General features: G+C 64.6%; 48 protein-coding genes and 1 pseudogene (1 of these 49 only partly in view). 19 read left to right on the top strand and 30 right to left on the bottom strand.

The genetic code is table 11. The annotated features are described in order from the left end of the window. Positions 1–38: 38 nt before the first annotated feature. The gene (locus Q8O96_RS17615) at positions 39–1,802 is read left to right on the top strand and encodes a cation:proton antiporter (protein ID WP_305949157.1); all 1,764 of its coding nucleotides are present in this window, start codon (positions 39–41) and stop codon (positions 1,800–1,802) included. A 51-nt stretch (positions 1,803–1,853) separates the two neighbouring features. Here the strand turns inward: Q8O96_RS17615 and Q8O96_RS17610 are convergent, their stop codons facing one another. From Q8O96_RS17610 to uvrD, 4 genes are all read right to left on the bottom strand, one after another. Continuing rightward, a complete protein-coding gene (locus Q8O96_RS17610; RefSeq protein WP_102862372.1) occupies positions 1,854–2,261 on the bottom strand; it encodes an SMI1/KNR4 family protein in 408 nt (135 codons plus the stop codon). A 136-nt stretch (positions 2,262–2,397) separates the two neighbouring features. Beyond that, complete coding sequence (locus tag Q8O96_RS17605) at positions 2,398–3,273, bottom strand: Tim44 domain-containing protein (protein ID WP_102862371.1); 876 nt, start codon at positions 3,271–3,273, stop codon at positions 2,398–2,400. 181 nt (positions 3,274–3,454) lie between these two features. Beyond that, positions 3,455–3,895 (bottom strand): EamA family transporter, encoded by a 441-nt coding sequence (locus Q8O96_RS17600; protein ID WP_060841802.1) that lies wholly within the window; start codon positions 3,893–3,895, stop codon positions 3,455–3,457. A gap of 101 nt (positions 3,896–3,996) precedes the next feature. Then, entirely contained in the window at positions 3,997–6,180 is a 2,184-nt protein-coding gene (gene uvrD, locus Q8O96_RS17595) for a DNA helicase II (protein ID WP_011064327.1), read from the bottom strand. Positions 6,181–6,426: 246 nt separating this feature from the next. Between uvrD and Q8O96_RS17590 the strand changes: the two genes are divergently transcribed. The 3 genes from Q8O96_RS17590 to Q8O96_RS17580 all read left to right on the top strand — a co-directional run bounded on the left by Q8O96_RS17590 (position 6,427) and on the right by Q8O96_RS17580 (position 10,644). Continuing rightward, positions 6,427–9,291 carry an EAL domain-containing protein gene (locus tag Q8O96_RS17590; RefSeq protein ID WP_115581252.1) on the top strand — a complete coding sequence of 955 codons (2,865 nt, stop codon included), beginning with the start codon at positions 6,427–6,429 and terminating at the stop codon, positions 9,289–9,291. Positions 9,292–9,458: 167 nt separating this feature from the next. Continuing rightward, positions 9,459–10,325, top strand: a complete 867-nt coding sequence (gene hexR, locus Q8O96_RS17585; RefSeq protein ID WP_011064325.1) for a transcriptional regulator HexR — start codon at positions 9,459–9,461, stop codon at positions 10,323–10,325. Positions 10,326–10,431: 106 nt separating this feature from the next. After that, positions 10,432–10,644 (top strand): PA3496 family putative envelope integrity protein, encoded by a 213-nt coding sequence (locus Q8O96_RS17580; protein ID WP_081002137.1) that lies wholly within the window; start codon positions 10,432–10,434, stop codon positions 10,642–10,644. On the opposite strand, the gene Q8O96_RS17575 is transcribed toward Q8O96_RS17580, so the two are convergent. Next, complete coding sequence (locus tag Q8O96_RS17575; protein WP_102862367.1) at positions 10,586–11,548, bottom strand: LysR family transcriptional regulator; 963 nt, start codon at positions 11,546–11,548, stop codon at positions 10,586–10,588. The two genes, Q8O96_RS17580 and Q8O96_RS17575, sit on opposite strands and share 59 nt — an antisense overlap. Before the next feature lie 189 nt (positions 11,549–11,737). Here Q8O96_RS17575 and Q8O96_RS17570 point away from each other — a divergent pair, with 189 nt between their 5' ends. The 4 genes and pseudogenes from Q8O96_RS17570 to Q8O96_RS17555 all read left to right on the top strand — a co-directional run. Further along, positions 11,738–13,153 (top strand): acetyl-CoA carboxylase biotin carboxylase subunit, encoded by a 1,416-nt coding sequence (locus Q8O96_RS17570; RefSeq protein ID WP_025131542.1) that lies wholly within the window; start codon positions 11,738–11,740, stop codon positions 13,151–13,153. An 11-nt stretch (positions 13,154–13,164) separates the two neighbouring features. After that, positions 13,165–14,973, top strand: coding sequence for a sodium-extruding oxaloacetate decarboxylase subunit alpha (gene oadA, locus Q8O96_RS17565; RefSeq protein ID WP_102862366.1), 1,809 nt, complete (start codon positions 13,165–13,167; stop codon positions 14,971–14,973). 270 nt (positions 14,974–15,243) lie between these two features. After that, positions 15,244–16,518, top strand: a complete 1,275-nt coding sequence (locus tag Q8O96_RS17560; protein WP_102862535.1) for a HipA domain-containing protein — start codon at positions 15,244–15,246, stop codon at positions 16,516–16,518. Then, a pseudogene (locus tag Q8O96_RS17555) lies at positions 16,515–16,781 on the top strand (helix-turn-helix domain-containing protein); the annotation flags it as partial. The gene Q8O96_RS17560 and the pseudogene Q8O96_RS17555, both read left to right, overlap by 4 nt. 87 nt (positions 16,782–16,868) lie before the next feature. On the opposite strand, the gene Q8O96_RS17550 reads toward Q8O96_RS17555, so the two are convergent. Together Q8O96_RS17550 and Q8O96_RS17545 are read right to left on the bottom strand one after the other, a co-directional pair. Continuing rightward, positions 16,869–17,705 (bottom strand): amino acid ABC transporter permease, encoded by an 837-nt coding sequence (locus tag Q8O96_RS17550; protein WP_102862364.1) that lies wholly within the window; start codon positions 17,703–17,705, stop codon positions 16,869–16,871. Beyond that, the gene (locus tag Q8O96_RS17545; protein ID WP_102862363.1) at positions 17,702–18,523 is read right to left on the bottom strand and encodes an ABC transporter substrate-binding protein; all 822 of its coding nucleotides are present in this window, start codon (positions 18,521–18,523) and stop codon (positions 17,702–17,704) included. The genes Q8O96_RS17550 and Q8O96_RS17545 overlap by 4 nt, the downstream gene beginning before the upstream one ends. Positions 18,524–18,633: 110 nt before the next feature. Between Q8O96_RS17545 and Q8O96_RS17540 the strand changes: the two genes are divergently transcribed. Continuing rightward, complete coding sequence (locus Q8O96_RS17540) at positions 18,634–19,533, top strand: homocysteine S-methyltransferase family protein (protein WP_102862362.1); 900 nt, start codon at positions 18,634–18,636, stop codon at positions 19,531–19,533. A 185-nt stretch (positions 19,534–19,718) separates the two neighbouring features. Here Q8O96_RS17540 and Q8O96_RS17535 read toward each other — a convergent pair whose 3' ends face one another. The 3 genes from Q8O96_RS17535 to Q8O96_RS17525 are packed head-to-tail and all read right to left on the bottom strand — an operon-like array spanning position 19,719 to position 21,510. Continuing rightward, positions 19,719–20,390: a GNAT family N-acetyltransferase gene (locus tag Q8O96_RS17535; protein WP_305949155.1), complete on the bottom strand. Its 672-nt coding sequence runs from the start codon at positions 20,388–20,390 to the stop codon at positions 19,719–19,721. 19 nt (positions 20,391–20,409) lie between these two features. Next, positions 20,410–20,856, bottom strand: a complete 447-nt coding sequence (locus Q8O96_RS17530) for a GNAT family N-acetyltransferase (protein WP_102862360.1) — start codon at positions 20,854–20,856, stop codon at positions 20,410–20,412. A 30-nt stretch (positions 20,857–20,886) separates the two neighbouring features. Then, positions 20,887–21,510, bottom strand: a complete 624-nt coding sequence (locus Q8O96_RS17525) for an FMN-binding negative transcriptional regulator (RefSeq protein ID WP_115581248.1) — start codon at positions 21,508–21,510, stop codon at positions 20,887–20,889. A gap of 102 nt (positions 21,511–21,612) precedes the next feature. On the opposite strand from Q8O96_RS17525, the gene Q8O96_RS17520 reads away from it, so the two are divergent. Beyond that, entirely contained in the window at positions 21,613–23,163 is a 1,551-nt protein-coding gene (locus Q8O96_RS17520) for a PLP-dependent aminotransferase family protein (protein WP_305949154.1), read from the top strand. A 40-nt stretch (positions 23,164–23,203) separates the two neighbouring features. Then, positions 23,204–24,415 carry a YeeE/YedE family protein gene (locus tag Q8O96_RS17515; RefSeq protein ID WP_207166786.1) on the top strand — a complete coding sequence of 404 codons (1,212 nt, stop codon included), beginning with the start codon at positions 23,204–23,206 and terminating at the stop codon, positions 24,413–24,415. A gap of 170 nt (positions 24,416–24,585) precedes the next feature. On the opposite strand, the gene Q8O96_RS17510 is transcribed toward Q8O96_RS17515, so the two are convergent. From Q8O96_RS17510 to Q8O96_RS17490, 5 genes are all read right to left on the bottom strand, one after another. Continuing rightward, a complete protein-coding gene (locus tag Q8O96_RS17510) occupies positions 24,586–25,686 on the bottom strand; it encodes a polyamine ABC transporter substrate-binding protein (RefSeq protein ID WP_102862356.1) in 1,101 nt (366 codons plus the stop codon). A gap of 12 nt (positions 25,687–25,698) precedes the next feature. Beyond that, entirely contained in the window at positions 25,699–26,730 is a 1,032-nt protein-coding gene (locus Q8O96_RS17505; protein WP_102862355.1) for a histone deacetylase family protein, read from the bottom strand. Positions 26,731–26,893: 163 nt separating this feature from the next. Next, positions 26,894–28,816 carry an ankyrin repeat domain-containing protein gene (locus Q8O96_RS17500; protein WP_371826185.1) on the bottom strand — a complete coding sequence of 641 codons (1,923 nt, stop codon included), beginning with the start codon at positions 28,814–28,816 and terminating at the stop codon, positions 26,894–26,896. 101 nt (positions 28,817–28,917) lie between these two features. Next, positions 28,918–30,840: an ankyrin repeat domain-containing protein gene (locus Q8O96_RS17495; RefSeq protein WP_371826184.1), complete on the bottom strand. Its 1,923-nt coding sequence runs from the start codon at positions 30,838–30,840 to the stop codon at positions 28,918–28,920. Between the two features lie 71 nt (positions 30,841–30,911). Next, the gene (locus tag Q8O96_RS17490; protein ID WP_305949153.1) at positions 30,912–31,904 is read right to left on the bottom strand and encodes an AraC family transcriptional regulator; all 993 of its coding nucleotides are present in this window, start codon (positions 31,902–31,904) and stop codon (positions 30,912–30,914) included. Between the two features lie 198 nt (positions 31,905–32,102). Here Q8O96_RS17490 and Q8O96_RS17485 point away from each other — a divergent pair, with 198 nt between their 5' ends. Beyond that, the gene (locus tag Q8O96_RS17485) at positions 32,103–32,648 is read left to right on the top strand and encodes a hypothetical protein (protein WP_041120452.1); all 546 of its coding nucleotides are present in this window, start codon (positions 32,103–32,105) and stop codon (positions 32,646–32,648) included. 72 nt (positions 32,649–32,720) lie between these two features. On the opposite strand, the gene Q8O96_RS17480 is transcribed toward Q8O96_RS17485, so the two are convergent. From Q8O96_RS17480 to aspA, 13 genes are all read right to left on the bottom strand, one after another. Continuing rightward, positions 32,721–33,722, bottom strand: coding sequence for an asparaginase (locus Q8O96_RS17480; protein ID WP_305949152.1), 1,002 nt, complete (start codon positions 33,720–33,722; stop codon positions 32,721–32,723). Positions 33,723–33,826: 104 nt separating this feature from the next. Beyond that, complete coding sequence (locus tag Q8O96_RS17475; RefSeq protein WP_102862350.1) at positions 33,827–35,266, bottom strand: sodium:alanine symporter family protein; 1,440 nt, start codon at positions 35,264–35,266, stop codon at positions 33,827–33,829. Between the two features lie 441 nt (positions 35,267–35,707). Further along, a complete protein-coding gene (locus Q8O96_RS17470) occupies positions 35,708–36,724 on the bottom strand; it encodes an aromatic ring-hydroxylating dioxygenase subunit alpha (RefSeq protein WP_305949151.1) in 1,017 nt (338 codons plus the stop codon). Then, entirely contained in the window at positions 36,721–37,893 is a 1,173-nt protein-coding gene (locus tag Q8O96_RS17465; RefSeq protein ID WP_305949150.1) for a hypothetical protein, read from the bottom strand. The genes Q8O96_RS17470 and Q8O96_RS17465 overlap by 4 nt, the downstream gene beginning before the upstream one ends. Continuing rightward, positions 37,857–39,011, bottom strand: coding sequence for an ATP-grasp domain-containing protein (locus Q8O96_RS17460; RefSeq protein WP_305949149.1), 1,155 nt, complete (start codon positions 39,009–39,011; stop codon positions 37,857–37,859). Before Q8O96_RS17460 ends, Q8O96_RS17465 begins: the two co-directional genes overlap by 37 nt. Continuing rightward, complete coding sequence (locus Q8O96_RS17455) at positions 38,999–40,357, bottom strand: F390 synthetase-related protein (RefSeq protein ID WP_305949148.1); 1,359 nt, start codon at positions 40,355–40,357, stop codon at positions 38,999–39,001. Before Q8O96_RS17455 ends, Q8O96_RS17460 begins: the two co-directional genes overlap by 13 nt. Beyond that, complete coding sequence (locus tag Q8O96_RS17450; RefSeq protein WP_305949147.1) at positions 40,347–41,201, bottom strand: MBL fold metallo-hydrolase; 855 nt, start codon at positions 41,199–41,201, stop codon at positions 40,347–40,349. The genes Q8O96_RS17455 and Q8O96_RS17450 overlap by 11 nt, the downstream gene beginning before the upstream one ends. After that, a complete protein-coding gene (locus tag Q8O96_RS17445; RefSeq protein ID WP_305949146.1) occupies positions 41,198–42,205 on the bottom strand; it encodes an NAD(P)-dependent oxidoreductase in 1,008 nt (335 codons plus the stop codon). The genes Q8O96_RS17450 and Q8O96_RS17445 overlap by 4 nt, the downstream gene beginning before the upstream one ends. Then, positions 42,205–43,224, bottom strand: a complete 1,020-nt coding sequence (locus tag Q8O96_RS17440) for a beta-ketoacyl-ACP synthase 3 (RefSeq protein ID WP_305949145.1) — start codon at positions 43,222–43,224, stop codon at positions 42,205–42,207. Before Q8O96_RS17440 ends, Q8O96_RS17445 begins: the two co-directional genes overlap by 1 nt. Before the next feature lie 36 nt (positions 43,225–43,260). Further along, positions 43,261–43,920 (bottom strand): YcxB family protein, encoded by a 660-nt coding sequence (locus tag Q8O96_RS17435; RefSeq protein ID WP_305949144.1) that lies wholly within the window; start codon positions 43,918–43,920, stop codon positions 43,261–43,263. A gap of 99 nt (positions 43,921–44,019) precedes the next feature. After that, positions 44,020–44,799 (bottom strand): hypothetical protein, encoded by a 780-nt coding sequence (locus Q8O96_RS17430; RefSeq protein WP_305949143.1) that lies wholly within the window; start codon positions 44,797–44,799, stop codon positions 44,020–44,022. Between the two features lie 553 nt (positions 44,800–45,352). Then, positions 45,353–45,706, bottom strand: coding sequence for a DUF6124 family protein (locus tag Q8O96_RS17425; RefSeq protein ID WP_305949142.1), 354 nt, complete (start codon positions 45,704–45,706; stop codon positions 45,353–45,355). A 667-nt stretch (positions 45,707–46,373) separates the two neighbouring features. Further along, entirely contained in the window at positions 46,374–47,798 is a 1,425-nt protein-coding gene (aspA, locus tag Q8O96_RS17420) for an aspartate ammonia-lyase (protein ID WP_102862326.1), read from the bottom strand. 181 nt (positions 47,799–47,979) lie between these two features. Here aspA and Q8O96_RS17415 point away from each other — a divergent pair, with 181 nt between their 5' ends. From Q8O96_RS17415 to Q8O96_RS17395, 5 genes are all read left to right on the top strand, one after another. Next, on the top strand, positions 47,980–48,897 hold the full coding sequence (locus Q8O96_RS17415; RefSeq protein ID WP_102862325.1) for a LysR substrate-binding domain-containing protein: 918 nt from the start codon (positions 47,980–47,982) through the stop codon (positions 48,895–48,897). Between the two features lie 458 nt (positions 48,898–49,355). Beyond that, entirely contained in the window at positions 49,356–49,847 is a 492-nt protein-coding gene (gene purE, locus Q8O96_RS17410) for a 5-(carboxyamino)imidazole ribonucleotide mutase (RefSeq protein ID WP_016967060.1), read from the top strand. An 11-nt stretch (positions 49,848–49,858) separates the two neighbouring features. Next, entirely contained in the window at positions 49,859–50,941 is a 1,083-nt protein-coding gene (locus tag Q8O96_RS17405; protein WP_102862324.1) for a 5-(carboxyamino)imidazole ribonucleotide synthase, read from the top strand. A gap of 107 nt (positions 50,942–51,048) precedes the next feature. Next, complete coding sequence (locus Q8O96_RS17400) at positions 51,049–51,294, top strand: GlsB/YeaQ/YmgE family stress response membrane protein (RefSeq protein ID WP_102862323.1); 246 nt, start codon at positions 51,049–51,051, stop codon at positions 51,292–51,294. Positions 51,295–51,432: 138 nt separating this feature from the next. After that, complete coding sequence (locus Q8O96_RS17395; RefSeq protein WP_102862322.1) at positions 51,433–51,969, top strand: DUF3299 domain-containing protein; 537 nt, start codon at positions 51,433–51,435, stop codon at positions 51,967–51,969. Positions 51,970–52,132: 163 nt separating this feature from the next. Here the strand turns inward: Q8O96_RS17395 and Q8O96_RS17390 are convergent, their stop codons facing one another. Beyond that, entirely contained in the window at positions 52,133–53,032 is a 900-nt protein-coding gene (locus tag Q8O96_RS17390; protein ID WP_305949141.1) for a D-hexose-6-phosphate mutarotase, read from the bottom strand. 40 nt (positions 53,033–53,072) lie between these two features. Further along, positions 53,073–53,477: an acyl-CoA thioesterase gene (locus Q8O96_RS17385; protein WP_003229628.1), complete on the bottom strand. Its 405-nt coding sequence runs from the start codon at positions 53,475–53,477 to the stop codon at positions 53,073–53,075. 394 nt (positions 53,478–53,871) lie between these two features. On the opposite strand from Q8O96_RS17385, the gene Q8O96_RS17380 reads away from it, so the two are divergent. Together Q8O96_RS17380 and Q8O96_RS17375 are read left to right on the top strand one after the other, a co-directional pair. Continuing rightward, the gene (locus Q8O96_RS17380; protein ID WP_102862320.1) at positions 53,872–55,170 is read left to right on the top strand and encodes an MFS transporter; all 1,299 of its coding nucleotides are present in this window, start codon (positions 53,872–53,874) and stop codon (positions 55,168–55,170) included. 262 nt (positions 55,171–55,432) lie between these two features. After that, positions 55,433–55,923: the beginning of a phosphate ABC transporter substrate-binding protein PstS gene (locus tag Q8O96_RS17375; protein WP_102881328.1), read on the top strand. The gene runs 493 nt beyond the window's last position; the window shows 491 of its 984 coding nt (coding positions 1–491); the start codon lies at positions 55,433–55,435; its stop codon lies off the right edge, out of view.

Raw genomic sequence — 55,923 nt, 5'->3', positions numbered from 1 at the left:
CGATCTGCGCCGCCCAGCGTTCAAGGAGAACCCCGTCCATGCATGCCATCAGCTTCATTCAGGACTTGGCCGTGATCATGCTGGTCGCAGGTGTAGTGACCATTCTCTTTCATCGATTCAAGCAACCGGTGGTGCTGGGCTACATCGTCGCTGGCTTCATCATCGGTCCCCACACTCCGCCGTTCGGCCTGATCCACGACGAACAGACCATCAAGACCCTGGCCGAGCTTGGGGTGATTTTCCTGATGTTCTGCCTGGGGCTGGAATTCAGCCTGCGCAAGCTGTTCAAGGTGGGCGCCACGGCGTTTATCACGGCGTTCCTGGAAATCGTCCTGATGATCTGGATCGGCTACGAGATCGGTCGCTGGTTCGATTGGAGCACCATGGATTCGCTGTTCCTCGGAGCGATCCTGGCCATTTCCTCCACCACCATCATCGTCAAGGCGCTCAACGACCTGAAGATGAAGAACGAGCGCTTCGCCCAGCTGATCTTCGGTGTATTGATCGTCGAAGACATTCTCGGCATCGGCATCATCGCCTTGCTGTCGAGTATTGCGGTCAGTGGCACCGTGAGTTCCGGCGATGTGTTCTCCACCGTCGGCAAGCTTTCGCTGTTCATGATCGTGGCGCTGGTGATCGGCATTCTGCTGGTGCCGCGCCTCTTGGCCTACGTGGCCAGGTTCGACAGCAACGAGATGCTGCTGATCACGGTGCTGGGGCTGTGCTTCGGCTTCTGCCTGCTGGTGGTGAAGCTGGAGTACAGCATGGTCCTGGGCGCCTTCCTGATCGGCGCGATCATGGCCGAGTCCCGTCAGTTGCTGAAGATCGAACGGCTGATCGAGCCGGTTCGTGACCTGTTCAGTGCCATCTTCTTTGTCGCCATCGGTCTGATGATCGACCCGCAGATCCTTCTGCAATACGCCTGGCCCATCGCCGTGATCAGCGTGGCAGTGGTGCTGGGCAAGATGCTGTCCTGCGGCATGGGCGCCTTTATCGCGGGTAACGATGGACGGACCTCGTTGCGAGTCGGGATGGGCCTGTCACAGATTGGCGAATTTTCGTTCATCATCGCCGCCCTGGGCATGACCCTGCAGGTCACCAGCGATTTTCTCTATCCGGTCGCGGTTGCCGTGTCGGCGATCACCACCTTGCTCACGCCTTATCTGATTCGCGCGGCCGATCCTTTGTCGCACAAGCTGGCTGGAGTCCTGCCTCAACGCCTGAGCCGGGTGCTGGGCATGTATGGGGAGTGGTTGCGCAGTATCCAGCCTCAGGGGGAGGGCGCATTGCTGGCGTCGATGATCCGCAAGATCCTGCTGCAAGTGGGGGTGAATCTGGCGCTGGTGGTGGCGATCTTCTTTTCCGGCGGCTATTTCGCCAAGCGCATCGGCACTTATCTGGAGGAATGGGTCAGTGATCCTAGCTGGCAGAAGGCGCTGATCTGGGGCGCAGCGTTGCTGCTGTCCCTGCCATTCCTGATTGCCGCCTACCGCAAGCTCAAGGCGCTGTCGATGCTGCTGGCGGAGATGGGGGTCAAGGCGGAAGTGGCCGGGCGTCATACCCAGCGAGTGCGTCGGGTGATCGCCGAGGTGATTCCGATCCTGTCGCTACTGGTGATCTTTCTGCTGTTGGCGGCGCTGTCGTCGAGCATCCTGCCGACCCTGGAGTTGCTGGTACTGATTGCCGTGGTGGCGGCGGTGGTGGCCGCGGTGTTGTGGCGCTGGTTCATCCGCGTGCACACGCGGATGCAGGTGGCGCTGATCGAAACCCTCGATCACAGCAAGGACAACGGCGGACATTGACCTTGCCGCTCGCCAGCAGGGCGCTGGCGAGCCGGTTGCAACGGCGGGGGCTCAGCTTTCCAGCCAAACGTCCCGCGCCCAGTGCCACACCGATTCCCAGGACTCTTCGGTGATCAGCTCTTCTTCGCCGGACCACAGCACCACGGTGCCGTCTTCTTCGACGCAGTAGTAGTCGTCGCCGTCCTGGCAGATCGGGATCAGCTCACGAGGCACGCCCAGGTCCCAGGCGGTCGCGGCCACTTCCGGCAGGTAGGTGTGGGATTGCGGGTCGGTGACGGTGACCGGTTCCAGGCTGCCGTAAACCACGTCGCTGACCGTCAACAGGAACTCTTTGAAGACGAACGGGATATTGATGAACAGCTGTTCTTCAATTTCCACCAGTTGGTCTTCGTCCGGCAGTTCCAGGGGGACGGGTACCGGTTCGTTGGCTTCTCGGAGTTGTTCGATGACTTCTTCCACGGCCTGGGTCCTCTTTGCTCTATGGCGCGGTTGTTTGACGGCGGTTTATACAGTAGCTCGCTATAAGTGCAATCGTGAAATGCAAAACCCCGACCTGAGTCGGGGTTTTGCCTTACAGCTGTGACAGCAGAATGAATCAGCCGTTCTGGCGGATACCTGCCACCAGCCATGGCTGGTTGTCGCCCTGGGCGCGTTCCATGTTCCAGCTTTCGCTGAACACTTCGCCCTGGTCGAAGCGCGAGGTCTTCGATACACCGCTGAAGGTCAGGGTGGCGATGGTCTTGTCGGCACGGTCATCCACGCCTTCCAGCTGCACTTGCAGGTTGTCGATGTAGGTGGACTGGAAGCCGTCGCCCAGATCGGCACGTTCCTGTTTCAGGAACTGCAGCATCTGCGGGGTAACGAACTCGGCAATCTTGTCCATTTCGTTGGCGTCCCAGTGTTGCTGCAGGGACTGGAAGTGATTGCGCGCCGCTTCAATGAAGCGCTCTTCGTTGAACCAGGCCGGAGCGTTGATCACCGGACGCGCGGCAGGGGCTGCCGAGCCACCGAAGATCGAACCGCCAGCCGGTTGCTGAGGCTCGAACGCTTCACGCTGCATCGGTGCGTGACCCGCTGGAGCGAACTGCTCCTGCTGCTTGCGACGGCGAGCGGCGATAAAGCGGAAGATCACAAAGGCGATGACCGCCATGATCAGGATGTCGAAGATCTGCATGCCCTGGAAGCCGTCACCCATGAACATGGAGGCCAGCAGGCCACCGGCTGCGATGCCGGCCAGAGGGCCGAGCCAGCGCGAAGCACCACCGGCCTTGGCCGCGGCACCTGCGGCTCCGGCTGCGCCAGCGGTGGCGGCAGCGGCAGGCGCGCCCGGAGTGGTTGGCGCCGCCTGGCGAGTCTGGTGGGTCGGGGCAGCGCCGGCGCTTTTGCCGCCGCCGAAGCGCTTGGCGTTGGCGTCGAGGCTCATCGTCAGGCCGATGCACAGCGCCATGGCGATGCTAAGAAAACGTTTCATAAAGGGGGTTCCCATTTGTGGATGGCACGCGCGCCATATTGCACAGGTGAAGTGTCAGTAGCGAGCGGCATAATGTTTCGGGCTTTTGCCTGACAGGCTCGGTTCAGCTCCGTTCGCCGGCATGCTCGCCGATAGGTTTTTTGTCCTCAAGGACGCGGCTTTGGTTCAATTGCGTCGCCGTTCAGCGACGCAGTGCCAGGAGCACGACGCCGGCGGTGATCAGGCCGATTCCGCCCCACTGGCGCAGATCGAGTTTCTCGCCCAGCAGGGCCACGCCGATGACTGCGACCAACACCACGCTGAGCTTGTCCACCGGCGCCACCAGAGAGGCCGGGCCGAGTTTCAGGGCGCGGAAGTAGCACAGCCAGGAGGCCCCGGTGGCCAGTCCCGACAGCAGCAGGAACAGATAGCTCCTGGTGGAAATCGATCCCAGGGACTGATATTGGCCCGTTGCGTACAAAATCAAGGCCAGGCTGACCAGGACCACCACGGTGCGCAGCAGGGTGGCGAAGTCTGAATTGACGTTTTCTATCCCGACTTTGGCGAAGATCGCCGTCAAAGCGGCGAAAGTTGCCGAGAGCAGCGCCCAGAATGTCCACGAGGAAAAAAAGCCTGAACCCATGTTCGCGCTGCCTTTTCTGCACTGACCTGGCGGAGCCGGCTTGCTGGCGAAGAGGTGGTGCGCCAGTGAGCTTCACCGGCAAGCCGGCGCCTAGGGTCGGGTTAGATGGCTTCCAGCTTGGCGTAGCCGAGCATCAGCCATTTGCTGCCTTCGCTGAAGTTGACCTGGACCCGGGCCTGGGCACCGGCGCCTTCGAAGTTGAGGATCACCCCGTCGCCGAACACCGAGTGCCGCACCGCCTGGCCCAGGCTCAAGCCGGTGTCCGGAATCTCGCTGCCGCCGAACAGGCTGCTGGTGCTCTGCGACTGGCCACCGCCGAAAGGCCGGCTGACGCTGTTGGACAGGCGCACTTCCTGAATCAGCCCCTTGGGCACTTCGCGGACGAAGCGCGACACCTTGTTGTAGGTTTCGCTGCCGTACAGGCGACGGGTTTCCGCATAGGTCATCACCAGGTTCTGCATCGCCCGGGTGATGCCGACGTAGGCCAGACGGCGTTCTTCCTCAAGGCGGCCGGGTTCTTCCAGGCTCATCTTGTGCGGGAACAGGCCTTCTTCCATGCCCACCAGGAACACGTAGGGGAACTCCAGGCCCTTGGCGCTGTGCAGGGTCATCAGTTGCACGCTGTCTTCGTGCTCGTCGGCCTGGGTATCGCCGGCTTCCAGGGACGCGTGGCCGAGGAAGGCCGCCAGCGGCGTCAGGTCCTCGTCTTCTTCGGTGTTCTCGAAGTTGCGCGCGGCGCTCACCAGTTCCTCAAGGTTTTCCACCCGGGCCTGGCCTTTCTCGCCTTTTTCCGCTTCGTGGTAGGCGATCAGCCCTGACTGCTCGATCACCGTCTGGGTCATCAGGTGCAGGGGCATTTCCAGGGTCTTGGCCGCCAGGTTCTCGATCAGCTCGATGAAGGCGCCGAGGGCGCCGGCCGCACGACCGGTGAGGCCTTTATTGGCCACCAGCTGGCGCATGGCTTCCCACATCGACACATCGCTGTGGCGCGCGTGTTCGCGGATGGCTTCGACGGTCTTTTCGCCGATGCCCCGGGCTGGAACGTTGATCACCCGTTCCAGGGCTGCGTCGTTGCCCCGGCCTTCCAGCAAGCGCAGGTAAGCCATGGCGTTCTTGATCTCGGCCCGTTCGAAGAAGCGCTGACCGCCATAGATGCGGTACGGAATGCGCTCGCGCAGCAGGGCTTCTTCCAGCACCCGGGACTGGGCGTTGGAGCGGTAGAGAATGGCGATGTCGCTGCGGGCCAGGCCGGTTTTCAGCGCGCTCTCGATGGTTTCCACGACATAGCGGGCTTCATCGTGCTCGTTGAAGGCGGCGTACAGGTTGATGGCTTCGCCGTCGCCGCCGTCGGTCCACAGTTCCTTGCCCAGGCGTCCGGTGTTGTTGGCGATCAGGGCGTTGGCGGCCTTGAGGATGCCGGCGGTGGAGCGGTAGTTCTGCTCCAGGCGGATCACTTCGGTGTCCGGGAAGTCGGCGGAATACTGATGGATGTTCTCGATCTTCGCTCCACGCCAGCCGTAGATCGACTGGTCGTCGTCGCCCACCACCATCAGGCTGTCGCCCCCCTGGGCCAGCAGCCGCAGCCAGGCGTATTGCACGGCGTTGGTGTCTTGGAACTCGTCCACCAGCACATGGCGGAAGCGCTTCTGGTAGTGCGCCAGCAGGCCCGGGTGGTCGCGCCACAAGTCCAGGGCGCGCAGCAGCAGTTCGGAGAAATCGATAACTCCGGCGCGCTGGCAGGCGGCCTCATAGGCCTCATAGATGCCGCGCATGGTGGCCAGGAAAAGATCGCCGCTGGCCTGGATGTGTTGCGGGCGCAGGCCTTCGTCTTTCTGTCCGTTGATGAACCACTGGGCCTGACGGGCCGGCCAGCGCTGCTCATCCAGGCCCAGCTCGCGGATCACCCGCTTGACCAGGCGTTGCTGGTCGTCGCTGTCGAGAATCTGGAAGGTCTGGCTCAGGCCGGCTTCCTGCCAGTGGGCTCGCAGCAGGCGGTGCGCCAGGCCGTGGAAGGTGCCGACCCACATGCCTGCCGGGTTGATGCCCAGCAATTGCTCGATGCGGTGGCGCATCTCGGCGGCGGCCTTGTTGGTGAAGGTCACCGACAGGATCGAGTGGGGCGAGGCGTTCTCGACCTGGATCAACCAGGCGATACGGTGCACCAGCACTCGGGTTTTGCCGGAGCCAGCACCGGCCAGGACCAACTGACGACCCACGGAGGCAGCTACGGCCTGGCGTTGGGCATCGTTGAGGGAGTTCAACAGGAGGGAGAGATCATCGCGCATCGGGGCATTCTAGGGGGCCGCGTCACCCCGGGCAAACCCGGCATTGCATTAGCCGATAAAACAACGGCCGGGGACGACCGGTTGGTCACAGGCCGCAGCCATTGGTGTCTCGCGCGCGCGCACTTGCACGGCGGATTACGGCGGGATTTGTTTTATCGATTTTATGATCCAGAGCAGTTTGGCTCGAGCTTGTGCTTGTGTATGCTCCGCCGACGTTTCGGGCTCTACATTATAAGAATACTGCCTATGACACTTAACCCCGACCCGTCCGGGCCCTTCATGGCGCCGGGGGGCATCCGCCAGCATTACGCCGTCGAGATGGCAGTGGAGCGTACGCGCCTGCTGTATCAGGGCTCGCTGCTGCCGACCCTTTTCATGCTGCTCAACGGTCTGGTGTGCACCTGGTTGCTCTGGAGTCCGGCGCGCTATCTGTTGCTCAGCGTGTGGATGGTCTGGCTGCTGGCCCTGGTGGCCTTGCGGGTGATCCAGGTGGCGGCGTTCGACTCGGCGATTCCCAGTCGCCAGGCGCAGCCCATCTGGCAGCGCATGTTTCTTCTGGGGTCGGCGGTCAGTGGCCTGACCCTGGCCTGCGCCGGCATCGCCCTGGTGCCCACCGACAGCTTTTTGCAGCAGGCCTGGGTTTTCGGCCTGATCGGCGCGGCGATTCTTTCCGCCAGCGTGGCCTACGCGGTCAGCCTGCAGGCCTTTCTCTCCTTCACATTGCCCTGCCTGTTGCCGGCCATCGCCTATCTGTTCTGGGGCGGAGACGATCAGCAGCGCGGCTGGGGCTGGCTTGGGCTGATTCTCCTGGTATCCCTGAGCGTGGTGGCCTGGCAGGTCAACCGCCTGATTCAGCGAGGCCTGTTGCGGCGCTTTCAGAATCAGGCGCTGATCGAGCATCTGCAGGATGCCCAGAGCCGCGGCAGCCAGCTCAACCGCGAGCTGGCCCGTGAGATCGAACAGCGCCGACGGGCCGAAGAACAATTGCGTGAAGCCCAGGCGGGACTGGAGCAGCGGGTGGCCCAGCGCAGCCTGGAACTGGACCAGGCCAACCAGGCCCTGAGCAAGAGCGAGGCGCGCCTGGCCCTGGCCCTGAATGCCAGCGAGCTGGGACTTTGGGACTGGAACCTGCAGACCGACGAAATCCATCACACCCAGATCAAGGAACTGTTTGGCCTGGAACCCGAAGACGTCACCGCGATGCTCAGCCATCTCAAGCCGCGCCTGCACCCCGAGGATTTGCCGCTGCTCAAACGTGCCCTGGTGGAGCATCTCAAGGGCCGCAGCGAGGATTACCAGGTGGAGTACCGGGTGCGTCATGGCGATGGCCATTGGGTGTGGATCGAGGACCGGGGCAGGGCGGTGGAGCGCAGTCCTGGTGGAAGGGTGTTGCGCATGGTGGGCACGCGGCGGGATATCAGCGCCGACAAGGAAGTGGAGGTGCAGCGCAATCTGGCGGCGACAGTGTTCGAGGCGGCCAGTGAAGGCATCGTCATCCTCGACCCCGAGTACGCCCTGATCGCTGCCAATCAGGCCTTCAGCCAGGTCACGGGCTATCAGATCGAGGACATGCTCGGGCGCAATGTGGTGGAACTGTCCTGTAGCCGCGATGCCCGCCGGCATTACCCGTTGATTCATCAGGCCCTGGAGCAACACGGCAGTTGGCAGGGCGAGCTGGTGGAGACCCGCAAGAACGGCGAGCTCTATCCGCAATGGCTGCAATTGAATGTCGTACGGGATAAACGAGGGAAAATCCGCCACATCGTGGGCTTCTTCGCCGATCTCTCGGCTCGGCGCGAGTCCGAGGAGCGCATGCGCTACCTCACTCACTACGATGAACTCACCGGGCTGGCCAACCGTTCCCTGTTTCGCGAGCGCCTGGGCGAGGCCCACCAACGGGTACGCCAGGGCGGCCGCAGCCTGGCCTTGCTGCACATCAATCTGGATCGCTTCAAGTTGCTCAACGACAGCCTCGGCCATGAAGTGGCCGACCAGTTGCTGCAGAAGATGTCCAGACGACTGGTCAATGCCCTGCCGGAGGCCGACACCATCGCCCGGCTGTCCGGGGATGAGTTCGCTGTGTTGTTCGACGCCTACGGCAGCCTGTCGAGCCTGACGCGGGTGGCGACCCGGCTGCTGAGCAAGCTGCGCCTGCCGATCACCGTCGATGGCCATGAATTGGTGGTCAGTGCCTCCATGGGCATCAGCATGCTGCCGGACAGCGCCCGGGAGATTGCGGCTTTGGTCAGTCAGGCGAACATGGCCATGGCCCACGCCAAGCATCTGGGCGGCAACAACTTCCAGTTCTACACCGAGAGCCTGCAGGCCAGCACTCTGGAGCGTCTGCAACTGGAGAACCAGCTGCGCAAGGCCATCGAAGAAGGCCAGTTGATGGTGTTCTACCAACCCAAGCTGTGCCTGGCCACGGGCCGGCTGAATGCTGCCGAAGCCCTGGTGCGCTGGGATCACCCGACCATGGGCCGGGTGCCGCCGGGGGACTTCATCGGCCTGGCGGAAGAGACCGGGCTGATCGGGCCCATCGGCGAGTTTGTGTTGCGTCAGGCCTGCCGCCAAGCCTGCGACTGGCAGCGCCAGGGGCTGGAGCCGATTCGGGTGTCGGTCAACCTGTCGGTGTATCAACTGCGCCAAGGCAAGCTGGTGAGCCTGGTGCGCCAGGTATTGGAAGAAACCGGCCTGGAGCCGCATTTCCTCGAGCTGGAACTGACTGAAAGCCAGCTCCTGGACAGCGTCGAGCACATCATCGCGACCTTCCAGCAACTGCGTGATCTGGGAGTGAAGCTGGCCATCGATGACTTCGGCACGGGTTACTCGTCCCTGAGCTACCTCAAGCGCATTCCGGTGGACTACGTGAAGATCGACCAGGCCTTTATCCGTGGCCTTGCCGAAGGTGGCGAGGATGCGGCGATTACCCGGGCAATCATTGCCATGGCGCACGGGCTGTCGCTGAAAGTGGTGGCCGAGGGGGTCGAGGACCCGGCGCAGTTGACCTTCCTGCGGGCCGAACACTGCGATGAAGTGCAGGGCTACCTGATCAGTCGTCCGGTGAATGCCGAAGCGCTCGCGCAGCTGTTGCAGGCCCAGTCTCGCTAGTGGGCGGCGACGCCAGCCACAACGGCTACATAAGCCGTACCCGGCTGAAAATGGGGGGCAGGCCGGCAAATTGATGATGCATTGAACAGGCAAAAAGACGATTCCTGTAGTATAACTACAAGCTTGCTACATCCCCGGCGTCAGCCAATAACAATGAGTCCAGCCCTTTGAACCTGTTGCAGCACATCGCCCAGTCACGTCATTTGTTACGCAAATCGGAACTCAAGGTCGCCGATCACGTGCTCCTTGATCCTGCGGCCGTGATGCACAGTTCCATGGCGGACCTGGCCCACAGCGTGGGCATCAGCGAACCGACCATCGTGCGTTTCTGCCGGGCCATCGGTTGCTCCGGTTTTCAGGACCTGAAGCTCAAGTTGGCTCAGAGCCTCGCCGCCGGTGCCAGCTTTGGCCAGTTCGCGATCCATGAAGACGATTCTGTCGCTGACTACAGCCTGAAGATCTTCGACACCACCCTGCACACCCTGATGGAAGTGCGCGAGAAGCTCGATCCGGTGGCCCTGCAGCAGGCGGTGACCGCCATGTCCCAGGCCCAGCGCGTGGAGTTCTACGGCTTTGGCGCGTCTGGCGCGGTGGCGGCGGATGCCCAGCACAAGTTCTTCCGCCTGCTGCTGACTGCGGCGGCCTATTCCGACCCGCACATGCAGGCGATGTCGGCGGTGACCTTGAAGCCTACCGACGTGGCCATCTGTATTTCTCAGTCCGGGCGCTCCAAAGACCTGCTGATCACCGCCAACCTGGTGCGTGAAAGCGGCGCCTCGCTGATCACCCTGTGCCCGAGCCAGACGCCGTTGGCCGAGCTGTCCACGGTCAACCTGGCCATCGATGTGCACGAAGACACCGAGATCTACACCCCGCTGACCTCGCGTATCGCCCACCTGGTGGTGATCGACGTGCTGGCCATGGGCGTGGCCATGGCCCGCGGGCCGAGCCTGGTGAACCACCTCAAGAGCGTCAAGCGCAGCCTTCGCAGCCTGCGTCTGTCGCCCAAGTCGGTCAAAGCCCTGGACGACTGACTCCTGGAGAGGGGCGAATGTTCATCGTCCTGTAACCGACCCGCCGCCAAACCGTAACCGCCGACGTCCATCGTGAAGCTCCCGTACTCGCATTGGGAGACTCGAAATGGCCCGGCCTTACGAAGAGAGCAACAGCGCAGTCAAGACCCGTCGTCAGCAGGAAGACCAGCGCCGCATGGAATTTCGTCGTGCGATCGAACACCGCTTCGAGCTGCGTCAGTTGCAGCAGCAAATCAACGATTACCCCGAGCTTGAGGCCGTCAATTACTGGCAGGCGGCACCCGCGGCTTCCCGTCGAAGCGTTCAACCAGCCCGCTGATCTGCACGCGTTCGCTGCGGATGAATCCCAGGAACGCATGCGCTACCGGTGACAGGCGTTTGGCTTTGGCCTGCACCAGGCACCAGCTGCGAAGCAATGGCAGCTCTTCGACCGGCAACTCGATCAAGCCGCCGGTCGCCAACTCAAGGTTCAGGGCGTGGCGCGTCAGCAAGGCCACGCCCAGACCCGCCCGCACGCACTCGCGCTGAGCTTCCGCCGACGACACTTCGAGGATCTGGGTGAAGTGCACGCGCTTCTCCTTGAAGTACTCCTCGCAGGCCAGGCGGGTGCCCGAGCCGGGCTCGCGCAGCACCAGGGTGTAGGGCTCCAGGTCCTGCAGGCGCAGCGGACCCATGTGGCTCAGGGGATGATCCGGCGGCGCCACGGCGACGATGGGGTTGTTGAGGAAGGGCAGGAACTCCAGCTCCATGTCCTGGGGCACCATGGACATGATCACCAGGTCATCGCGGTTGTCCGAGAGGCGGCGGATCACCTGGGAGCGGTTGACCACCGTCAGTTGCAGGTGGACTTCCGGATGCTGGCGCTTGAAGGCGGCGAACAGGTGCGGGACGAAGTATTTGGCGCTGGATTCCACCGCCAGCTTGAGCTGGCCCTGCAGCGAGCCCTGCATGTCCGAGAGCTGCATGTCGAGGTTTTCCAGGCGCCCGAAGATGTCCCGGCTGGCCCGTTGCAGGGCCTCGGCGGCTTCGGTCATGTAGAGCTTCTTGCCCACGTAATCGAACAGCGGCTGGCCGATCAGCTCCTCCAGCTGACGGATCTGCAGGCTGACCGCGGGCTGGGTGAGATTCATTTCATCGGCGGCGCGGCTGTAGGAGCGTAGATCGCAGACTTCATTGAAAATCTGCAACTGACGTAATGTCAGTCTCATCAAGGACTTACGCATTTTTCAGTGCTCGCGCCAAGGGCTGGTAGCACAACTATAAGTCTTTACTTATGCCCAACCCAATAATTATTGATTTTTGTTAATCCCTCTGCAGAGCTAGTGTGACGCGGCGACTGACTTGAAACATTTGGTCACGCGCCGACTCGGTCTAGCGGGTCGTTTGTTCCAACGGCTCAAGGGAACCTCCAAGTGATAAAAAAGATCCTGATCGCCAACCGTGGTGAGATCGCCGTACGAATCGTGCGTGCCTGCGCCGAGATGGGCATCCGTTCGGTAGCGATCTTCTCCGACGCTGATCGCCATGCCCTGCATGTAAAGCGTGCGGATGAGGCCCACAGCATTGGCGCCGAGCCGCTGGCCGGCTACCTGAACCCCCGCAAGCTGGTGAACCTGGCGGTGGAAACCGGCTGTGATGCCTTGCATCCCGGCTATGGTTTTCTTTCGGAAAACGCCGAACTGGCGGACATCTGCGCCGAACGTGGCATCAAATTCATCGGCCCGTCGGCGGAAGTCATCCGCCGCATGGGCGACAAGACTGAAGCCCGCCGCAGCATGATCAAGGCCGGCGTGCCGGTGACCCCGGGTACCGAAGGCAACGTCGCGGATATCCATGAAGCCCTGACTGAGGGCGACCGCATCGGCTACCCGGTGATGCTCAAGGCCACCTCCGGTGGTGGCGGCCGCGGCATTCGTCGCTGCAACAGCCGTGAAGAGCTGGAGCAGGCGTTCCCCCGAGTGATTTCCGAAGCCACCAAGGCCTTCGGTTCGGCGGAAGTGTTCCTGGAAAAATGCATCGTCAATCCCAAGCACATCGAAGCGCAGATCCTCGGCGACAGCTTTGGCAACGTGGTGCACCTGTTCGAGCGCGACTGCTCGATCCAGCGCCGTAACCAGAAGCTCATCGAGATCGCCCCGAGCCCGCAGTTGACCCCGGAACAGCGCGCCTACATCGGCGACCTGTCGGTGCGCGCGGCCAAGGCCGTGGGCTACGAGAACGCCGGCACCGTGGAGTTCCTGCTCGCCGAGGGCGAGGTGTACTTCATGGAGATGAACACCCGGGTGCAGGTGGAGCACACCATCACCGAGGAGATCACCGGCATCGACATCGTTCGCGAGCAGATCCGCATCGCCTCGGGCCTGCCACTGTCGGTGAAGCAGGAAGACATCCACCACCGTGGTTTTGCCCTGCAGTTCCGGATCAACGCCGAGGACCCGAAGAACAACTTCCTGCCCAGCTTCGGCAAGATCACCCGTTACTACGCCCCCGGCGGACCCGGCGTGCGCACCGACACGGCGATCTACACCGGCTACACCATTCCGCCGTTCTACGACTCCATGTGCCTGAAGCTGGTGGTCTGGGCGCTGACCTGGGAAGAGGCGATGGACCGTGGCCTGCGCGCCCTCGACGACATGCGTCTGCAAGGGGTCAAGACCACCGCCGCCTACTACCAGGAAATCCTGCGTAACCCGGAATTCCGTAGCGGTCAGTTCAATACCAGCTTCGTTGAAAGCCATCCGGAACTGACCAACTACTCGATCAAGCGCAAACCCGAAGAGCTGGCCCTGGCCATCGCCGCCGCCATCGCCGCCCACGCAGGCCTGTGAGGAATAAAACAATGTCCAAGAAGATTCATGTAACCGACACCATCCTGCGCGACGCCCACCAATCGCTGCTGGCGACTCGCATGCGCACCGAAGACATGCTGCCGATCTGCGACAAGCTCGACAAAGTCGGCTACTGGTCCCTGGAAGTCTGGGGCGGCGCGACCTTCGACGCCTGCGTGCGCTTCCTCAAGGAAGACCCCTGGGAGCGCCTGCGCCAATTGCGCGCGGCGCTGCCCAACACCCGTCTGCAGATGCTCCTGCGTGGCCAGAACCTGCTGGGCTACCGCCACTACAGCGACGACGTGGTCAAAGCCTTCGTGGCCAAGGCCGCGGTCAATGGCATCGACGTGTTCCGCATCTTCGACGCCATGAACGACGTGCGTAACCTGCGGGTCGCCATCGAGGCGGTGAAGGCCGCCGGTAAGCACGCCCAGGGCACCATCGCCTACACCACCAGCCCGGTGCACACCATCGAGGCCTTCGTGGCCCAGGCCAAGCAGATGGAAGCCATGGGCTGCGACTCCATCGCCATCAAGGACATGGCCGGCCTGCTGACCCCTTACGCCACCGGCGAGCTGGTCAAGGCGCTGAAGGCCGAGCTGTCGCTGCCGGTGTTCATCCACTCCCACGACACCGCCGGCCTGGCTGCCATGTGCCAGCTCAAGGCCATCGAGAACGGCGCCGACCATATCGACACCGCCATCTCCAGCTTCGCCTGGGGCACCAGCCACCCGGGCACCGAGTCCATGGTCGCGGCCCTTAAAGGCAGCGAGTTCGACACCGGCCTGGACCTGGAGCTGCTGCAAGAGATCGGCCTGTACTTCTACGCCGTGCGCAAAAAGTACCACCAGTTCGAAAGCGAATTCACCGCGGTCGATACCCGGGTGCAAGTCAACCAGGTGCCGGGCGGGATGATTTCCAACCTGGCCAACCAGTTGAAAGAGCAGGGCGCGCTGAACCGCATGGGCGAAGTGCTGGCCGAGATCCCGCGGGTGCGTCACGACCTGGGCTACCCGCCGCTGGTGACCCCGACCTCGCAGATCGTCGGCACCCAGGCGTTCTTCAACGTCCTGGCTGGCGAGCGCTACAAGACCATCACCAACGAAGTGAAGCTCTACCTGCAGGGCGGCTACGGCAAGGCCCCGGGTCAGGTGGACGAAAACCTGCGGCGCCAGGCCATCGGCAGCGAGGACGTGATCGATGTGCGTCCGGCCGACCTGCTGAAACCGGAAATGACCAAGCTGCGCGGCGAAATCGGTGCCCTGGCGCATTCCGAGGAAGACGTGCTGACCTACGCCATGTTCCCGGACATCGGGCGCAAGTTCCTCGAAGAGCGTGAGGCCGGCACCCTGGTTCCGGAAGCGTTGCTGCCGATCCCTGAAGCCGGTGGTGTCAGCAAGCCGGGCGGTGAAGGCGTACCTACCGAGTTCGTCATCGATGTCCACGGCGAAACCTACCGCGTCGACATCACTGGCGTTGGGGTCAAGGCCGAAGGCAAGCGCCACTTCTACCTGTCCATCGACGGCATGCCGGAAGAAGTGGTGTTCGAGCCACTCAACGAGTTCGTCGGCGGCGGCACCAGCAAGCGCAAACAGGCCAGCGCCCCGGGTCATGTCAGCACCACCATGCCGGGCAACATCGTCGATGTGCTGGTCAAGGAAGGCGACGTGGTCAAGGAAGGTCAGGCGGTACTGATCACCGAAGCCATGAAGATGGAAACCGAAGTCCAGGCGGCCGTCGCCGGCAAGGTCGTGGCGATCCACGTGGCCAAGGGCGACCGGGTCAACCCGGGCGAAATCCTCATCGAAATCGAGGGCTGAGTTCAGGCCCTCATCTGCAACGGTTTACCTCGGGGGAGCTACGGCTCCCCTTTTTTTGGCTTTTTTGAAGTGTCATTTAATGCATTTTATGCAGCCGATAGTTCATTGAAATGTTTTTAGATGCACTTACTGGCTCGGAGGCTTGGAATAACTGCAATATAATGCGCGGATGATTGAGGCGGAGTCTCTATACACGTGCAGCAAATGACAGGTACCCCAATGCTCCGGCTGACGTTGCAGCTCTACGGCGCAGGGGCGTGGACCGATGCCATGACCCTGAGTTTCGACAACCCCGAAGCGGGCTTTGCCAGCCCTTGCAGCTTTGGTTATGTCCCGCAGTATCTGGTGGACAACCTGGACGCGGTTGCCAGCCCGCTGAGCCGCTCGGTCAGTGCGCAGATACCCTTGGGCTGGGAGCCCTGGCGAGAAGAGCGGGCGCCGGCCTTTCTTTATGACCTGGTCGCCACGCCGGCGGCGCGCCGCTTTTTGCTGCGGCAGATCGGCCATGAGCGGCCCGATGGCATGGGCAGCGAGTTGTTCCTCCTGGCCCGAAGCACTGCGGCGCCCATTGGCCATCTGCGGATCAAGGAGTCCCTGGCAGGGCTGCACAGGCGTCCGGCCCTGGGCTTCACCCGGGAGCAGGTGGTGACCCTGGATAACCGTTTTCTGGAATACGCCCATGAGCAGGCGGCGGCTTTTGGTGGCACGGCGAACATCGGCGACGAAGCGCCCAAGCTGTTGCTGACGGAAAACCGCGAGGGCTTGTTGTACCCCGATGCGTTGCTCGATGACGCTTGTGCAGCGCGTCACTGGTGGGTGAAGTTCCCCCGTAACCCGGCTTCGCCGACTGCCTGCGACATCCTCAGAAGCGAGTTCCATTACTACCGGGCGCTGCAGCAGCTGGGTATCGAGACCTTCCCGGCGCCTGGGCTGGCGCTGGAAGAGGGGCGGCGGCCAAGCCTGTGGATGCAGCGTTTTGACCGTCGGCTAACGCCCGCCGGAGTCGAGCGTCTGGCAGTGGAGTCGATCTACTCCCTGGCCGCTCTGGTGGGCCATGGCCAGGGCATGCGTCATACCGAGGTCCTGGGGATTCTCGCCGAACTGTGGCGCGCCACCGGCCAGGAGGCGTCGATCCCTGAACTGGTGGCGGACTACCTGCGGCGCGACCTGCTCAACAGGATTCTCGGCAACACGGACAATCATGGCCGCACGCTTGCGGTGGTTCGCACGGATACAGAGGTGCGCCTGGCCCCGATCCATGACCTGGCGCCCAAGGTCATGGATGACCAGGGGATTGCCCGCACCACCAAATGGCCAGGACGCATGGAAGTAGCCGGTGACGTCGACTGGCGCCTGGTGTGTGCCAGCCTCAGGCCGCTGCTGGATCCAGAGGCCGCCCTGACGCGCCTGCGCGCAGATGCCGAACACCTGCGGGCCCTGCCGGACCTGTTGAGTGCCGGCGGCCTGCCCGAAGCCACCTTCAATCATCCGCGCATTCACCTGCGCCACCTGGACCGACGCCTGCAGGAGTGGGGATTGCGATGACCATGACGCTGGAAGAACGCGGGGCCTTGATCGACCACATCCAGCAGGAGCTGGCGGGCGGTCGCTTGTCGCTTGGCGACGCGGTCAAGCGCCTGCGCACCGAAGTCACTGGGCTGCATCAGAGCCAGTTTGCCAGGATGTGCCGGATTTCCCTGCGCACCCTGATCCACATCGAACACGGTGACGGCAACCCGACCCTCAAGTCATTGAACGCGGTGTTCAAGCCGTTCGGCTTGCAGATGGGGGTGGTGAAGGTGCAGAAGACCAGCCGCGCCCGTTCGCTGCTCGATGAACTTGAGCGCTCGGCAAGAAGCCCGGTTATTCCCGGGCCTTCGACGCTTGCCTGAGCCTTAGCCGCGTTTGGCGTAGCCCTTGCCGTAATGCTTTTCCATCCGTGCCTGGATCAGTTCCAGGCCGATGGACAGCAGCCAGTAGATCAGCGCCGCGGTGCTGAGCATCTCGATGTAGCGGTAGCTGGAGCGGCCGTAGGACTGGGCCAGGAACATCACTTCCCAGACCCCCATCACCGAGATCAGCGACGAGTCCTTGAGCATCGAGATGAACTGGTTGGTGGCCGGCGGAATGATGGTGCGCATGGCCTGGGGCAGGGTCACCTGCCAGAAGATCACGCTGTCGCTCATGCCCAGGGCCAGGGCCGCCTGGCGTTGGCCGTGGGGCACGCCAAGGATGCCGGCACGGAAAATCTCGCTGAGGTAGGCGCCGTAGTTCAGCGACAGGGCGATGATCCCGGCGGTAATGGCGCCCGGCACCACCCCCAGTTGCGGCAGGCCGAGGTAGATCAGCAGGATCTGGATCAGCAACGGCGTACCGCGAAAGAACGAGGCATAGAAGCTGGCGATGCCGAAGGCCACGGCGCTGGAAGACAGGCGCGCCAGGGCGGTGACAAAGCCCAGCAGCGACGAGGCGACGATGGAGCAGGCGCAGAGGAACAGGGTCAGCGCCGCGCCCTGGAGAAAGCCGCTGGGGGATAGGTGCAGGCCCAGCAGGTTCGGCAGCTTGTCGAGGATGATCGAGAACTTCAGGTCGAAGCTCAGGAAGAAGCTGGCGAACAGCACCAGCAACGCCGCCCAGGTCAGGTACAGACGAGTGCGAAAGCCCAGCAGACGCTTGAGCAGCGGTTCAGCCACCGGTTGCGGTGGCTGAGGCGGTGGCGTGTAGGCAGTCATTGGCTGATATCGGCGCCGATCCATTTCTGCGACAGCTTGCTCAGGGTGCCGTCTTGCTTCAGCTGGGCGAAGACCTCACGCACCTTGGCGTTCCACTGGGCATCGCCTTTCTCGATGGCCACCGAGTTGGGCTCGGCGTACAGCGCCTCGCCGGCGAGCTTGAAGCGCGCATCCTGGGTCAGCCGTGGCTGGGCGGTGACCAGGTTGGTGAGGATCGCATCCAGGCGCACGCCCGGTCCCAGGCCGAGGTCCTGGAAGGCCACGTTGTCGGTGTCGTAGGGGGCGATCTGTACGTTCTCGAAGGGATATTGCAGGTGGGTGTCTTCAGCGCCTTCGATCACCAGGCTCTTGTTCAGGTAGCTCTCGTAGCTGGAGGCGGCGGTCAGGCCGACCTTCTTGTCGCTCAGGTCCTTGGCGCTATGGATACGATCATCCTTGGCGTTGACCACAATCACCGCCGGCGAGGCGTAGTACTGCACCGGGAAGTCGAAGACTTCGGCGCGAGCCTTGCTCGGGGTCATGGAGCAGATGCAGATGTCGTAGCGTCCGCTCCAGCGTCCCGCGGCGATCACATCCCAGGACGGGGTTTCCAGGCGCAGCTTGACGCCGAGCTTGTCGGCCACGGCCTTGGCCACGTCGACATCGAAGCCGTCCAGCTGGTTCTGGTCATTGAGGAACGAGAAGGGCGGGTAGCTTTCCATCAGCACCCCGACCAGCTCCTTTTTCTGCTCGATACGCTCCAGGGTGGCGCCGGCGAAGGCTTGGGAAGAGGCGGTAAGCAGGGTCAGGCCGAGGGCCAGCAGCGGTTTGAAATTCATCGGAATCCTGACTGAAAAAGAGTTGTTATTAACCGAATGGTGCGTATTTAATAGTTATAAGAACGACTCCGGTAGTGAGTTATTTTCATAAGCATATGAGTAAAAAGCATATGGGCGCAGGTAGCACGGTAATTCTGGATGGCGGTATGGGTCGTGAGTTGCAGCGCCGTGGTGCGCCGTTCCGGCAGCCCGAGTGGTCAGCCCTGGCGTTGAGCGAGGACCCCCAGGCGGTGGAGGCGGTGCATGCGGCCTATATCGCCAGCGGTTCCAACGTCATCACCAGCAACAGCTACGCCGTGGTGCCGTTCCACATCGGTGAAGAGCGTTTTGCCGCCGAAGGCCAGGCCCTGGCGGCCCTGGCCGGTGAGCTGGCGCGCCGCGCAGTAGAGGCCTCCGGCAAGCCGGTGCGGGTGGCGGGTTCGTTGCCGCCGCTATTTGGCTCCTATCGCCCGGACCTGTTCGATGCGTCCCGGGTCGAGGAAGTGCTGAGCCCGCTGGTTAAAGGGCTGGCGCCTTTCGTGGACCTGTGGCTCGCAGAAACCCAAAGCTCGATCGCCGAGGCGCGGGCCATCCACGCCGGACTGCCCAAGGATGGCAAGCCGTTCTGGCTGTCCTTCACCCTCAAGGACGAAGAGGTCGATGAAGTGCCGCGCCTGCGTTCCGGCGAGCCGGTGACTGAAGCGGCGGCGGTGGCGGCGCAGTTGGGCGTGCAGACCCTGCTGTTCAACTGCAGCCAGCCGGAAGTGATTGGTGCGGCGGTGGATGCCGCTCGCGAGACCTTCGAGCGCCTGGGGGTGCAGATCCATATCGGCGTGTACGCCAACGCCTTCCCGCCGCAGCCCGAGGATGCCACCGCCAACGACGGCCTGTGCCCCCTGCGCGAAGACCTGGACCCGCCGGGTTATCTGCAATGGGTGGCGGACTGGCACCAGCGCGGTGCCAGCCATGTCGGCGGTTGCTGCGGCATTGGGCCTGAGCATATTGCGGTGCTGGCGCAGAAACTGGGCTGACCCCTGTAGCCGCTGCCGCAGGCTGCGCCAAGGTCCGCAGGACCTTCCGAGGCCTTCAACGGCGGCGCCCGCTGCGTCGGAGTGCCGCCCAGCCCGTTCGCAGCCTGCGGCAGCGGCTACAGGTCTTCTACCAGGCCGGGCTCACCGCCCCCTTGTAGGCGCCGGCTTGCCGGCGAAAACCACGGTTACCCGCGACACTCCGCCAGCGACTTGAGCTGCCCCGCGCCGCTCTGGTTCTCATCGCTGAGCCATTGCTCGAAGCCCTTGGCGATCGCCGGCCATTCCCCGTCCAGGATCGAGAACCACGCGGTATCGCGGTTCTGCCCCTTGGCCACCATGTGCTGGCGAAACACCCCCTCGAAGCTGAAACCCAAACGCTCGGCGGCATAGCGCGAGCGGGCATTGGCGTTGTTGCACTTCCATTCCAGGCGTCGGTAGCCCAGGGCGAAAGCTTCCTTGGCCAGCAGGTACACCGCCTCGGTGCTCTTGGGCGAGCGCTGCATCGGTGCGCCGAAGGTGACGTGGCCGATCTCGATGCGGCCCTGGGCCGGGACGATGGACATCAGGCTGATCAGGCCCTGGGCCTGGCCACTGGCGCGGTCGATCACGGTGAAGAAATACGGGTCACTGGCAAGGGCGTGGTTAGCGAGCCAGGCATCGAACGCCGCACGCTCGGGGAAGGGGCCATAAGGCAGGTAGTTCCACAGTACGGGGTCTGCGTCCGGGCCTTGCAGCACCTGGAACAGCTCGTCGCCATGGCGCGCCGGGTCGAGCCTTTGCAAACGGATGAAGCGCCCTTCAAGCAGGGTGGCCGAAGGGGCGGGAACGCCTTTCCAGTCGGCGAGAGAAATCGACATGCAGTGGCTCCTTGCGGGTTCAGAGGGGTTTGCGGAACTGGATAAAGCCCGGGCGCTCGGCGATGCGCTCGTAGAGCTGGATGGCCGTGGCATTGGTTTCGTGGGTCAGCCAATGCACCTTGGCGCAGCCGTCCTGTTTCGCCTGGGCGTAGACGAACTCGATCAGCTGGCGGCCGACGCCGGTGCCGCGCTGGTCCGGGGTCACCAGCAGGTCTTGCAGGTAGCAGGCGTTCTCGATGCTCCAGTTGGAGCGGTGGTAGATGAAATGCACCAGGCCCACGGCGCGCTCGCCGTCCCAGGCCAGGGCCGCGTGGGTCGGTTCGCGGGCATCGAGGAAGCGCTGCCAGGTGCTCTGGGTCACGGCGTCCGCCAGTTCGGTTTCGTAGAAGCGCAGGTAGGCCTGCCACAACGGCAGCCAGGCGGCGTGGTCGGCAGTGGTAACCGGGCGGATCTGGATCTGGCTCATGAAAGCTCCTTTATTGTTCTGGGCGGGCACTCAGCCCATCAGTTGCGACAGGTGTTGGTCGCGCGGGTCGGCGCTGGCCGCCAGACCGTCGCGGACCCCGGCGATATCTTCGGCATTGCGGTTCTGGCTGAGCTTGCGCTTGCCCTCCAGGCGCTGGATCGGCAGGGCGAAACCGACAATCGCTTTGAGCATGCCGTCGATGTAGTCGGCCGGTGCATCGGCCACCTTCCACGGCTGCGGGCGACCGGCCTCGTGACGTTCGGTCAGGCCCTCGACCACCTGCAGCAGCCGCTGCGGGTCGGTGAAGACCTCCGGCTGGCCATAGGCGTGCACCGCCACGTAGTTCCAGGTGGGCACCACTTTGCCGTGTTCGGCCTTGCTCGGATAGAACGAAGGGCTGATATAGGCATCCTCGCCCATGAAGATCAGCAACGCTTCGGCGCCACTGGCGAGCTCGGCGCACTGTGGGTTGGCTTTGGCCAAGTGTCCGTAGAGGGTGCCATAGGCCCCCTGTTCGGGGTCCAGCAGCAGTGGTACGTGGCTAGCCTGCAGGCCCAGGGCGCCCCAGGTCACCAGGGTCGCCAGGCGGCTGTGTTGGATCACGCCCTGCAGGCGGGGGAGGTCTTCATCGACGAAAGCGCGCGGTAGGTACATGGAAAAAATCCTTGGCGAGTGGCTGCATCCTAGGCAGGCTAATGGTTCGTTGTAAGAGCCATTTTTGGTCTATTTTGTGGGTCCAATCCCTGGGGCGCCTCGATGAACAGTGCTTTGCCTCCGCTGTCTTTCAACCCTGCCGGGATCGAGCTGGATCGCCGCCAGGGCCTCAGCCGCCAGCTGTACCAGGCTCTGCGCCTGCGGGTGCTGGACGGGCGCCTGGCCAGCGGCACGCGCTTGCCGGCCAGCCGTGATCTGGCGGCGGCATTGGGGATTTCCCGCAACAGCGTGGTGCGCGCCTATGACCAGCTGTATGCCGAGGGTTTTATCGAAGGCCGGGTCGGCGATGGCACCTACGTGGCCCAATTGCCAGAAACCCGCTTACCCATCAAAAAACTATCCACAAAAGTATCCACAGGGTTGTCAACAGGCTTACCCACAGGTTTATCCACAAAATCGACCGAAATAACTGGTGATGCATCCAGTAAAGTTATCCACAGCAGTGGTGTGCAGCGCCTGCAAAAGCATCATCTGAGCACGCCACCCAGTGGCCCGCCGCGGGCTTTCCGGGTCGGCGTGCCGGCTTTCGATCTGTTCCCGTTCGAGGTCTGGGCCAAGCTGAATGCGGCTTTCTGGCGCAGGCCGGACCTGCACCAGCTGTGCTACGGCGATTCCGCTGGCGATTCGCGACTGCGCAGCCTGATCGCCGCTTACCTGCGCAGTGCCCGTGGGCTGCAATGCAGCGCTGAACAAATTGTGATCACCAGTGGCGCGCAACAGGGCATCAGCCTTTGTGCACAGCTGCTGGTGGAGCCCGGCGACAGCGTGGCTGTGGAAAACCCCGGCTATCGGGCGGCCGGTCACGCCTTCGCCGTGGCCGGGGCGCAGTTGCAGGGCGTGGCGGTGGACCAGGAGGGCATCGACTGCCGTCAGCTGGAGCAGTTGCCCACCTGCCGCCTGGCCTATGTCACCCCGTCCCACCAGTACCCCACCGGGGTGATCATGAGCCTGGCCCGGCGCCTGGAGCTGCTGGCCTGGGCCGAGCGCAGCGGCGGCTGGATCGTCGAGGACGACTACGACGGCGAGTACCGCTACAGCGGCGCGCCCCTGGCCCCCCTGGCGGCGCTGGACCGGCAGGGCCGGGTGATCTACGTCGGCACCTTCGGCAAGGTGGCGTTCCCGGCCTTGCGCCTGGGTTACCTGGTGCTGCCGCCGAATCTGGTGCAGGCCTTCGCCCAGCGCCGGGCGGTGGACGTGCGCCACTCCGAGGTCAGCACCCAGGCGGTGATGGCCGAGTTCATGGCCGCCGGGCATTTCCAGCGGCATATCCGGCGCATGCGCCGGGCCGCCCTGAGCCGGCGCAACACCTTGCTCGCCGGCTGGCCCGAGGCGATCCCAGGCGTCGGACCGCTGCCCACGGTGGCTGCCGGGTTGCACCTGACAGTGCGCGTGGACAGCCTGGCCCGGGAGCAGCAACTGCTGGAGCAGGCGGCCAGTGTCGATGTCGAGGTGAACGGCTTGAGCACTTACTGGTTGCCGGAAACCCGGTTGCCCGAGGACCAACGGGCTGGGCTGGTGCTGGGCTTCGCCGCGGTGCCTGAGGCCAATATCCAGGCCGCCCTGGGCCGCCTGCGTCAGGCCTGGCGGGTCTGACGGGGTATACTCGCGGGCCTTTTCCTGCCCGAGAGCCCTCATGAGCCAGACCCTCTCCCTGGCGCCTGAACGCAAGTTCGGCGCTCCGCTGTTCGCCTTGTTGCTCCTGGTGGGCGGTGCCTTGTTCCTGCAGACCCAGGTGGGGGCGCGACAGGTGCTGCTGTTACTGCTGGGTGCCGCCCTGGGGCTCACCCTGTACCACGCCGCCTTCGGTTTCACCTCGGCCTGGCGGGTGTTTATCCGCGATCGGCGCGGTGCTGGCCTGCGCGCGCAGATGGTCATGCTGGCCCTGGCGGTGTTGCTGTTCTTCCCGGCGTTGGGGGCGGGCAGCCTGTTCGGCCAGCCGGTGGTGGGGCTGGTGGCGCCGGCCGGGGTGTCGGTGATCTTCGGTGCCTTCATTTTCGGCATCGGCATGCAACTGGGGGGCGGTTGCGCCTCGGGCACCCTGTTCACCGTCGGCGGCGGCAATGCGCGAATGCTGGTGACCCTGGCGTTCTTCATCTGCGGCTCGCTGATTGCCACCCATCATGTGGACTGGTGGTTTGCCTTGCCGTCGCTGCCACCGATCTCCATCGTCCAGAGCTTCGGCGTCGGCCCGGCCCTGGGCTTGAGCCTGTGCCTGTTCGCGCTGATCGCCTTGCTCACCCAGACCCTGGAAAAACGCCGCTACGGCAGCCTCGAAGCCCCGGTCGCCAGCCAGCACCAGGGCTGGCGCCGCCTGCTGCGCGGCCCCTGGCCGCTGGTCTGGGGCGCGGTGGCCCTGGCGTTGCTCAACTTCGCCACCCTGGCCCTGGCCGGGCGCCCGTGGGGCATCACCTCGGCCTTTGCCCTGTGGGGCGCGAAAGTCGCCAGTGGCTTGGGCGTGGACGTGGGCAGTTGGGTGTTCTGGCAGGGCGCGGCAAACGCCAAGGCCCTGGCCGCCCCGGTGTGGCAGGACATCACCAGCGTCATGGACATCGGCATCGTCCTGGGGGCCTTGCTGGCAGCGGGACTGGCGGGACGTTTTGCCCCCAACCTGAGAATCCCCACCCGTTCCCTGGTGGCGGCGGTGATTGGCGGGCTGCTGCTGGGCTACGGTTCGCGCCTGGCCTATGGCTGCAACATCGGCGCCTACTTCAGCGGCATCGCCTCCGGCAGCCTGCATGGCTGGCTGTGGCTGGTGGCGGCCTTTATCGGCAACGGCGTCGGCGTGCGTCTGCGGCCCTGGTTCTTCGCCGAAGAGCGCAGCCCCCAAGGCCTCAGCGGCTGCTAACCACTTTTCGTGGCGAGGGAGCTTGCTCCCGCTCGGCCGCGCAGCGCTCGTAACGCCGACGGTTGCGGTGTATCAGGCAGAACCGGGAAACCGCTCTTGGGCTTGCTGCGCCATCCGGCGCGAGCAAGCTCGCTCGCCACAGGGCGCGCGGTTCCCGTCCTGGATGAGGGTCAGGTTCCGGACTTGATCTTGGTCCAGGCCCGGGTCCGCGCCCGCTCCGCATCACGGGGCAGCGGTTGCAGGGTGTATAGGGTGCTCATCGCCGCTTCCGTCGGATACAGGTTGGGGTTGTTGCGGATCGAAGGGTCCACCAGTCCGGTGGCGTCCTTGTTCGGGTTGGGGTAACCGACAAAGTCGCTGACCGGGGCGATCACCTGGGGTTGCAGCAGGTAGTTGATGAAGGTGTAGGCATCTTCCGGGTTCTTGGCGCCTTTAGGGACCGCCAGCATGTCGAACCAGATCGGCGCGCCTTCCTTGGGCAGGCGCATGTCCACGGTCACGCCGTTCTTGGCTTCCTTGGCGCGGTTGGCGGCCTGGGAGAAGCTCCCCGAATAACCCACGGCCACGCAGATGTCGCCGTTGGCGATGTCGGCCATGTACTTGGACGAATGGAAGTAGGTGATGTACGGGCGGATCTTCATCAGCAGCGCTTCAGCTTTCTCGTAGTCCGCCGGCTTCTTGCTGTTGGGGTCCAGGCCCAGGTGCTGCAGGGCCAGGGGCAGGATCTCCGAAGGCGAATCCAGCAGGGCCACGCCGCACTGCTTGAGCTTGCTGATGTTCTCTTCCTTGAAGATCAGGTCCCAACTGTCCACTGGGGCCTTGTCGCCCAGGGCGGCCTTGACCTTGTCCGGGTTGAAGCCGATCAGGATGGTGCCGTACATGTAGGGCACGGCGAACTGGTTGCCCGGGTCGTTGGCCTCGATCAGCTTCATCAGCTTGGGGTCCAGGTGGTTCCAGTTGGGCAGCTTGCTGCGGTCCAGGGGCTGGAACACCCCGGCCTCGATCTGCTTGGCCAGGAACACGTTGGACGGCACCACCACGTCATACCCGGAGTTGCCGGTCAGCAGCTTGGCTTCCAGGGCTTCGTTGGTGTCGAAGATGTCGTAGACCAGCTTCACCTGACTGTTCTGCGCCTTGAAATCTTCCAGGGCCTTGGGGGTGATGTAGTCGAACCAGTTGTACACCCGCAGCGTGCGTTCCTCGGCGTGGGCGGCGGTGCCCAGCAGGCTGGCGCACAGGGCGGGAACCATTAAGCGTTTGAGTCTTTGCATGATGCGAGTCCCTCACTGGGCGCTTTGAAAACCTTCGAGAACGTTCACGGCGTTGATGCCGATTTCCTCTACCGCGTAACCGCCTTCCATGACGAACAGCGTCGGCTTGCCGAGGGCGGCGATGCGCTTGCCCATGGCCAGGTAATCCGGGCTGTCGAGTTTGAATTGCGAGATCGGGTCGTCCTTGAAAGTGTCCACGCCCAGGGACACCACGATGATGTCGGCGTCATAGCTGTGGATCTGGTTGCAGGCTTGCTCCAGGGCTGCGCTCCACACATCCCAGCCGCTGCCGGCAGCCAGCGGGTAGTTGAAGTTGAAGCCTTCCCCGGCGCCTTCGCCGCTTTCGTCGGCATAGCCCAGGAAGAACGGGAACTCGGCTTCCGGGTGGCCGTGGATCGAGGTGAAGAGCACGTCGCTGCGTGCGTAGAAGATCGACTGGGTGCCGTTGCCGTGGTGGTAGTCGACGTCGAGGATCGCGACTTTCTTGCGGCCCTGGTCGAGGAAGGCCTGGGCGGCGATGGCCGCGTTGTTCAGGTAGCAGTAGCCGCCCATCAGATCGCTGGCGGCGTGGTGTCCTGGTGGCCGGCACAGGGCAAAGGCACTGCGGGCACCGCGCTGGATCACCGCCTGGGCGGTGAGGGCCACTTGCGCCGCGCTGTAGGCCGCCTGCCAGGTGCCGGCGGTGATCGGCGCGCCGCCGTCGAAGCTGTAGTAACCGAGCTGGCCATGGAGGCTGGTGGGAATCACGCTGCGCAGGGTGCGCGCCGGCCAGGTGTAGGGCAGCAGGTCGCCGTCGATGCCCTGTGCCGCCCAGCGCTCCCAGGCGCCTTTGAAGAAGTCCAGGTAGGCCCGGCTGTGGACGCGTTCGATGGGTCCCAGGCCGAAGTCCTTGGGCGCCTCTACCGGGCCAAGGTTGCGGTACTTCACCCGGTCCAGCACATGGTCGGCCCGGGAAGGCATTTCAAAGCAGGGCATCAATTGCCCGTCGATAAGTTCACAACGGCCGTGGTGCAGGTGGTGATCGTCCGAGTAGATCGTCAGCATTTTCTTGTTCTCCGCAGGCTGATTCGGTGGATCACAGTCTTGCGGGGCGCGGGGTTTCGGAGAACGGCAGGAGCGGCCAAAAGGGGATTTATCTGGCCAAAGTGTTTGACCGAAATTCGCCCCTTAAAGAGGCGCGGCGCCCCATTGCGGGGCGCCACGGGGTTCAGCCGGCCGGCGGGGCGGGAACGTAGCGCTGCAGCACTCTGAGCATGTCCTCGCGTTTGTTCCGGGCGATGGCTTCCAGCAACAGCGCGTAGCCCTTTTTCTCGCAGTGCTGGCCGACATTGGGATCGGCGCCTTTTTCCAGCAGCAGGGTGAACAGCTCCAGGGTGTCCTGCTGGCTGACGTAGGGCGCCTTGTCGTCGGCGGAGGTCTTGTCGGCCACCAGGGTCAGCAGGCTCTCGCCGACGGGCTGGTTGTAGCAGGTGCCACGGCCGTAGCTCAGGTTGAGGTTGGCACCAGCGGCTATCAGTTGTCGTACGGCTTCGTAGTTGTTGCCCGAGAACGCCCGATACAGTGCGGTTTCACCATTGTCGGTTCTGCGCCGGTCGAGGTTTTGCGGGTGTTGCAGCAGCCAAGTGAAGCCTTGCAGGCTGCGCTTGTTCTCGGCCATCTGCATCAGGGGCGTCTGGCCCTGGCTGTCGGGCTCGTCGAGGGCGACGCCAGCGTCGATGAGGAATTTCAGGCGCCCGCCCTGGCTCAGGTCGGGGCTGTCGCCCAGATCGCGGCGCATGGCCAGGGTCGCCAGGGTGGTCCAGTTGTACAGGCCGCGGGTGTGGGCGCCGTGCTCCAGCAGCAGCCGGGCGATGTCCAGGCGCGGGGCGTCCAGGGCATGCAGCAAGGCGCTGCGACCATCGTCGGCCATGACCTCGCCGCTGATGCCACTGGCCAGCAGGCGCTGCACTTCGGCCAGATCGCCGGCATCCACCGCGTCCACCAGCGGCCAGAAGGCCTGGCAGTCCCGGGGGTTGGCGGCGTTCAGGCCCAGGCGCTGCAGGACCCGGGGCGGGATGCTCATCTGGCGTTTCAGGCGCAGGCCGCAATACACCCGATAACCCTCGATGGCCCGGCCCTGGTGGATGTTGTCCTGCGTGCGTTGTTGGTAGATCGCCCAGTCCAGGTCCGCCAGGTTGAGGTAGGTCGGCATGCGCCCGGGGTCACGGCGCAGCACTTCCTTGAGCCAGGGGCGGGCGGTTCTCAGGTGCCCGGCTTCGCTGGTCCAGTAGGCGATGTCGTTGAGCAGGCCGGCGTATTCACGGCGCTCGGTGGCGATGCTGCGAAAGTCACGGGTGACGAAGAAGTCCTCCACCCGGTTGATGCCCGGTTGCTTGTCCTTGGCGGTGCGCAGTTGTTCGTGCAGCGCGCGGAATTCTTTCCAGATGCTGTCCGGGTTCGAGGCTGGCGCTGGCACAAAGGCGTTGACGGTGATCGGCCCGCTGCCTTGGGTGAAAGGGCGGAACCACGGCGGGAATGTCTCCAGGGCCTGCAACCACTGGCGCCCGGTTTCATCGCTGATGGGTTGCAGCGGGGTGAACTCCATCTGGGTCAGGTCCCGGCGGTGACTGATCGCCAGCAGCGGGCGCTGCGGATCGCGCTGGTCGATCAGCAGGTAGCGTCGGCTGAGTTGCCAATCGCTGGGCTCCTGGCACTTGAAGTCGAGCGAGGTCAGGGTGATGCCGGTGTCCAGGGTATTGCTCGTGGGCCAGTTGTCGGCGACTGGCACCGGATACTCCGGGGCCGCACAGGCCCGCAGTTCTTCGGGGCTGAACAGGGCCATGGGCGGCGATTTGTAGACCCGCTGCTGGTACTTCAGGTCCTGATAGGCGTTGAGGTAGAACAGCCCGCGGTACTGGGTCAGGATGATCCGCGCCGGCACTCGCTCCAGGCCCGGCACGGGGAACGGCTTGAGCTGCAGGGTGGCGGTTTCCGGGTAGTCGATGACGAAGTAGCGAGCCATTCCCGACCATTTGATCGCGCCCAGGTCCAGGTCGAAGGCCTGGGCGGCGGGTGCGCCAGCCAGCAGCGCCAGTGCCAGGCCGAGCCCGCGAATCCCGATGCGCCGGGCGATGGCGGTCAATAGGTTCACGTGTGCAGTCCCTTGCCGGTAGAAAGCTCGGCAATGTAATGCAATCGGCGCCGTTGTGCCGGGCTTTGTTTCAGGGGGCTCAGCGGGTTCGGCGCCACGCCTCAAAGGCGAAACGCCGTCGCCGGCGGTGGCGGCGCAAAGCTTTGCAGCACCTTGAGCATGTCGTCGCGCTTGCGCCGGGCCATGATCTCCAGCAGCCAGGTGTAGCCGTTGTTCTTGCAGTAGCGGCCGAGGTTGGGGTCGGCGCCTTTTTCCAGCAGCAGGGTGAACATGTCCAGGCTCTCTTGCTGGCTGACCCAGGGATTGATGACCTCGGGCGAGCCCTGTTCGGCGACGATCATCAGCAGGCTTTCGCGAATCGGCTGCCCTGCGCAAGCATTGCGGCCGTAGCTCAGGTTGAGGTTGGCGCCGGCTTCCACCAGTTGCCGGGCGGCAGCGTAGTTGCCGCCCTTGAGCGCCAGGAACAGCGCGGTTACCGCGTCTGGCCCGCTGCGCTTGTCGAGGTCCTGGGGGTGTTGCAGCAGCCAGTTGAAGCGCTCGATGTCCTCGCGGTTTTTCGCCATTTCCTGCAGCGCGGTGCCGCCCTGGGCATCCTGCTCATCGATGGCGGCACCGGCCTGCAGCAGGAAGTTCAGGCGCTTGGCCTGGTTCAGGTCGGGGTTGTCCTTGAGGTCGCGGCGCATGGCCAGGACCACCTGGGTGCGGCCGTTGTACTGGCCATCGGGGCGGGCGCCATGGGCCAGCAACAGCCGGGCGATGTCCAGGTCGGGTTTGTCCAGGGCGTGCAACAGCGCCGGGCGTCCGTCGGCGGCGATCACGTCGCCACTCAGGCCGTTCTCCAGCAGGCGCCGGACTTCGCCCGCGTCACCCTGGTCCACCGCTGTCACCAGCGGCCAGGCGCTTTGGCAGGCCGGTTCGCTGGGGGCCTCAAGGCCCAGGCGCTGGGTGACCCTGGCGGGGACCCCAAGCTGGCGTTGCAGGCGTAGCCCGCAATACAGCCGATAGTTCTCCATGGCCCGGCCCCGGTGCCGGGTGTCTGCGGGCTGCTGTTGGTACAGGCGCCAATCCAGGTCCGCCAGATTGAGGTAGGTCGGCATGCGCCCAGGGTCGCGACGCAGCACGTACGCCAGCCACGGTCGGGCGCTCTGCAACTGGCCGGCCTCGGTGGCCCAATAGGCGATGTCGTTGAGCAGGCCCGGGTAGGTACTGCGCTCGGGGGCGATCGCGCGAAAGTCATGACGGCTGAAGAACTCTTCCACCCGGGCGATGCCCGGAGCCTTGTCTTTGGCATCGCGCAATTGCGTGTGCAGCTGGCGAAATTCTGTCCAGACCTGCTCCGCGCTGGGCGGCGGCGCATAGGGCTTGACGCGCAGCTGGCCGCTGCTGGCGTCAAAGGGTTCCAGCAGCTTCGGGTACTTCTGCAGGGCTTGCAGCCATTGCTGCTGCAGTTCGGGGGTGATCGGTTGCTGCGGGGTGAAGTCGATTTGTGCCTCGCCCTGGCGCTGACCGATGGCCAGCAACGGCCGCTGGGGATCGCGGCTGTCCACCAGTAGATAGCGATTGCTCAACTCCCAGCCTGGGCTCTGGCAGTCGAAACTCAGTTTGGTCAGGCTCAGGGCGGATGCCAGCTGCTTGCTCGACGGCCAGTTGTCCGTGGCCCCAACGGGTCGCTGCTCGGGCATGCAGGCCTGTAGTTCCTGGGCGTTGAACAGCGGCAGGGGCGGCGACTTGTAGACTCGCTGCCGGTACTGCCCATCCGCATAGCCATTGAGATAGAACAGGCCGTGGTATTGGCTGAGGATCACTCGGGCCGGCGCCTGGGCCAGCCCGGGCAGGGCAAAGGGTTCGAGTTGCAGCGTGGCGGTTTCCGGATCGTCCAGGAGGATGTCGCTCTGCATTTCCCACCAGCGGATTTTGGACAGCTCGAAGGCCTGGGCGAGGGGGAGGCCGGCTAGCAGCACCAGCGCCAGGCACCCCCCGCGAATACCGATGCGCCGGGCGATGGCGCCTGTGATTGGGTTCAAGCTTGCAGTCCCTTGCCGGTTTCAAAGCTCGGCAATGTAATGCAAACGGCGTCTTTATGCCGGGGTTTGTCTCAGGGCCGGAACTGGCTCGGCGCCACACCGCTCCAGCGGATGAAGGCATGGCGAAAGCTCGCGGTCTCGCTGAAGCCCAGGGCTTCGGCAATCCGGTAGATGGGCATCTGGTCTTCGCAGAGCATTTGCTTGGCCCGCTCGAAGCGCAGCTCGTCCAGCAGCTCCTGATAGCTGCAGCCCAGGTCGCGCAGGTGGCGGCGCAGGGTCCGGGCCGAGCAGTTCATCTGTTCCGCCAGCCCTTCCAGCCCCGGCGCGGCGTCCAGTTGCGCTGCCAGCAGCTGGCGGATGCGCCCGAGCCAGGCCTGGCGCCCGGTGAACTCGGTGTTCTGTTTGCGGCAACGCTCGGCCATGGCCTGGTGGGTGATGGCATCCGCCAGGGGCAGGGGGTGTTCGAGCCATTGCTGGTCGAAGGCGAAGGCGTTGCTGCGGGCGTTGAACTGCAGCGGACAGTCGAAGGCTTCGCGGTAGCGCTGTTGATAGTCCGGTGCCGGGTAATCGAAGCGCGCCCCCAGCAGCGGCAGGGGGTGGCCCAGCAAGTCGTCGCAGATGACCTTCAGCGACACCAGGCAGAACTCGGTATTGAACGCCGCCAGGGCCGGGCTTTCGCGGTAGCCGGCGGCGGTGAACCAGATGCGCGGGCCGTCGGCTTCCAGGCTCAGTTCGAAAAGTGTTCCCAACAGCGCCGGATAGCGCATGGCCAGGCGCAAAGCGTCACCTAAGGTGGCACTGGTGAGCAGGGCATAGCCGAGCATGCCGTAGGAGGAAACGTGCATGCGCCGGCCCAGTTCCAGGCCGATATCCCGTTGCAGGGCCACGGCATTGGCGCACACCAGCATCTCTTGATTGGTGGTGATGCGGGTGTCGGCGCGGCTCAGGTCGGCGAGGTTTATCCCGCTGCCGGCCAGCAGGGCTTCACTGTCCTGGCCCTGTTCCTTGAAGGTGTTGAGCACCAGGGAAACGGCGTTGAGGGTGGTGAGGTGCGAGTGCAGCATGCGCAGATTCCAGCCAGGGGAAGACCCTTAATCGGAGCAAGTTGCATGCCGCCCGCGATCAGACCTGCGGTTTGCCGGCCCGCTGCATGGGGCATTCCGAGCGTTGTGTGGCTAGTGACTTGGCGCTTTGATTGGTGCAACCTGCCTGCCATTCATCGCCTGAAGTGGCGGTGCAGCAACCTCGATAAAGGACTATGTATGACCCTCATCCCTGCGCGTTCCCTGCTTCTGGTCTCCGGCTTGCTCCTGAGTTCGCTGTGCCTGGCCGAGGCTGAGCCAGGCAGCGAAAGCACCATCAAGGACTCTGCCAAGTCAGCCGTCTCATCAGCCATTTCGGCAGGCAAGAACCTCTTGGGCGGCGTCAGCGAAGGTGTGCTCGATGGTCGCCAATCGGCACAAGGCGTCGACGGTGCCTCGATCATTTCCTCCCGTGAGCAAATGAAAGGCCGCGTCGATGTCCAGGTATTGAAAACCGAAGCCGTCGGCGACAGCTTCAACGTCACCCTGGGTTTCAAGAACAGCAGCGACAGCCAGTTGCGACTGATCAACCTCAAGCAGACCGGCGCCCTGCTGGCGATCGACCAGGACGGTTACGCCAACAATCTGACTGTCAGCCTCGACAACCCGGACGAAGTCACCATCCCGGCCAAGGCGGCAGTGCGGCAGAAGTTCGTGTTTGAAGGGCCGATCGAGAGCTCGAGTTCGGTGCGGGTCTGGGGCCAGGATTACTCGGTCAAAAAGTAACCTGACAGCCACCCTCTGCTCGTCGTCGAGCCGGCAGCTACCGCAGTAGCCACCGGCTCCCGAGCGCGAGCTTCAGCTCAACTCGCCACACAGATCGAGTTCGACCAGGCGCCGCACTTCGGCGTTTTCCAGCCCGGCACCGAGCAGCGCATTGAGCTTGCCGAACGCCGCTTCGCGAGTCATGCCGCCACCGGACAGCACGCCCACGCCGCGCAGGCGGCTGCCGGCTTCGTAGATGTCCAGCTCCACACCGCCTTCATGGCACTGGGTCACCGCCACCACGACGATGCCTTGCTCCTGTGCGCGCTTGAGGCTGGCCAGGAACGCCGGGTTGTCGCTGGGCCCGGTGCCGCTGCCGAAACATTCCAGGACCAGGGCCTGGATGCCGCTGTCGAGCACGCCGTCCAGCAGCTCGGCGCCGATGCCGGGGAACAGCGGCAGCACGCCGACCTTGGCCAGTTGCTTGGCCTGGCGGTAGTCCAGCGCCGACGGAATCGCTTCGGCCTTTGCGCCGCCGCCATTGCGTTGCAGGGCGGCGAACGGGTGACGGCCGAAACTGCGGATTTTCGCGCAGCGGGTCGGGGCCAGCAGTTCGCCGTGGAAGTACAGGTGCACCCCCGGTGCCAGGCCCTGGCCCAGGGCCAACAGGGCGCCACTGAGGTTTTCCCAGGCGTCGCTGTCAGGCACACCGGCCGGCAGCATCGAGCCGGTGAACAGCACCCGCGCCGGCAGCCCCAGCAACTGGAAGCTCATGGCGGCGGCGCTGTAGGCCAGGGTGTCGGTGCCGTGGAGGATCAGCACGCTGTCGCAACCCTGATCCACGGCTTCGACCACCGCTGCACGCAGGCGCTGCCAGTAGTCGGGGGTCATGTTGGCGCTGTCGATCAGCGGCGCCATCTCGCGAAAGCGCCAGGCCGGCACCACCAGTTCGGGCTGGCTGTCGAGGTAGGCGCGCATGCGCGCGTCGAAACCGGACGCCGGGGCCAGGCCGTCGGCGCTGGCCTGCATGCCGATGGTGCCACCGGTGTAGAGCACCATGACGTGCTGGGCGGCAGGGTAGGTCGAAGGGTTCATGGGATTCTCCGAAACGGTGAGTTCCTGTGGGAGCGGGCAAGCCCGCTCGCACATTTATCGCACTGTAACCGACGGGTGCAGAGGATGCGCCCGTCGTTCACCCGTCAGCGTTGCGCTGCGGGCACGCCTTGCGGCTCGGCCTGGGTGACGGCCGAAGATTCGGCAGGCCAGGCCTTCAGGTCCAGGTCCAGATCGGCGAACTTGCGCGAGTCGAACACCGGCTGGTCGACACCGGCGCGGCGCTGCTCGTCGTAGTCGCGCATCACCCGCAGGCCGACCTTGAACAGCATGGCCAGGGCCACCAGGTTGACGAAGGCCAGGCAGGTCATGGTGATGTCGGCGAAAGCGAACACGGTTGTAAGGTCCTGCATCGAACCCCAGACCACCAGCGCCAGCACCAGGCCGCGGAACAGCATCAACACAGTGCGGTTGCGGGTGAGGAACTGCAGGCTGTTCTCGCCCAGGTAGTAGTTGTAGAGGATGCAGGTGAAGACGAACAACGACAGCGCGACACTGACGAACAGGCGGCCCCAGTCACCGACCACGGCGGCCAGCGAGTTCTGGGTCAGGACGATGCCGTCGCCTTCGAAGCCCGGGGTGTAGAAGCCCGACAGCAGGATCAGCAGCGCGGTGCAGGTGCAGATCACGAAGGTGTCGAGGAACACGCTGAAGGCCTGGACCACGCCCTGGGCGCCCGGGTGCTTCACGGCGGCCACGGCGGCCACGTTCGGCGCGCTGCCCAGGCCCGCTTCGTTGGCGAACACGCCACGTTTCACGCCCATGACGATGGCGCTGCCCAGCAGGCCAGCGAAGGCCGGGTCGAGGCCGAAGGCGCTCTTGATGATGGTTTCCAGCATGGCCGGCACGTGTTCGATCTGGGTGCCGATCACGTACAGGGTCACGGCGATGTAGGCCAGGGTCTTGATCGGGACCAGCAGGTCGGACACCGCGGCGATGCGCTTGATGCCGCCGATGAAGGTGATGGCCAGCAGCACCGCCAGGACGATGCCGGTGTGGCGTGGGTCAAAGGCAAAGGCGTCCTGCAGCGAGTGCGTCACGGTGTAGGACTGCAGGCCGATGAAGGCGAAGCCGTAGGTGACCAGCAGCAGGATCGAGAACACCACCGCCATGCCCTTGAGCTTCAGGCCGTGCTGGATGTAGTAGGCCGGGCCGCCGCGGTACAAGCCGTCGCCGTCGGCGCGCTTGTAGACCTGGGCCAGGGTGCACTCGAAGAAGCTGCTGGACATGCCGACCAGCGCGGTCACCCACATCCAGAACACCGCGCCAGGGCCGCCCAGGGTCACGGCGATGCCGACACCGGCGATGTTGCCCGCGCCGACCCGGCCAGCGAGGCTGAGCATCAGCGCCTGGAACGAGCTGAGCTGGCCGCCGCTGCTTTTCAGGCTGTCGCGGAACACCGCGAACATATGGAGGAAGTGGCGCAATTGAACGAAACGCGAGCGGATCGTGAAGTAGCTGCCGAGCCCGACAATGAGCACGATCAGCACTTTCCCTGAGAGGAAGTCGTTGATGACTTCGAGCATGGATTATTCCTCGCTGTTTTTTGTGTAGGCAAAAGCAGAACGGACGGAAACATTCAGTTACACCGCTGATTGCACGCACGGCAAGGCGGTGGGGCGAGCGTTCGTCCCGGTTCTATATTTCGCGGGTTGTTATTAGTTCGGGTTTCCCGTGGGGTTGAGCCTCGTTACCGACGGCTGTCCACGTGAAGAGGGGGCGCACTATACCGGTGCGCGGGCTCGCCGTCTGCATGTTGCGTGTCGAGCCGAGGAACGGCAGTGCCGGCGGTGGGCTGAAACGGTTCTTGTCCTGCCCGGAAAATCCCGCGAACAGAGGCTCCAAGGGGGCCGCATCATCCCCCCGATACCGTTGCCAACCCTAGGAGCTGGCTGGCCAGCGAAGGGGCCCGTTTGAGCGGTGCCTGTCTTGAGGGCTTGTTCGCCGGCAAGCCGGCGCCTACGGGATTACAGCCAGAATTCCTCTCTGCGTTCGTGGAAGTCCTTCAGTTCACCCTGCTCCAGCAACTGGCGAATCCACGGCCCCAGCAGATCCAGCGAGCTGTCCAGAGGCGTGGGCCGCTGCCAGCGCAGCGGCACCCGGGCAAAGCGTTGCTGGTTGGCGCTGACGTTCTCCAGGATCTGCCGGTCCTGCTTGAGGATCACCTTGAACAGCGGCTGCAGCACGCCGCGTTTGAGCCAGCCCGGCAGGCGGCCCTGGGCTGTAGCGATGCGGGCGAACAGCCGCAACTGGCCCTCGGCGGCCGGGCTCAGCCAGGCGCTGACCAGCAGGTTGAGCCGGCCCTGGCGGTCGCGGTATTCGATTTCCGCCAGCCCCGGCAGACGAAAGCGCCCCATGCTCAGGCCGCGTTCGCCTTCGAACAGCCGGGAAATCAGCCCGGATTGGGTGCCTTCTTCGCTGTACTGCGCTTCAACCCCGTCTTCGAGCCGATGCACCCAGGCGCGAATGCGCTGGCGCTGGCGATCGTGGCGAATCCAGCCGGCGTGCACGAAGTGGGTGTGGAAGCCGTCGAGGAAGTTCTCCGCGGCGTCCTGCAAGCTGCACTGCACCCGGTCGCTGATCCAGAACACATCCAGGGCCTGGGCCTGTTCGGCGGCGACCACTGGTGGCGCATTCGGCCGCTCGCTGGCAAGGCTGGCCCACACCAGCCCCTGGGCTTCGCAGCTGTGCAGCGGCTGCAGCAAGGGCTGGCTGCAACGCTGCTGCTCCAGCCCGGGCAGTTGAGTACAACGGCCCTGGGGATCGAAGCGCCAGCCGTGGTAGGGGCACTGGATCTGCCCGTCGCGCACCCGGCCGGCGCTCAGCGGCGCAAAGCGATGGGGGCAGCGGTCCGGTAATACGGCAGGGGCGCCCTCGGCGTCGCGAAACAGCACCAGCGGCACGCCGTGCAGGGTGCAGGCCAGGGGCTGCTTGTGCAGTTGCCGGCTGAGGGCGACGGGCCACCAGCCCGAGTGACTGTTCACAGTTTGAGCTTCCTCATCAGCGGTACACCGATCCGTTGCAGCAGCATCCCCATCAGTTGCCACACCAGCCTGCGCGGCCAGGGCAGGTGGGCGACGTGGATCAGGCTGTATTCGATTTCGGGCTGGCCACCGCGCAGGCGCTTGAAGGCGGCGGCGCCGGAGCTGAAGTTGAGCACCTGACGGCGGTTCACCGCTTCTTGCAGGCACAGCCTGGTCAGTTGCCGGTACAGCCCGGCGCGCTGGGGCAGGGCGGTGTCGTAGCCAACAATGGGGGTGCTGATCAGCGCGCTGTTGGCGAACCAGCCCAGGGCGCCGTCGATGCGTCCCTCGGCGTTGCGCAGGGCGCGCACGTCCAACCAGCCTTCGGCCTGCCCGCGTTGCAGCCATTGGGCGCTGTAGTGGGGGTTGAGGCGGCTGTATTTATCCAGGTACAGCAGGTTGTACAGCTGCTCGATGCGCTGGAAGTCGGCTTCGTTCAGCTGGCTGCCGGGCACCACTGTATACGGGCTGCGACGCAGCAAGGTGGCGTCCAGGCGGGTGTTGTGGTGGCGCAGGAAGGCTGAATTCTCTCCCTGGCGGCCGTCGAACAGGTACACCTGGCGGCTGGGAATCGCCAGGTAGCCCAGGGCTTGCAGGCGCTTGCGCAGGGCGCGGTTGCTGAAGTCGTTGAGCGAGCGAAAGCCAAAGCCGTGGTCGGGAAACGCCCGGCGCAGCAGCTCGGTGATTGCCGGCAAGTCTGCGCCGTCCCAGTCGGCCGGGTACAGGTTGGTGGACAGCAGCCAGTTGTTGACCTGCACCAGCCGGTCGACCTTGGCCGCGCTCAGCAGCCGGTCCACGCCCTGGGTCAGCAGCTTCAAGGGCGCGGCCAGCCAGGGCCGTTTCAGGCGCTGCAGTTCTTCCCGGGCATAGCCGCTGTAGGCGGTTTGCGGCGACACCACGTAGCAGTTATCCACAGGGTCGTGGCCATGGTTGATGCTCACCGGGAACTGATGATGGCCGGTGTCCAGCAGGGCCAGGGCGGTGCTGACGTTGCCGATCAGCGCGCCGCCGACGCAGGTGCGCACGTACTGCCGGGCGTGGCTGTCGCCGGCGCTCGGGGGCTCAAGGGCCAGTTGCTCGGGCATCCACAGCTTCATCGGCGCGTTGCCCCCAGGGGTTGGCCGTTCCATTCGATATCGGCGGTGGAGGCGGCCAGCAGCCCGCAGCGGCGGGTCAGGGCGCGGCCGATGATCTCGCTCAGGCTCAGCAGTTGGGCGGTCAGCGGGCCACGGTCGCCGTCCTGGACGATCACGTCTCGGGCTTGCCGGTAGTCGTGCCAGAACGCCCGGCTCAAGGCCCGTTGCGGCGCGGCCAGAAGCAGCATGGCCAGAGCGATCATCCTGGGTTCCAGGGTCGCCTCCAGCGCAGCGCCGGCTTCGCTGCCCAGCGCCGCTACCAACGGCACGCGCTGGTCGTCGAACAGGTGCACGCCGCTGGTGGCCCTGGGGTTGCACTCCAGCACGTGGAAGCGGCCGTGCGGGTCCTCGATGAAGTCAAAACCCACCTGCCCGGTGTAGCCGGTGGCCCGGCCGAACTGCTCCAGAAAGCCGCGGATCGGCGCCGGGGCGCAGCTGTGGAAGTAGATTCCCGAGCCACGCCCGACCCGGTAGCGCGGCTGGTAGCTGCTGTGGGCGCGCAATTGGCCGTCCACCAGCACGCTGAAGCTGCAGTATTCCTGGCCGGGGACAAACTGCTGGGCCACCCAGGGCGCCTCGCTGCTGGGCCGGACTTTCGCCAGATGCGCCGGGCTCGGGCGGATCAGGGTCTGGGAGGCGAAGCGCGAATAGGCCGGCTTGAACACCAGGGCGTCGTGCTCGGCGGCCAGGGCCTGCAACGCGGCCGGGTCATGCAGCACTCGGGTCGGCGGCGCGGCCACGTCCCAGCCCTGGGTCATGGCGGCGAAATCGCCCTTGTGGTGCAGGCGGTGCAGCAGCTCGAAATCGCTGGTGAACACCCGACACAGCGGGCGCAGGCGCTCCAGGCCGTGGGCCAGGTAGAACACCTCTTCGCAGGTGGGCAGCAGCAGGTCGATGGCCTGTTGCCGGATTACCCCGGCCAGGGCTTCGATCCAGGCATCCGGGTCGTGGCGCGGCTCCGGCAGGCGCACGAAGTGTTCGGCGGCGCGGCTGAAGCGGCTCAGGGGCTGGGCCAGGGAATCGGCCACGGTCACCGTCCAGCCGGCTTGGCTGAAGGCCCGGGCCCACTCCAGGCAGGCCGGGGCCCGGGCGCCGAGAATCAATACACGCATGGCAGTCCCTCGGGTAGTTGCAGCATCAGCAGGCGGCGTCTTTTCGTCTGTGGCGGCGGCGCCTGCCAGTGGCCGAAGCTCAGCTGCGGCGCCTGCAGCCCCTGTTGCGCGCAGAGCTCGGCGAGGGCCTCGCTCAAGCGTTGGCACAGCCCGTGGTAGTCGCCCGAGGTGCGCAGGTTGACCTGCCAGAGCAGTCCGCGCTGGTGGATCTGGTATTCCTCAAGCGCCGCCCCGAGCATCAGCAGGGCCCGGCGCAACAGGTCGGGGTAGAGCGGTGCCAGCTGCTGGCCGTCGAGCCGCGGCAGCCAGAGGATCTCGTCGGCGCGGCCTTCCACGGCGGCGATGGCCCGTTCCGCGCGGCCACAGGGGCAGGGCGCGTCGGCCACTCGTAGGATGTCGTTGAGGCGATAACGCACGATCAACTGCGTACGCCGGGAAAAGTCGGTGATGATCGGCTGAAAGCGCGTGCGCTCAGGGTCCAGCCACTGCGGCTCGATGTGCAGGTGGCTTTCATTCAGGTGCAGGGTGCCGGCCTCGCAGGTGTAGCCGAGGAAGCCTTCGCTGGCCTGATAGATCTGCCGGGGCTTGAGCCCGAAGGCCTGCTGTACCACCTCGGCGTCGGTAGTTTCCAGCACTTCGGCCACCGACAGAATGTGCCGGGGGCGGATCGTCAACTGCCCGGCCAGGGCCGCCTGGGCCAACCCGCGCAGCACTGTGGCCGGGGCCACCAGCACGTCCGGGTTCTGTTGGTTCAGGCGCTCCAGGGAGGCGCTCAGGCCCAGGGTCAGGTCATGAAAGGCGAAGTCGATGCGGCGGCTGGCCAGGGTGGTGTACAGGCGGCTGTTGGCTCGCAGGAAGAAGGCGATGCGCAGCGGCGCCAGCCAGGGGCACAGCAGCCGGGGCAGCAGGGCCCGGGGCAGAGTGCGGGCCAGCAGGATGCCGGCCCAGCGCTGGCGCTCCGCGCTGCTGACCAGGAACACCCCCTGGGCCCCCGAGGTGCCGCTGGACAGGCCCACGGTGATGTCCCCCAGGGTCGGGCTGAAGTCCCGGGAACGCTCGGCCTGCAGGGCCACCGGCAACACTTGTTCCAGGCTCAGGGCGCGGGTGTTGTAGCCGGCGAAATCGCTCATCAGGCTGGCCTTGTCCATGATCGGCAAGCTGTGCAGGCCATCGTGGGTCAGCCCGTTGAAGCGCTGGCCACGGGGCATGACCCGCGCCATGAAGTGCTTGAGGCGTCGGGCCTGCCAGGCTTCCAGGCGCTCGCGGCGACGAAAGCGCAGGGCATAGCGGCTGAACACGAAGGCGCCGATGCTGCGCAGGGTGCCCAGCAGGCGTTCACTGTTCATGGACGAACGCCTCCCAGGCCTGGGTGCAATGGGACGGCAGCACCGCCACCGCCGGTTCGCGGCGGATCAGCTGGCCCAGGCCGCTGTAGGTGCGCACATATTGCTGACGGTCGGCGCTGGCAAACCACAGTGCCGGTGCGGCGGGCAGGCGTTCGGCGCGGCAGGCCGGCACCGACCAGCAGGCGTCGGCCACCAGGAACACCGGTCGGCCCTGGGCATCGGGGATGAACAGGCCCAGCTGGCCTTCGCTGTGCCCGGGCAACGGCACGCCGATCAGGCTGCCATCGCCGAACAGGTCCAGGCCCTGCTCGAAGGGCGCCATCCAGCTTGGCAGCGCACAGCTGGGGCTGGCTTCGGCCAGGCGCAGGCGGGCGCTGAAGTCGTCCGGCAGCAAGCCCGGCAGATGGCCGCCGAGGGTGGCGCGCCAACGCTGACCGCGCAGGCTGTCGATATGCCGGTAATCGGCTTCCAGGGCGATGAAGCGCGCGTTGGCAAAGTCCCGCAGCCCGGCGATATGGTCGGCGTGGAAGTGGGAAATGATCACGTGGCGGATATCCCCCGGGCCGATGCCCAGCTCATGCAACTGCGCGCCTAATTGTTCGACCACCGGCAACTGCACCGGCACCGCGCTGCGGTACAGGCGCTCGGGCAGGGTGCGGGTGGCCTGGAAGAAGTGCTCGGCGTAGCCGGTGTCGTACAAAATCCAGCCGTGCTCCGGGTGCTGGATCAGCCCGCACAGGGCCGGAAACTGCACCGGCGCCAGGCGCCCGCCACGGTCGGCCATGCATTCCAGATGCTGGCACCAGCCGGCCCGGAGGATCTTCAAACTCACGCTGCGGCTCATGCTCGTTGCCTCTGTTGGGCCAGCCACCATTGGGCGTGCTGGGCGATGCCCTGGTCCTGGCTGATCACCGGGCGGTAGCCCAGCTCGCGCTGGATGGCGCTGATGTCCAGGGTCTGACTGAAGGCCAGGACGCCGGCGCCGTAGCGGGTGATCAAGGGTTCGGCGCCGTTGCCCAGGCGCGCCTTGAGCTCCAGCAGGCGCGCCACGCCGTGCACCAGGGGCCAGGGCAGGCGGCGGGTGCGCAGCGGCAGCTGGAAGTGCTCGGCCATCTGTTGCAGCAGGTCCTTGAAGGCCAGCGGCGTGCCGTTGCTCAGGTTGTACACGCACAGCGGGCGCGGCAGGGGCTGGGTCAGGGCCAGCCACACCGCGTGCACCAGATTGTCGACGCAGGTCAGGTCCAGCTGGGCCCGACCGCCGCGCATCAGCGGAATCGCCCCGCGCTGCATCACCCGCAGCAGGCGCGGCATCAGGGTTGCGTCCCAGGGGCCGAACACCGCCCGGGGGCGCAGGATCACGCACTCGGGCAGCTTGGCGTCTGCCAGCAGGGTTTCGGCCTGGGCCTTGCTGCGGGCGTAGTCGTTCACCGGGTTTGGCAGCGGCTGGTCTTCGCGGATACCCAAGCGGTCGCTGAAGTCGAAGTACAGGCTCGGGGTGGAGATGTGCACCAGCCGCGGGATGCGGTTCTTGCCGCAGGCGTGGATCACCTCGGCGGTGGAGTCGAGGTTGGCCCGGGCAAACGCCTGGGGCGAACCCCAGGGTGACGACAGGGCGGCGCAATGCACGATGGCGTCATGCTCGCGGCTGGCGTCGGCCAGCAGGCGCTTGGCCAACGGGCTGCCGTGCTCCAGGGGCAGCCAGCGCACCGGCGCCGGGCTGTGGGCAATCACCTCGGCCGCCGCCTCGGGGTTGCGCCCGCTGAACTGTACCTCACAGCCTTCGGCGGCCAGCTTCCAGACCAGATGCCGACCGATAAAACCGGTACCGCCGGTGACCAGGATCTTCATCAAAACTCCAGGATCATGCCGCCGAGGGACAGGCCCGCGCCGGTGCCGATCAGCAGCAAGGTGTGTCCACGTTGAATGCGCCCGTCGCGCACCGCGATGTCCAGGGCGGTGGGCAGCGAGGCCGCCACCTGATTGCCGTGCTGGGCAAAGATATCGATGACCTTGTCCGGCCCCAGGCTCAGGCGCTTGGCCGCATGCTGCATGGCCTGCTGGCTGGCTTGATGAGGGATCACCCAGTCGATTTGCCCAAGGGAGAGCCCGGCTTGCAGCAACAGATCGTCCATCAGGTCCGGCAGGTGTTTGGCCGCGAGACGGAACACGCCCTTGCCCTGCATGGCGAAGCTGGTCAGGGGCTCGAACGGCACGTCGATGCGCCGCGGATGAAAGCGCGAACCGCCGGCGGGGATCTGGCACAGCGCCGCGCCTTCGGCGTAGGTCTTCAGGCGCGAGGCGAGGAGCTTCTGCCCGCCATGGCCCGGGCCCAGCACCACCGCCGCCGCGCCGTCGCCGAAGATGCCGCAGACTTCCACCTGCTGCCAGTCCAGGCCGCAGGAAGCGATATCGGCGCACACCAGCAGCACGCGCCGGTAATGCCCGGCCTGGATCGGCCAGGACAAGGTATCCAGGGCGGCGATAAAGCCCAGGCAACTGGCGTTGATGTCCATGGCCGGAATGCCCGACTGCCCCAGGCCCAGCTCCCGTTGCAGCAGCGCGGCGTTGCAGGGCATGCCCTGGTCCTGGGTGCCGCTGGCGCAGACGATCAGGTCCAGCTGATCAAGCGTCAGGCCGGCCGCCTGCAGGGCCTGGCGCGCGGCACGGGCGCCGAGGCTGGCGGCGGTGTCCGCAGGATCGGCGACGTGGCGCTGCTGCACCCCGCTGATGCGCGCCACGCTACCGGCTTCCAGGCCGAGCTGGCGGTCCAGCTCGGCACTGCTGACCACCCGCTGCGGCAGGGCGTGGCCGGTGCCGAGGATGGCCAGGGCGCGGGCCGGGCGGGGGGAGGACGCTGATGTGTGCATGCAAATTCCGTGTGTGGGGCGTCGGGGGAGGCTTGGTCAGGTGGCGGACGGCGCGACCGGGCATTGGCTCAGAAAGGCTTGCAGCCCTTGCTGATACTCCTCGGCGTCCATCAGTTCGCTGTGTTTGGCGATGCAGTAGCCCATGTTCTTGCGTTGCAGCTCGGCACAGGCCACGACGTAGAAATCGGGGGTTTCCCGCAAGTGAACAACCTGTTCCCAGGCCAGGCCGCTCTGCTTGCCCCGGGCCTTGCCCAGGCTGAAACCCTGGTCGTCGAAGCTCAGGTGGTAAGTGCCCTCGGCCGCCTTCAGCGGCGCGCGCAGGCGGGCTTCGATCAGGCGCTGGTTCACACCCTGCAAAGGCTTGCGGGGCTTGGCGTGATGGGCGGCGATACGGGCGTGCAGGTGGGTGAGCCAGCGCTTGGAAAAGCGCCACCAGAGCATGCTGAAAATCAGCACGAACACCAGCATGGCAATGACTTTTTCCGGGGTGAAACGCTGTTCGGGGAAATAGATCGCCAGGCCGCCGCCGATCAGGCAGAGGGTGAACATCAAGGGGCCGATCAGTCGGGTCTGCCAACGGGCGACGCTGGCCATGATCCGCGCCTGCTGCTGGTCCTGCCTGAGCATTTCCTGGGGCAGTTGTTCGGCGAGCCGGGCTTGGGTGTTGGCAGAGGTGATGCTGTAGTGCAATTCCATGGAGGAGCGAGTCCGAGGTCCGTGTTCGGTGAGGGCGGCAGTCTACCGACTTCTGAGCTGTGGGTAGCAGCGGCGTATGCACCCAGGTCGCCCCTCTGCTCAGGCGGGGAACTGCTCTGTATGCCGCTCTACCCACTGATACAGGCGTTCGTCCAATAGCGGCCGCTGTTGCTGGAAGTGATCCTGGCAGCGGTTGAAGAGCGGGTCCTGGTTGATGCGCATGGCCAGCTCGACGGGGCCTTCGCTTCCGCCATGGGCGGCTCGTAGCTGCTGCTGGCGCTGATCGGCCTGCTCCAGGGTGTCCGCCAGGTCGTCCAGTTGCAGGAGCCTGAACTGAGCGATGGCCTGGGGCAGATGAAAGTGCAGGGCGCTGTCGAAACCTTCCCAGCCCTCGAAGGCCAGCCACTCGTGCAGGATCATGAAGCAGCGCGGTGCTGGGGGCAGTTGCTCCAGCGCTGCGAAATCCAGCCAGTACTGACGCGGCAATTGCTCGGCGGTTTCGATGGCCTGGGCGATCAGGTCCAGGGCCTGGCCCGGGTCCCGGTGATGTTTGCGCAGAATGCGCTGGGTCAGGGTGAAGCGCGCTTCTTCTATAGCGTGCAGGGCGCGGTTCAGGTCGTAACCGGCGTTGAGCAAGTGTTCCCGGGCTTGCTCTTGGGGCAAGCCGGACTTTTCTACCAGCACTTGCAGCAGCTCGGATCTGTAGAGCTCGGCGGCCAGTTGCGGATTGCCGGCGCAACGTTCGAGCAGGGTCTGGGCGTGGCGCAGGCCGATGGGGATCAGGTGGCGTAGCTGTTGCAGAGCTTGGGTGTGCGTCGGGTCCATCGACAGGGTGCCTTGGTCGTCATTGCCGGTGGCGGCGGGAGGCTGATTATCCACCGTGCCGAGCAAAACCTGTAGCCGCTGCCGCAGGCTGCGAACGGCCCGAAGGGACGCAGGGTTCTCAAGATCGCTGAAGGTCCTGCGGACCTTGTCGCAGCCTCGCGAGCTCGGCAGCGGCTACAAAGAGGTGGCGGTCGCAGTTCAGGTTGGGGGTGTAGCCGCTGCCGCAGGCTGCGAACGGCCCGAAGGGGCGCGGGGTTCTCAAGATCGCTGAAGGTCCTGCGGACCTTGTCGCAGCCTCGCGGGCTCGGCAGCGGCTACAAAGAGGTGGCGGCCGCAGTTCAGGTTGGGGGTGTAGCCGCTGCCGCAGGCTGCGAACGGCCCGAAGGGACGCGGGGTTCTCAAGGCCGCTGAAGGTCCTGCGGACCTTGTCGCAGCCTCGCGAGCTCGGCAGCGGCTACAAAGAGGTGGCGGTCGCAGTTCAGGTTGGGGGGGGTAGCCGCTGCCGCAGGCTGCGAACGGCCCGAAGGGACGCGGGGTTCTCAAGATCGCTGAAGGTCCTGCGGACCTTGTCGCAGCCTCGCGGGCTCGGCAGCGGCTACAGGTTGCGTCAGGGAGTGGGGCGGGCGCCGTCGAGCAGGGCGTCCACCACGGCGCGGGCCATTTCCACGGAATGCACCATGGACCAGATCAGCCCGCGCTCGATGCCGCTGGCCCGTTCGGTGATTTCATCGGACACCTCTTCGGCGCATTTGAGCAGCAAGGAAACGTGCATCAGCGCGTCTTCGGCATTCACCTCGGGCTGTACGGCGAACAGCGGGTGGCCCTGGGCGTCGCGCAGGCCGAAGGGGCGATGGCGGGTGCCATTCAAGGCGGCCAGCAGGTTGGCGTTGGCGCGGTCCAGCTCCGGGTCGCGGCGTGGATGATCGGTTTGAAGAGGTGGGTCGGGGACGAGCTTTTTCATGACGGTCACTCACTCAGTAGTTAACGGACTGCCGAGCTCACTTCCACATGAGGGGTGGCAGTTGTGCGAGGGTGTGGAAGACCGGGACTGAGTAACCCAGCACACCCGAAGGTGTCCCGCGCACAACCGCCATAAAGCGATGCCAACGAAAATACGTCGAGCCATGCTCATGAGCGCTCATGCTTACTCAGGTCCGAACTTCCACATCCGGGCCGCTGATTTGGCAGCGGCATCGGGAGACTGCCTGATCGTTCGAAGGGGTACAAGGCGCTCAAAGGCGTGGTGGATTCTCTCGGATTTGCCCTACAAAACAAAGCGAAACGGCTCCGGCACTGGGCGGTATTCCCTGACAAATCGGGTGCTGGGCAGGGGGATAGGGGCTTTGTTGAATGTGCGGGTGGGGTCGGGCAGGCAGAGTGTGCTGGCAGGTTTTGCGGCCCCTGCGGTGCCATTCGCAGAAAGAGGTGGCGGTCGCAGTTTAGGTTGGGGGTGTAGCCGCTGCCGCAGGCTGCGATCGGCCGCGCAGCGGGCGCGGCGATTTCAACGGCAGGCAAAAACAGCAGGCAAAAAAAAGGGCCTGGAGACGTATCTCCAAGCCCTCAAAAGGTGAGAGGTGTCTAGTCCCTCAACCTGGTGAGCGGTGTTGCATGTTTCGGGGGCGCGGCGGTTACGCTTTCAGCGGAACCAGGCGCGGGGCAATCATGTTTTCCGGACGCAGGATGTCGTCGAGCATGGCGTCGTCCAGCAGGCCTTCTTCGCGCACCAGTTCCAGTACGCCACGGCCACTTTCCAGGGCGATGCGGGCGATACGGGTGGCGTTTTCATAGCCGATGTACGGGTTCAGCGCGGTGACCAGGCCGATGGAGTGCTCCACCAGTTCGCGGCAACGGGTTTCGTTGGCGGTGATGCCGGTGATGCAGTGCTCGCGCAGCATGTCCATGGCGCGTTGCAGCAGGCGGATCGAGTCGAAGATCTTGAAGGCGATCAGCGGCTCCATCACGTTCAGTTGCAGCTGGCCGCCTTCGGCCGCGATGGTCAGGGCCAGGTCGTTGCCGATGATCTGGAACGCCACTTGGTTGACCGCTTCCGGGATCACCGGGTTGACCTTGCCAGGCATGATCGAGCTGCCGGGCTGACGCGCTGGCAGGTTGATTTCGTTGATGCCGGTGCGTGGGCCGCTGGACAGCAGGCGCAGGTCGTTGCAGATCTTCGACAGCTTGACCGCGGTGCGCTTGAGCATGCCGGAGAACAGCACGAAGGCGCCCATGTCGGAGGTGGCTTCGATCAGGTCGGCCGCCGGTACCAGCGGCTGGCCGCTGATGGTGGCCAGGCGTTGTACGGCCAGGGCCTGGTAGCGCGGGTCGGCGTTGATGCCGGTGCCGATGGCGGTGCCGCCCAGGTTGACTTCGGTCAGCACTTCCGGCGCCAGGGTCTTCAGGCGAGCCAGGTCTTCACCCAGGGTGGTGGCGAAGGCCTTGAATTCCTGGCCGAGGGTCATCGGCACGGCGTCTTGCAGCTGGGTACGGCCCATTTTCAGGACGTGGCTGAATTCTTCACCCTTGGCGGCGAACGACTGGATCAGGCTGTCGAGGCTGGCCAGCAGGGCGTCGTGACCCAGCAGCAGACCCAGGCGGATCGCGGTCGGGTAGGCGTCGTTGGTGGACTGCGCCATGTTCACGTCGTTGTTCGGGTGCAGGTACTGGTATTCGCCCTTGCTGTGGCCCATGGCCTCCAGCGCGATGTTGGCGATGACTTCGTTGGCATTCATGTTGGTGGAAGTGCCAGCGCCGCCTTGAATCATGTCCACCACGAACTCTTCGTGGAAGTCGCCGCGGATCAGGCGGGCACAGGCCTCGCTGATGGCCGCATGCTTGGCTTCGCTCAGATGACCCAGTTCGCGGTTGGCGTCAGCAGCTGCCTGCTTGACCATTGCCAGGGCCACGACCAGTTTTGGGTAGTGCGAAATCGGAACGCCGGAGAGGCGGAAGTTGTTCACCGCTCGCAGGGTCTGGATGCCGTAATACGCTTGAGCCGGTACTTCGAGTACGCCAAGCAGGTCTTTTTCTGTGCGGAAAGATGCAGCGGAGGACATGACGGAGATCATCTCGGTAGGGACCCGGTCTGTGCCGGGAACGCTGCGAATCCTAGGCCGAAGGGAATTTTTGGGCCAATGCTGTTAAACACTGGGCTATGCATATTCGGCATAATGCCGGTGTGACGCCGCTTTGCCGGCGAGCGTGTGACCTAAAATGGTGCGTGTCCGGGAGGACGTGATGAATCTGGAAAGCAAATGGCTCGAGGACTTCAGTGCCTTGGCCGCCACCCGCAGCTTTTCCCAGGCTGCCGAGCGACGTTTCGTGACCCAGCCGGCCTTCAGTCGGCGCATCCGCAGCCTGGAAGCGGCCCTGGGCCTGACCCTGGTCAACCGCTCGCGCACGCCGGTGGAACTGACGGCGGCGGGGCAGCTGTTCCTGGTCACCGCGCGCACCGTGGTCGAACAGCTTGGCGAGGTGGTGCGTCACCTGCACCATCTGGAAGGCGGCCAGGGCGAAGTGATGCAGGTGGCGGCGGCCCACTCCCTGGCGCTGGGTTTCTTCCCACGCTGGATCGCGCAACTGCGCAATGAAGGGCTGAACATCGCCACGCGGCTGGTGGCCACCAACGTCGGCGATGCGGTGCACGCCCTGCGCGAAGGCGGCTGCGACCTGATGCTGGCCTTCTATGACCCGGACGCGGCCTTGCAGATGGACTCGGAAATCTTCCCCTCGCTGCACCTGGGGCACACCGAGATGCTCCCGGTGTGCGCTGCCGATGCCCAGGGCAAGCCGCTGTTCGATCTGGAAGGCGAGGCCAGTGTGCCGTTGCTGGCATACAGCGCCGGGGCCTTTCTCGGGCGTTCGGTGAACCTGCTGCTGCGCCAGCGCAACCTGCGTTTCACCACGGTTTATGAGACCGCCATGGCCGACAGCCTCAAGAGCATGGCGTTGGAAGGGCTGGGCATTGCCTGGGTGCCGCAGTTGAGCGTGCGCGCGGAACTGGCCCGGGGCGAGTTGGTGGTCTGTGGTGGTGCGCAATGGCATGTACCGCTGGAGATCCGCCTGTATCGCTGCGCCCTGGTGCGCAAGGCCAACGTGCGTTTGCTCTGGCGCAAGCTGGAAGGCGCCGCCGCACAAGCGACGGGCAACACATGAGCCTGTTGCCGGTGTTGCAGATCGCGAGGGATTTTCAGCGTCGGCAACGCCAGGCCCTGTAGCCGCTGCCGCAGGTTCGGGCCGCGTTCGGATGATCGGCACCGCAGGGGCCGCCACACCTGGCGCTGCGGAGTGTCTGAAGGATTGGGGATAGAGCTCTGGCGCCGGCTGCGCCGTCGTTCGCAGCCTGCGGCAGCGGCTACAGGGAACTGGTCAGGCTGCGAGGGGCTTTCAGTTCGGGGAGACTGACTTCAGAGTCAATAAAACCGGGGTTTTGCGCCGGAAATACTTTGTTCGACAGATGGTCGGCGAAAGTGCGTTTAGCGCGGCTTTTTCGGTATACTGCGCGGCCTTCGGCCGGTTCGTCCGGCCATAATTCGTACAGTCAAGCCACGCATTTTCGCGTGGCTTGTTGTTTTTGACGCGCCCGCGGGCGCCCAGAGAGAAGAGGCACGACGATGAGTGCACTGGTTGGCGTGATCATGGGCTCCAAGTCCGATTGGTCCACCCTTAGCCACACCGCCGATATGCTGGAAAAGCTCGGCATCCCTTACGAGGTGAAGGTGGTGTCCGCTCACCGCACCCCGGACCTGCTGTTCCAGTACGCCGAAGAGGCTGAGGCGCGTGGCATCGAGGTGATCATCGCCGGTGCCGGCGGCGCGGCGCACTTGCCGGGCATGTGCGCGGCCAAGACCCACCTGCCGGTGCTGGGCGTGCCGGTGCAGTCGTCGATGCTCTCGGGCGTGGATTCGCTGCTGTCCATCGTGCAGATGCCCGCCGGCATCCCCGTGGCCACCCTGGCCATCGGCAAGGCTGGCGCGATCAACGCGGCCCTGCTCTCGGCGAGCATCCTGGGCGCCAAGCACCCGCAGTTCCATGCGGTGCTGAAAAAATTCCGTGCTGAACAGACAGACAGCGTCCTGGACAATCCAGACCCGCGCGTCGCCTGAGGTTGTTGACGATGAAGATCGGTGTAATCGGTGGCGGCCAGTTGGGCCGCATGTTGGCCCTGGCGGGGACTCCGCTGGGAATGAACTTCGCTTTTCTCGACCCGGCGCCGGATGCGTGTGCCGCTGCCCTGGGCGAACACCTGCGGGCCGACTACGGCGACCAGGACCACCTGCGCCAGCTGGCCGATGAAGTGGACCTGGTGACCTTCGAATTCGAGAGCGTGCCGGCGGAAACCGTGGCCTTCCTCTCGCAGTTCGTGCCGGTCTACCCGAGCGCCGAAGCCCTGCGCATCGCCCGTGATCGCTGGTTCGAGAAGAGCATGTTCAAGGACCTGGGGATTCCTACCCCGGAGTTTGCCGACATCCAGTCCCAGGCGGATCTCGACGCCGCCGTGGCGCGCATCGGCCTGCCGGCCGTGCTCAAGACCCGCACCCTGGGTTACGACGGCAAGGGCCAGAAGGTCCTGCGCAGCGCCGCCGACGTCGCAGGCACTTTCGCCGAACTGGGCAGCGTGCCTTGCCTGCTGGAAGGCTTCGTGCCGTTCACCGGTGAAGTCTCGCTGATCGCCGTGCGTGCCCGTGACGGTGAAACCCGTTTCTACCCGCTGGTGCACAACACCCACGACAGCGGCATCCTGCGCCTGTCGGTGGCCAGCAGTGATCACCCGCTGCAGGCCCTGGCCGAGGACTACTCCAGCCGCGTGCTCAAGCAGCTGGATTACGTCGGCGTGATGGCGTTCGAGTTCTTCGAAGTCGACGGCGGCCTCAAGGCCAACGAGATTGCCCCGCGGGTGCACAACTCCGGGCACTGGACCACCGAAGGCACCGAGTGCAGCCAGTTCGAAAACCACCTGCGGGCGGTAGCCGGTCTCCCTCTGGGTTCCACAGCCAAAGTCGGTGAGAGCGCCATGATCAACTTCATCGGCCAGGTGCCGCCAGTGGACAAGGTCATCGCCATCGACGACTGCCACCTGCATCACTACGGCAAGGCCTTCAAGGCCGGACGCAAGGTCGGCCACGCCAACCTGCGTTGCGCCGATCAGGCGACCCTGCAAGCGCAGATCCTCAAGGTGCAAGCGCTGATCGCCGAGTAACAAATCCTCCGGCTGGCGGGAACCTTCGTTTCCCGCCGTTCTCTGATAGCAGGATGCCAAAGTGCTGGCTAGGCTTTGGCTTGATCCCCCCTTACAGAGGAACAGCCATGGGCATTATTGGAACCATTTTCATCGGCTTGATCGTTGGTCTGCTGGCGCGTTTCCTCAAGCCGGGAGACGACAGCATGGGCTGGATCATGACCATCCTGCTGGGTATCGGCGGCTCGCTGGCGGCCACTTATGGCGGTCAGGCGCTGGGTATTTATCAGGCTGGCCAGGGCGCCGGTTTCATCGGTGCACTGGTGGGCGCGGTCGTCCTGCTGGTGATCTACGGCTTCGTCAAGAAAAGCTGATTCCCCCCTGCAAGCCCCCTCTGCCGCTCGTGCCGAGGGGAGCCCTTTTCTTCATCTGAAACTTCAACGCAGCCGACGCTTTGGGCACTAGAATGCCCGGGTTTTTCCGTCCTTCCTTTTTGACCGAGCCACCCTCTCATGCGCCGTCTTCTATTGACCTTTGTTCTGCTGGGCTGCGGCCTGGCCCAGGCTGGCGAACTGCCGGAAACCGACTGGCTGGAGCTGATGCCCAAGTCGGACCAGAAAGCCCTGGAGCAGATGCCGGAAATCGACCACAACTCCCCCGAAGCCAATGGCACCTTCACCGAAAAGGGCGGCCTGAAGCAGAGCAAGGGCTTGCCGGCGGTGATGTATTCCACCAAGACAGTGCCGGCGATGAACGACAAGCAGATCCGCCTCGGCGGCTATCCGGTGCCGCTGGAGGCTGATGCCAAGGGGCGCAGCACGCTGTTCTTCCTGGTGCCGTACCCGGGCGCCTGCATCCACGTGCCGCCACCGCCGCCCAACCAGCTGGTGCTGGTGCGCTTTCCCAAGGGCGTGAAGCTGGAGGACATCTACACGCCGCTGTGGGTGACCGGCACCTTGAAGATCGAGTCGGTCAGCAATGACCTGGCCGACGCGGCCTACGCCCTGGATGCGGCGAAGGTGCGGGTGGTGCAGGAATCGGATCTCTGAAGCCGCAGCGCTGAATGTGCCTTCCAAACGGCTCTGTTGAACTGGACCGCTGAAGGCATTTGTGAACGGTAGAGCCGGCTTGCCGGCGCAAGCGGCCTCAAGAACGCTGACGGTCCTGAGGGCCTCTTCGCTGGCAAGCCAGCTCCTACGCAGCTAGGTGGGGTCAGAGCGGGGCGGCGCTGATGCTCACGCTCAGGGTGTGGCGGGCGCCAGGTGCCAGGGTGACGATGTCGTCCATCACGTTGGCGGTCTCGATGCACAGCATGCGCTGCCAGCCGTCGTTGGCCATGTCGCCAAATTGCGCGGCGCGGTCGATCCAGGGGTTCCAGATCACGGCGGTGCGCGAGCCTGCGCTGTTCAGGCGAATCCGTCGTTGCCAGTCCGGATCGACGATATCCAGCTGCGCCGGGACGTTCAGGTAGATGCGGTCGGTCTCGCCGCTAAAGTGCAAGGCGCCGCTCTGGACCTTGGTGGTCCAGTCTTCCAGGGTTTCGATGTAGTTCAGCCCGTCCAGGCCTTCGACCTGCACGTTGCGCACATCGCTGACCGCGAAATAGCTGTGCAGCGCCTGGCTGATGCTCACGCTTTCTGTGCCCAGGTTATGGCTGGTGAGGCTGATGTGCAGTTGCTCGTCGAGGCGGATGCTCAGGCTCGGTTCCACCTGATGGGGCCAGCCAGGAAAGCCGCCAGCGGGGCAGGGCAGGCGCAGCCGTACCAGCAAGCTGTCGCCGTCGCTTTCGATGCCTTGCAGTTCCCAGTCGCTGGCCCGCACCAGGCCGTGGGCCGGTGCCGGTTCAGCGCTTTGGCGCATGGCCTGCACGCTTTGCGGGTTGCGTGCAAAGTTGCCGAACCAGGGCCAGCACACCGGAACCCCGGCGCGGATGCTCTTGCCGGTCTTGAACTGCGCCTCGTCGTTGAGCCAGATCAGCGGCTGTTGCCCGGCTACTTGATAACTGAGGATGTGCGCGCCTTGCTGGGCCACCAGCAGTTCGGCATCACCGTGGCGGATGCGCCAGCAGTTCAGTTCATCCAGTTTCACCGTTTCAACGTGGGGCGTGGGCATGCTGCTGATCTCGTTAGAGTGGCTTGGGCGTTGTAGGAACCTAGCGCGCTCGGGGCGGAACCGAACGGGTGCGGCCGCTGCCGTCGATGGCGACGAACACGAACACCGCCTCGGTGACCTTGCGCCATTCGCTGGACAGCGGGTCGTCGCTCCATACTTCCACCATCATCTGGATCGAGCTGCGGCCGATCTCCAGGGTCTGGGTATAGAAGGACAGTTGCGCGCCCACCGCCACCGGCACCAGGAACGCCATGCGATCGATGGCCACGGTAGCGACTCGGCCACCGGCGACGCGGCTGGCCATGGCAGTGCCCGCCAGGTCCATCTGCGCCACCAGCCAGCCGCCGAAAATATCGCCAAAGCCGTTGGTTTCCCGGGGCAAAGCGGTGATTTGCAGGGCCAGGTCGCCTTGCGGGATTGGATCTTCTTGTTCGAGTTCTATCATGCCGAGGGGCCTCTGACCCGTGACGCTTCATGGTGACTTCAGGTGAATAGCCGTCTTCAGGAAAAACGATTCAGCCCGAACACACTGCGTTCGTCACGTTCTTTCTAAGGCGTGCTAAAGGGAAACTCTGCGAAATCGACTGGCACTGTCCAGGGACTGGGGCGCGCAGCAGCGTTTTCGCACAGCAACCCTTGCCAGAAGCGGCTTTGCGCTTCGAGGTTTGCGAGTATATCGGTCGATAGACTCCGCGACGACCCACTCAGTTCGCAAATTTGTGAGTCATTTGTGCGCTGCTGTGTACGCATTCGAACAATTTGCTATCGTGCCGAACCTGCCAGGCCCCAACCAGCGCTGTTGCGGTTGCCGGAACCGACTAATAAGAGAAGCCCTTGCCATGACCACTGTGCCCTCGAGCGCCGCGCAGCCAGCGCAGCCCGCCCGTCCCTTGACCCGTAGTGATTACAAGACCCTGTCGCTGTCTGCCTTGGGCGGCGCGCTGGAGTTCTACGACTTCATCATCTTCGTGTTCTTCGCCACCGTGGTCGGCAAGCTGTTCTTCCCGGCGGACATGCCCGAGTGGCTGCGCCTGATGCAGACCTTCGGCATCTTCGCCGCCGGCTACCTGGCCCGTCCTCTGGGCGGGATCGTCATGGCGCACTTCGGCGACCTGCTGGGGCGCAAGAAGATGTTCACCCTGAGCATCTTCATGATGGCGGTGCCGACCCTGATCATGGGCCTCTTGCCGACCTACGCGCAGATTGGCCTATGGGCGCCGATCCTGCTGTTGCTGATGCGGGTGATCCAGGGCGCGGCCATCGGTGGTGAAGTGCCCGGCGCCTGGGTCTTTGTTTCCGAACACGTGCCTCAGCGGCATATCGGCTACGCCTGCGGCACCCTGACGGCGGGCCTGACCGCCGGGATTCTCCTGGGCTCGCTGGTGGCCACCGCCATCAATAGCATCTACACCCCGGTGGAAGTGGCCGACTACGCCTGGCGGATTCCGTTCCTGCTGGGCGGGGTGTTCGGCCTGTTCTCGGTGTACCTGCGCCGCCTGCTGCACGAAACCCCGGTATTCGCCGAGCTGCAATTGCGCAAGGCCCTGGCCGAAGAGCTGCCCCTGCGCACCGTGCTGCGCGATCACCGTGGCGCCATTGTCATTTCCATGCTGCTGACCTGGCTGCTGTCCGCCGGGATCATCGTGGTGATCCTGATGACCCCGACGGTGCTGCAGACCGTCTATAAGTTCCCGGCCATCACCGCCCTGGAAGCCAACAGCCTGGCCATTGTGTTCCTGAGCCTGGGCTGCGTGATCTCCGGGGTTCTGGCGGATCGTTTCGGCGCTGGCAAGGTGTTCGTGTTCGGCAGCGCCTTGCTGCTGGCCACTTCCTGGACCTTCTATCACGGCTTGCTGGATAACCCGCAGTGGCTGTTCCCGATGTATGCCCTGACCGGTCTGTTTGTCGGCACCATCGGCGCGGTGCCTTATGTGATGGTCAAGGCGTTCCCGGCGGTGGTGCGTTTCAGTGGCCTGTCGTTTTCCTACAACCTGGCCTACGCGATCTTCGGTGGCCTGACGCCGATGGTGGTGACCTGGCTGCTCAAGGAAAGCCCGATGGGCCCGGCCTATTACGTTGCAATCATCTGCGGCATCGGCCTGCTGGTCGGCCTGTACCTGTGGGCCAAGGGCCGCTGATCGCCGCCAGCTTGTAGCCGCTGCCACAGGCTGCGACAGGGCCGCAGGCCCTCCTGGGCGCTGAAGAGTGTCGCGACCCTGCGGGTCGGTCGCAGCCTTCGGCGGCGGCTACAGAGGTTTTTATCGCCGTATAAAGAAAGGCCAGCTTCCGTTCAGGAGTGCTGGCCTTTCATCTAATTGTCATATTCCGGACATAGAGTGTTCACACGGCCTACAGATACTTGGCCCCGACTTAACACACCCTATCTGCTAGGAGTAAGGCATGAAACTGAAGCGTTTGATGGCGGCAATGACCTTTGTCGCCGCTGGCGTTGCGACTGCCCACGCGGTTGCCGCTGTTGACCCTGCTATCCCGAGCTACACCAAGACCACTGGTGTGTCGGGCAACCTGTCCAGCGTCGGTTCCGATACTTTGGCGAACCTGATGACCCTGTGGGCCGAGAACTACAAAAAGGAATACCCGAACGTCAACATTCAGATTCAGGCCGCCGGCTCCGCCACCGCGCCACCGGCGCTGACCGAAGGCACCTCCAACCTGGGCCCGATGAGCCGCAAGATGAAGGACACCGAGCTGGCGGCCTTCGAGCAGAAGTACGGCTACAAGCCAACCGCTATCCCGGTGGCCGTGGACGCCCTGGCGGTGTTCGTGCACAAGGACAACCCGATCCAGCACCTGACCATGGAACAGGTCGACGCGATTTTCTCGTCCACCCGTCTGTGCGGCGCCAAGGCTGACGTAAAAACCTGGGGCGA

This window comes from Pseudomonas sp. LPH60, assembly GCF_030718165.1.
GTDB lineage: Bacteria > Pseudomonadota > Gammaproteobacteria > Pseudomonadales > Pseudomonadaceae > Aquipseudomonas > Aquipseudomonas danubii.
This window is presented reverse-complemented; position numbering and strand designations above follow the sequence as displayed.

What these genes read in the sequence shown, in the direction of transcription:
- Q8O96_RS17615 (WP_305949157.1), top strand. Translation starts at nt 39, where the DNA reads ATGCATGCCATCAGCTTCATTCAGGACTTGGCCGTGATCATGCTGGTC.
- Q8O96_RS17605 (WP_102862371.1), bottom strand. Translation starts at nt 3,273, where the DNA reads ATGAAACGTTTTCTTAGCATCGCCATGGCGCTGTGCATCGGCCTGACG.
- Q8O96_RS17600 (WP_060841802.1), bottom strand. Translation starts at nt 3,895, where the DNA reads ATGGGTTCAGGCTTTTTTTCCTCGTGGACATTCTGGGCGCTGCTCTCG.
- uvrD (WP_011064327.1), bottom strand. Translation starts at nt 6,180, where the DNA reads ATGCGCGATGATCTCTCCCTCCTGTTGAACTCCCTCAACGATGCCCAA.
- Q8O96_RS17590 (WP_115581252.1), top strand. Translation starts at nt 6,427, where the DNA reads ATGACACTTAACCCCGACCCGTCCGGGCCCTTCATGGCGCCGGGGGGC.
- Q8O96_RS17580 (WP_081002137.1), top strand. Translation starts at nt 10,432, where the DNA reads ATGGCCCGGCCTTACGAAGAGAGCAACAGCGCAGTCAAGACCCGTCGT.
- Q8O96_RS17575 (WP_102862367.1), bottom strand. Translation starts at nt 11,548, where the DNA reads ATGCGTAAGTCCTTGATGAGACTGACATTACGTCAGTTGCAGATTTTC.
- oadA (WP_102862366.1), top strand. Translation starts at nt 13,165, where the DNA reads ATGTCCAAGAAGATTCATGTAACCGACACCATCCTGCGCGACGCCCAC.
- Q8O96_RS17560 (WP_102862535.1), top strand. Translation starts at nt 15,244, where the DNA reads ATGACCCTGAGTTTCGACAACCCCGAAGCGGGCTTTGCCAGCCCTTGC.
- Q8O96_RS17550 (WP_102862364.1), bottom strand. Translation starts at nt 17,705, where the DNA reads ATGACTGCCTACACGCCACCGCCTCAGCCACCGCAACCGGTGGCTGAA.
- Q8O96_RS17545 (WP_102862363.1), bottom strand. Translation starts at nt 18,523, where the DNA reads ATGAATTTCAAACCGCTGCTGGCCCTCGGCCTGACCCTGCTTACCGCC.
- Q8O96_RS17540 (WP_102862362.1), top strand. Translation starts at nt 18,634, where the DNA reads ATGGGCGCAGGTAGCACGGTAATTCTGGATGGCGGTATGGGTCGTGAG.
- Q8O96_RS17535 (WP_305949155.1), bottom strand. Translation starts at nt 20,390, where the DNA reads ATGTCGATTTCTCTCGCCGACTGGAAAGGCGTTCCCGCCCCTTCGGCC.
- Q8O96_RS17530 (WP_102862360.1), bottom strand. Translation starts at nt 20,856, where the DNA reads ATGAGCCAGATCCAGATCCGCCCGGTTACCACTGCCGACCACGCCGCC.
- Q8O96_RS17525 (WP_115581248.1), bottom strand. Translation starts at nt 21,510, where the DNA reads ATGTACCTACCGCGCGCTTTCGTCGATGAAGACCTCCCCCGCCTGCAG.
- Q8O96_RS17520 (WP_305949154.1), top strand. Translation starts at nt 21,613, where the DNA reads ATGAACAGTGCTTTGCCTCCGCTGTCTTTCAACCCTGCCGGGATCGAG.
- Q8O96_RS17515 (WP_207166786.1), top strand. Translation starts at nt 23,204, where the DNA reads ATGAGCCAGACCCTCTCCCTGGCGCCTGAACGCAAGTTCGGCGCTCCG.
- Q8O96_RS17510 (WP_102862356.1), bottom strand. Translation starts at nt 25,686, where the DNA reads ATGCAAAGACTCAAACGCTTAATGGTTCCCGCCCTGTGCGCCAGCCTG.
- Q8O96_RS17505 (WP_102862355.1), bottom strand. Translation starts at nt 26,730, where the DNA reads ATGCTGACGATCTACTCGGACGATCACCACCTGCACCACGGCCGTTGT.
- Q8O96_RS17490 (WP_305949153.1), bottom strand. Translation starts at nt 31,904, where the DNA reads ATGCTGCACTCGCACCTCACCACCCTCAACGCCGTTTCCCTGGTGCTC.
- Q8O96_RS17485 (WP_041120452.1), top strand. Translation starts at nt 32,103, where the DNA reads ATGACCCTCATCCCTGCGCGTTCCCTGCTTCTGGTCTCCGGCTTGCTC.
- Q8O96_RS17480 (WP_305949152.1), bottom strand. Translation starts at nt 33,722, where the DNA reads ATGAACCCTTCGACCTACCCTGCCGCCCAGCACGTCATGGTGCTCTAC.
- Q8O96_RS17475 (WP_102862350.1), bottom strand. Translation starts at nt 35,266, where the DNA reads ATGCTCGAAGTCATCAACGACTTCCTCTCAGGGAAAGTGCTGATCGTG.
- Q8O96_RS17465 (WP_305949150.1), bottom strand. Translation starts at nt 37,893, where the DNA reads ATGGAACGGCCAACCCCTGGGGGCAACGCGCCGATGAAGCTGTGGATG.
- Q8O96_RS17460 (WP_305949149.1), bottom strand. Translation starts at nt 39,011, where the DNA reads ATGCGTGTATTGATTCTCGGCGCCCGGGCCCCGGCCTGCCTGGAGTGG.
- Q8O96_RS17455 (WP_305949148.1), bottom strand. Translation starts at nt 40,357, where the DNA reads ATGAACAGTGAACGCCTGCTGGGCACCCTGCGCAGCATCGGCGCCTTC.
- Q8O96_RS17450 (WP_305949147.1), bottom strand. Translation starts at nt 41,201, where the DNA reads ATGAGCCGCAGCGTGAGTTTGAAGATCCTCCGGGCCGGCTGGTGCCAG.
- Q8O96_RS17445 (WP_305949146.1), bottom strand. Translation starts at nt 42,205, where the DNA reads ATGAAGATCCTGGTCACCGGCGGTACCGGTTTTATCGGTCGGCATCTG.
- Q8O96_RS17440 (WP_305949145.1), bottom strand. Translation starts at nt 43,224, where the DNA reads ATGCACACATCAGCGTCCTCCCCCCGCCCGGCCCGCGCCCTGGCCATC.
- Q8O96_RS17435 (WP_305949144.1), bottom strand. Translation starts at nt 43,920, where the DNA reads ATGGAATTGCACTACAGCATCACCTCTGCCAACACCCAAGCCCGGCTC.
- Q8O96_RS17425 (WP_305949142.1), bottom strand. Translation starts at nt 45,706, where the DNA reads ATGAAAAAGCTCGTCCCCGACCCACCTCTTCAAACCGATCATCCACGC.
- aspA (WP_102862326.1), bottom strand. Translation starts at nt 47,798, where the DNA reads ATGTCCTCCGCTGCATCTTTCCGCACAGAAAAAGACCTGCTTGGCGTA.
- Q8O96_RS17415 (WP_102862325.1), top strand. Translation starts at nt 47,980, where the DNA reads ATGAATCTGGAAAGCAAATGGCTCGAGGACTTCAGTGCCTTGGCCGCC.
- purE (WP_016967060.1), top strand. Translation starts at nt 49,356, where the DNA reads ATGAGTGCACTGGTTGGCGTGATCATGGGCTCCAAGTCCGATTGGTCC.
- Q8O96_RS17405 (WP_102862324.1), top strand. Translation starts at nt 49,859, where the DNA reads ATGAAGATCGGTGTAATCGGTGGCGGCCAGTTGGGCCGCATGTTGGCC.
- Q8O96_RS17400 (WP_102862323.1), top strand. Translation starts at nt 51,049, where the DNA reads ATGGGCATTATTGGAACCATTTTCATCGGCTTGATCGTTGGTCTGCTG.
- Q8O96_RS17395 (WP_102862322.1), top strand. Translation starts at nt 51,433, where the DNA reads ATGCGCCGTCTTCTATTGACCTTTGTTCTGCTGGGCTGCGGCCTGGCC.
- Q8O96_RS17390 (WP_305949141.1), bottom strand. Translation starts at nt 53,032, where the DNA reads ATGCCCACGCCCCACGTTGAAACGGTGAAACTGGATGAACTGAACTGC.
- Q8O96_RS17385 (WP_003229628.1), bottom strand. Translation starts at nt 53,477, where the DNA reads ATGATAGAACTCGAACAAGAAGATCCAATCCCGCAAGGCGACCTGGCC.
- Q8O96_RS17380 (WP_102862320.1), top strand. Translation starts at nt 53,872, where the DNA reads ATGACCACTGTGCCCTCGAGCGCCGCGCAGCCAGCGCAGCCCGCCCGT.